This window comes from Bradyrhizobium sp. MI1.3, from assembly GCF_055811695.1.
On sequence record NZ_JBVVPQ010000018.1, the window covers coordinates 1 to 54,678 of the forward strand.

The window sequence follows — 54,678 nt, forward strand, 5'->3', positions numbered from 1 at the left end:
AAGATCGCCCCTCAAGGATGAGCCGGGATGAGCGACACATACGCCAAAACCGAATTTCGGTAAAGTGGAATATTTTTTCAAGAGAGGATTGACGCACCCGCGACACAGGTCGCGCAATGAGACGCCTCGCGCAGAAGCAACAAGGGGCAGTGCAAAACACCGCCCCTTGGCGCGAAACGAGACTGCGGCGAGGACAGGCGCCTAATACGGCTGATAATAGCCACGCGGACCATAGTAGGGACCGCCGCCGTAATATCCCTGGCCGCCGTAGTAAGGACCGGGGCCGTAATTATAGCGGTCCTCGTAGTACTCTTGGCGCCTGCTCTCTGCGATCGCGCCGCCGATCAGACCTGCCGCCACGCCCATGAAGGCGAGGCCTGCAGCGTTCGGACCTCGTCGATAGTAGCGGTGGCGGCGAGCGGCGCTGAAATCGGTGGCAGCCGGAGCGGCCGGGCCCGCGGCAGCGGCCTTGCTGGGTGCGGGCGAGTTGGCAGCCGAAGGCGTGACAGAGGCCGCAATCAGAACAAGACTTGCGAAAGCTGCCAACGCAACGTTGCGGCCGGCTGCAGAAATCATCGGTCCCTTATTCATCTTGACCTTCCCTGTTCTCGCTCAAAGCGACATCATCAAACAAGATTTAATGCGCAAGCTACTGAAATGGTTTCGTGATCGCGGCAATCTGCCACGCTTTGAACGATTGTAAACCGAACGACCAGATCCAGCTTGAACCATCCAACATGAGCGGATAATGAACAGCCGCACCGTTTTTCGGTCGCCGTAAGCGTTTTACGTGAACCAACGCATCAACCGACGCCGTCGGGATCGATGCCATTCTTGGGTTCACCGTGACTGACGCGTCCTATTCCAAAGAGAAACCAGATGATTGCGGTTCGCAAACTGCCGGCGCGCTATGCGCCGATCGTGATGCCATTTGTGCTGTCCGTCCTCATGACGGCCGTGGTGTCGATCATTTCCACCCTTCGAAGCCTCGGCGCAACGCCGGCGTTCCTCGCGACCTGGCCGGGCGCCTGGGCGCTGTCATGGCTCGTCGCCTTTCCGACGCTGCTGATGGTGCTGCCGCTGGTCCGCCGGATCGTGGCGGGCGTCGTTGCGGCTCCCGCCCAACCGAGCCGATAGCAGGCGCGGACGGCGGCGCGTGACGCACGCCGTCCCGCTTCCGCGTGACTTTACGACAGCGCCCCCAGCACGCCGCGCGTTGCCTTGTCGATCTCCTCGACATAGCGGCGGCGGGCGAAGGTCTCGGTGAGGAAGCCGACCACTTTGCGGCTGTCGGTGGAATCGACGACTGCCAGCATCTCGGCTTCCGCCTCGTCGAACACCGCCATGGCCGACTTCACGTTCATTTCGGGGATCAGCACGATCTCGGTCAGGCGCGCGAGCTCGATCACCTGGATTTCGTCGGCGATGGTGTCGAGATCGCCGGAGAACAGGTCGGGCAGCAGGACGAGACCGACATATTCGTCCGCATTGTTGACGATGACGATCCCGGGCCGCGAGCCCAGCGCGAATTCGCGGCGGACCGCGGCGATCGTCGTGGTCGACGGCACCTTGCCGACATCGGAGCGCATCAGCCGCTCGACGGTGAGGTTGCGCAGCCAGCCGACGTCGTTGGCGCTACGAATGGTCTCGCCGCGCAGATGCAGGCGCCAGGTCGAGAAGGAGTGTCCGAACATGAAGCGGACGCAGATCGAGGTGACGATGCAGCCGGCGAGCACCACGGCGGTGACGTCGACGTTGCGGGTCATCTCGAGCACGAGGAACGACATGGTCAAGGGACCGCCGACGATGGCGACGCCGAGCGTCGCCATGCCCGTGAGCATCGCGACCAGCGGATCGATCACGAAGTTCGGGCTGATCAAGAGCAGCACCGCCGAAAAGAACTTTCCGATCAGGCTGCCGACGAACAGCGAGGCAAAGAACAGCCCGCCGCGGAAGCCGGAGGCGAGCGAGATCAGGCAGGCCGTCACCTTCAAGGCGATGATCAGCGCGATCAGGCCGATCGTCATGTCGTGAAAGAGATCAAGCACCATCGCGCCGTGGCCGGCCGCCAGCACCTGCGGCGTGACAATCGCAAAGCCTCCGACGATGAGGCCGCCGATCACCGGGCGCAGCCAGACCGGCAGCCATTTGAACAGGCGCTCGAACACCGAGGACGAGCGCATCACGGCGATGCCGACGCCGCTGGTGACGAGCGCGAGCCCGATCAGCGCCAGATATTGCTCGACGCCGACGGCGCTGACCTTGGGTATTTCGAGCGAGTATGGCGCGCCGCCGAGCCATTGCGCGGTCAGTGCACCCGCGAGCGAGGCGGCGAGGATTGGCGCAGCGCTGCCGACCGAATAGACGCCGACGATCAGCTCGCAGGCGTAGAAGGCGCCGGTGATCGGCGCACCGAAGGCGGCCGCGATCGCCGCAGCGGCACCGCAGCCGACGATCAGGCGCAGATCGTTGCGGCGCAGATTGAAGAACTTGCCGAGCAGCGAGGCGATGCCCGAGCCGATCTGGGTATAGCCGGCTTCGAGGCCGACGGAGGCGCCGCAGCCGTTCGAGATCAAGGTCTGGCTCGACACCACCACGCTGTCGCGCATCGACAGATTGCCGCCACGCAGCGCGTTCGCCTCGATCGGATCGACCGCGCTGGAGAGCTTGAGCCTTCGCCGCCACCACTCCATGATCCCGAGCGCCAATCCGCCCAGCGCGGGCGCGATCAACGCGGCCCAGGGACTGACGCTGGTATTGGCGGACAGGCGAACGTCGATGGGAATGCCGTAGATCACCATATGGGCAATCTGCGCAATCTCGGCCATCAGCGTCACGATGGCGCCGGCGAGCGTGCCGATCACCAGCGCCAGCGGGATCAGATAGAATTCGTTGCTGCGCAGCAGCGCCCGCAGCCGAACCATGACGCGGTTCGTCCCCTTGCGGTCGGCGAGATGTCTGATCCGCAGGAACACTTTTGGCCCGCCCTACCCTTCCGACATGCCGTAACCGGACATGCGCTGGCGGACCCGCTCGATCTCGGCACTCGACAGCAGCGGCGGCTCTCCGATCTGGAGACAGCCGTGATATTGCCGCGCCAGCGTCTCGACCTCGACGGCGAGCCACATCGCCTTGTCCAACGACTTGCCGATCGCGATCATGCCGTGATGGTCGAGCAGGCAGGCAAGCCGGCCCTCCAGCGCCCGCACTGCATGTTCGGACAGCTCCGCCGTTCCGAAGGTGGCATAGGGCGCGCAGCGGATGCTGTCGCCGCCGGCGGCTGCGATCATGTAGTGCACGGGCGGGATCTCCAGGCCCATGATCGCCAGGATGGTGCAATAGGTCGGATGGGCGTGGACGACGGCGTTGACGTCTGGCCGGGCCTTCAGGATGTCGAGGTGGAAGCGCCACTCGCTTGACGGCTTCTGATCGGGCGCGTGCGAGCCGTCCATCGCCATGAACACGATCTGGTCCGGCGTCATGGCGTCGTAGGGCACGCTGGTCGGGGTGACCAGAAGCCCGTCCACATGCCGGACGCTGATATTGCCCGAGGTGCCCTGGTTGATGCCGAGCGCGTTCATGCGGCGGCAGGCGCCGATGATGGCCTGTCTCTTGTCGAGCTCGTCCGCTGTCATCGACATCTCGATTTCCTGACGATGGGCGCCTGTCAGACGGGGAGTACGTCAAGCATTATGGCAGCGCAAGAGAAAGCGGACCGGATCGCGCGCGATCGCGCCAGCCGCCTCATGGCATCATGAAATAAACATGAAAATCAACGCATTAACAGATTGTCGCAGCTCTACGGCAAGCTCGCCCGGACGGCCGCGATGCCGTTGATCACGAACTGCACCGAATAGGCCGCGAGCAGCATGCCGAGCACGCGCTAGAGGACGGCGTTGCCGGTGCGCCCAAGGCTCCGCGCGATCATATTCGCGGAGACAAAGCAGAGCATGCAAAGCAGGCACACGGAGAGCACGACCGCGATGATGATCGCGAGCCTCGGCCCGTAGCCGGCATCGCCCGTCAGGAGCAGCGTGGTCGCGATCGCGCCAGGACCGGCCATCATCGGGATCGCCAGCGGGAATACCGCGACGTCGGAGGCATGCTCGGAGCTTGCCTTGTCGGCCTCGCGGGCCTCGCGATGCGGACGGTCGCCGAAGATCATCTGGTAGGACACGCCGAACAGCAGCAGTCCGCCGGCGATCTGGAAGGCGGGGATGCCGATCCCGAGCTGGCGCAGCAGCCAGTTTCCAATCAGGGCGATCACCACCAGGATCGACGCCGCAATCAGTGGCGCGCGCAGCGCGATGGTGCGTTTGGTTTTGTCGGGCATGCCTCCGGTCGCGGCGAGGAAGGCCGGCGCAAGGCCCACGGGATCGACCACGAGCAGCAGCGTCACGAACGCAGACAAGGTGAAGTCGATCATGTCTCGGTGGGCTCCCTGGACGCAGGAACGATGGCTGGCGGACTGACTTAGCCCGGCAGAACCGCTTTGAAAATCACCGGAGATGCACAATGAGCGACAGTGGAATTGGAATGTTGCTGGGTCACCTTTCGGGCAACCTGCTCTGGCTCTGGTTCATCGGAGCCTTCGTGCTCGGTGCGGTCCTGGTCTACGGCGTGGCGAAGGCGGGGCGCCTGCGGCGCCGCGAGCGCGCACAGCTCGACCGCAACACCGAGGCGCGGCAGCGGCAGGAAGATCCCTACAAGCGTCCGACCTGAGCGCAGGTTGCCGTTTGGAACTTTCGTTCTCCGAAAGCTTTTGATCGCCTGAGGATTGCGGAAGGCGATGCCTTCGCGTGTCACCTCAAGAGGAGGATGTATGGCCAAGAAAGCAAAGAAGCGCACGACCAAGAAATCGTCGACGGGCCGCGCCCGTCAGGCGCCGAAGATGTTGAGCGACCTGTTTCTCGAGACGCTCAAGGACATCTATTTCGCCGAGAACAAGATCATCAAGACCTTGCCCAAGATGGCCAAGGCCGCCAACTCGAAGGAGCTCGCGGCGGCTTTCAACAAGCATCTGCGCGAGACCCAGGGCCAGGTCAAACGTCTCGACCAGATCTTCAAGATGCTGGGCAAGCCGGCCCGCGGCAAGCCTTGCGAAGCGATCAACGGCATCACCGACGAAGGCGCCGAGATCATGAAGGAGTTCAAGAACGCTCCTGCGCTCGACGCCGGCCTGCTCGCAGCCGCGCAGGCGGTCGAGCATTACGAAATCTCCCGCTACGGCACGCTGCGCACCTGGGCCGAGGAGCTCGGCATGCAGGACGCGGCAAAGCTGCTGCAGGCGACGCTGGACGAGGAAGAGGCGACCGATCACACCCTGACCGAGCTCGCCACCTCCGTGATCAACCTCGAGGCGGAAGAGGAATACCGCCAGGCGGCCTGAGCCCCACGTGGCGTGACGACGAAACGCCGCGGCCGGAAGGCCGCGGCGCTTGTGTTTTCGGATCGCACGATCCGCATGGCACCTGCGCGCCGCCGGGCTGGAATTCTCGGGAACTGGCCCCATATTCAGCGTTCCCCACCGCCGAGCCCGCATCATGCAACCCAAAAATCCCCTCGACTGGATGCTGTCCGAAGCCCTGGACTCGCTGACCCGCGCCGAACGGCTGCGCCAGCAGTTCGGCCGCCAGGAAGCGTGCTGGGAGCCACCGATCGACGTGCTCGAAACCGAGCATGAGCTTCTGATCTTGGTCGCGCTTCCGGGTGTCAATCCCGACAATGTCGAGACTGTCATCCATGACGGCGTGCTCGTCATCTCCGGCCAGCGCACCCTTCCGCCGGAGCTTCGCAACGCCCGCATCCACCGGCTCGAACTGCCGCAGGGGCGTTTTGAGCGCCGCATTGCATTGCCCGTTGGCCGCTACGCCATCAGCCGCTTCGTGATGGACGGCTGCGTCGCGCTGCGCCTCGCCAAATCCTGAGGTCGATCATGGCCACCGAACCAATGAATACCGCACCGACCAATCCCCAGAGCAATTCCGACGTGAAGATTCCCGAAGACGCGCTGATCATCATCCCGGTGCGCGAGATGGTGCTGTTCCCCGGCGCCATCGCGCCGATCGCGATCGCGCGGCCGAAGTCGGTCGCTGCCGCGCAGCAGGCGCTGCGCGAGCAGCGGCCGGTCGGCATCGTCCTGCAACGCAGCCCCGAGACCGAGGAGCCCGGACCGGACGACCTCTATCGGGTCGCGACCATCGCCAACATCGTGCGCTACATCACCGCACCCGACGGCACCCATCACATCGTCTGCCAGGGCGTGCAGCGCGCGCGCATCCTCGACTTCCTGCCCGGGACGCCGTTCCCGGCCGCGCGGATCCAGCAGATTCCGGAGCCGACCACGAGCACGCCCGAGATCGAGGCCCGCGGGCTCAACCTGCAGCGTCAGGCCATCGAGGCGATCGAGCTGCTGCCGCAGGCGCCGCCCGAGCTGATCGCGATGTTCCAGGGCACCACCGCGCCCGGCGCGCTGGCGGACCTGGCGACCTCGTTCATGGACATCAAGCCGCAGGACAAGCAGGAGGTGTTGGAGACCATCGACCTCGCTCTGCGTGTCGAGAAGGTGTCGAAGCATCTGGCCGAACGGCTGGAGGTGCTGCGCATCAGCAACGAGATCGGCCAGCAGACCCGCGCCAGCTTCGACGAACGGCAGCGCGAGGCGATCCTGCGCGAGCAGATGGCGACCATTCAGCGCCAGCTCGGCGAAGGCGACGGCAAGGCGGCCGAGGTCGCCGAGCTGACCGCTGCCATCGCCAAGGCCAACATGCCGCCCGAGGCCGACGCGCATGCGAAGAAGGAGCTGCGCCGCTACGAGCGCATGCCGGAGGCCGCCGGCGAGGCCGGCATGGTCCGCACTTACCTGGACTGGCTGATCGAGCTGCCGTGGGCGCTGCCCGCGGAGAAGCCGATCGACATCAAGGAAGCGCGCCGCATCCTCGATGCCGATCACTTTGGCCTGGAGAAGATCAAGAGCCGGATCATCGAATATCTGGCGGTGCGCAAGCTGGCGCCGCAGGGCAAGGCGCCGATCCTGTGCTTCGTCGGACCGCCCGGCGTCGGCAAGACCTCGCTCGGTCAATCCATCGCACGCGCGATGGACCGTCCCTTCGTGCGCGTCAGCCTCGGCGGCGTGCATGACGAGGCCGAGATCCGCGGCCATCGGCGCACCTATATCGGCGCGCTGCCCGGCAACATCATCCAGGGCATCAAGAAGGCGGGCACCCGGAACTGCGTCATGATGCTGGACGAGATCGACAAGATGGGTCGCGGCGTGCAGGGCGATCCTTCCGCCGCGATGCTGGAGGTGCTCGACCCCGAGCAGAACGGGACGTTCCGGGACAATTATTTGGGCGTGCCCTTCGACCTGTCACGCGTGGTGTTCATCGCGACCGCCAACATGCTGGACCAGATCCCGGGTCCGCTGCTGGATCGCATGGAGCTGATCAGCCTCACCGGCTACACCCAGGAAGAGAAACTGGAGATCGCGAAGCGCTATCTGGTGCGGCGGCAGCTCGAGGCCAACGGCTTGACGGCCGAGCAGGCCGAGATCGAGCCGGAGGCGCTGAAGCTGGTGGTCAACGGCTACACGCGCGAAGCCGGCGTGCGTAACCTCGAGCGTGAGATCGGCAAGCTGTTCCGGCATGCCGCGGTGCAGGTCGCCGAGGGCACCGCCGTAAGGGTCGTCGTGACGCCGAAGGACATCGGCACCGTGCTCGGTCAGCCGCGCTTCGAAGGCGAGATCGCGCAGCGCACCAGCATTCCGGGCGTCGCCACCGGCCTGGCCTGGACGCCGGTCGGCGGCGACATCCTGTTCATCGAGGCCTCGCGGGTATCCGGCCGCGGCGGCATGATCCTGACCGGCCAGCTCGGCGAGGTCATGCGCGAGAGCGTGCAGGCTGCGATGACGCTGGTGAAGAGCAAGGCCACGCAGCTCGGGATCGATCCGCAGCTGTTCGAAAAGAGCGACATCCACGTTCACGTGCCCGCAGGCGCGACCCCGAAGGACGGGCCGAGCGCGGGCGTTGCGATGTTCACGGCGCTGACGTCTCTGCTCACCAATCGCACGGTGCGCAGCGACACCGCCATGACCGGCGAGATCTCGCTCCGCGGCCTGGTGCTGCCGGTCGGTGGCATCAAGGAGAAAGTGGTGGCGGCTGCGGCCGCGGGGCTGAAGCGGGTGATGCTGCCGGCGCGCAACAAGCGGGACTACGACGACATCCCGAAGAGCGCGCGGGACAACCTCGAATTCATCTGGCTGGAGCGCGTCGACGAAGCCATCGCCGCGGCGCTCGAGCCGGCCGAGGCCCAAGCCGATGCCAAGGTCGAAGCGGCGGAGTGAATGTGATGAAGAAACTGCTGGAAAGAGCGAAGCGATCGCGGCAGGCGCAGCGGCTGCGGCAGTTGCTCGATCGCGCCATCGACGGGGTTCGCGATGCGCTGGCGGCATCAGGACCGCGGCTTCAGCCGGTCCCGGTCCGCGCGAAGCGCCGCAAGGGTTGAGCCCTCCGTCTCAAGTCCTCGCGACAGCCCCGAACAAAAGGCCCCCTCCTACGGGAGGGGGCCTTTGCGTTGCTAGCCCACGGCGTCCTTGGCGGCCTTGACCGGGCGGGCGCGGACGATCTTGCGGGCCGGCTTGGCCTTGAACATCATCTCTTCGCCCGTGAACGGGTTGGTGCCCTTGCGTGCCTTGGTCGCGGGCTTCTTGATGACCACGAACTTGGCGAAGCCCGGTACCAGGAACAGCCCGTTCTTCTTGAGCTCCTTGTGGCCGACGTCGGTCAGCGTCTCCATGACGCTCTTGACGTCACGCTTGGAAAGCTCGGTGGTGGTCGCGATCTTTTCGATCAGCTGCGATTTCGACATTTGGGTGGCCATCGTGTCTCCTCTGATTCGTTGACGGCTGCATATTAGACCAACCGGTGAAGGCCTATAGCCTTCTGCACAGTTTTGTCGGGGTTTTACGGGCTTTTTTGGCCCTCTGTGGCAAAAAACCCTGCTTTTTAGCCACTTCCGGAGCGGGAGAAGCCTCAGGCAGCGGATTTTACCTTGTTTCAAAGGCCCGCACGCAGCCTTGCTAAAGCTGATTCGATGCTTTCGACAAGCGACGACCGGCCTCTTTGTCGGAGTCCGGTCGCGATTCACCCTGGAAAATAAGCCTAGATCGTCGTGATGCGGCGATCGCGGGGACTTTTTTCCCTTATCTTTACAGAGCGCGACGAGCTTCGCTCGCGCTAGATACGTTCGATGATGACGGCCGGGGCCATGCCACCGGCCGCGCACATGGTGACGAGACCGCGCTTCAAGTCGCGCCGTTCGAGCTCGTCGAGCACGGTGCCGATCAGGATCGAGCCGGTGGCGCCGATGGGATGGCCGAGTGCGATCGAGCCGCCATTGACGTTGACCTTGGCGCGATCGAGCTTGAGGTCGCGGATGTATTTTTCCGCAACCACGGCAAAGGCCTCGTTGATCTCGAACAGGTCGATGTCGTCGATGGTCAGCCCCGCTTTCGCCAGCACCTTGCGCGTCGCCGGCACCGGCGCGTTCAGCATCAGCGTCGGCGAGTCCCCCATGTTGGCCATCGCAACCACGCGGGCGCGCGGCTTGAGCCCATGCGCCTTCGCGTAAGCAGGCGACGCCAGAAGGATCGCGGCCGCGCCGTCGACGACGCCGGACGAATTGCCGGCGTGGTGCATGAAGTCGATCTCGAGGTCGGGGTACTTCTGCAGGATCAGGCCGCGATAGGTCGTGCCCTTGTCGTCGAGCGCATGGTCGGCGACCGCAGGGAATGCCGGCTTCAACGCGCTCAGCCCTTCCATCGTGGTCTGCGGCCGCGGATATTCTTCATGGTCGAGCGCGAGGCTGCCATCCTCGCGATGCACCGGCACGAGGCTGTTCTTGAAGTGGCCGTTCGCGATCGCGTGCGCGGCGCGCTTCTGGCTTTCGAGGCCGAGCGCGTCGACGTCCCTTCGCGTGATGCCTTCCAGCGTTGCGATCGCGTCGGCGCAAACGCCCTGATGCGACTGCGGATGCCGCGCACGCAGGCGCAGATTGCCGTTGTCCATCATCATCGGACCGCCGCCGCGCCGGCCTTCCATCGACATCATCTCGCAGCCGCCGGCGACGACGAGGTCTTCCGCGCCCGCCATGATCGAGCTTGCAGCCATGTTGACGCTGGTGATGCCGCTTCCACAAAAGCGATCCAGCGTCACGGCGCTGGCGCGCACGTCGTAGCCGGCGTCCAGCGCCGACATGCGGCCGAGATCGCCGCCTTGCGTTGCGACCTGTGCGCTGCAGCCCCAGATGATGTCGTCAACGTCGCCGGTGTCGATGCCGGTGCGCGCCGCGAGCGCGCGCAGCACGGTTGCTCCCAGCTGCTGCGGATGAATGCCCGAGAGCGCCCCCTTGCCAGGCTTGCCGACGCCCCGCGGAGTTCGGCAGGCATCAATGATAAGTGCGTCGGTCATTGGCGTTTCCTCTTTTTGAATGGTTAGAGGCGTTTTGAATCAGGAGGCGAAGGGAGTCAATGCACGCTGGCGGAACCCCTCACCCTGTCTCCTCAGCGCGAGCCAAGCTTGTCGCGCCCCAGCAAGAACGGGGCGCGGGAGAGCAATCACACCCCCGCCGCGTTCTTCGCGATCACGTTGCGATAGAAGCTGGCGCTGAGTTTCGGCGTGCGCACCTGCGTGTCGAAATTGACGTGGTAGAGCCCAAAGCGCTTGTTGAGCCCGAACACCCATTCAAAATTGTCCATCAAGCTCCAGAGGAAGTAGCCGCGCACCGGCACGCCTTCGGCGGTGGCGCGCTGGAGCTGGGCGAGGTAGTTGCGCAAATACATGATGCGGTCGGTGTCGTAGATCTTGCCGTCAGGCGTCACGACGTCGTCGCCGGAGGTGCCGTTCTCGCTGATATAGATCGCGTCCGTCTTCCAGATCTTCGCCGCCAGCTTCGGCACCCAGTAGATCGTCTCGGGACCGATGCGCAGCCAGTCCGAATTCATGTGCGGGAACGATTTCGGGATCGGCAGCGGCATGAAGCCCGCGCCCTGGTCGGAGGCCACCACGTAGTTCTGCGGCGCGTAGATGTTGAGGCCGAGGAAATCGACCGGCGAGGAGATGATCTTCAGCTCCGCATCGGTGTATTTCGGCGCGTCGCGCCCGGCGAACTTCAGGAAGGCGTCGGTGTACTGGCCCGTCATGATGACGTTGAGATAGCCGGCGTTCATTTCGCGCAGCGCGATCTCGGCGGCACGGACGTTCTCCGGTGTGTCGATCGCGGGGGCGCAGGCATCGATGTTCTCGGCCGGCCCCACCCTGATGCCGCGGCGGCCATGGGCGCGTACCGCCTGCACCGCGAGCCCGTGTGCGAGCGCGCTGTTGTGCCTGATCTGGTTGACCTCGGCTTGCGGCAGCGTCACGCCGGGCGCGTCGATGCCGATGCCGTAGCCGAAATGGACGAACCGACCGCTCTCGTTCAGTGTAAAGACGTTCTTGACGCGATCGGTCAGGTGCGCGGCAACATAGGCCGCGTAATCGCCGAATATCTTGCAGGTCTCCGTCGAGCGCCAGCCGCCAAACCGGTCCTGGAGCGATTGCGGCAGGTCCCAATGATAAAGCGTCAGCCACGGCTCGATGCCGTTCTTGAGGAGTTCGTCGACCAGGCGGTTGTAGAAGTCGAGTCCCTTCGGGTTGGGCTTGCCGTCGCCGTCCGGAAACAGCCGCGGCCAGGCCACCGAGAAGCGATAAGCCTTGCAGCCGAGCTCCTTGATGAGCGCGATGTCCTCCTTGTAGCGGTGATAGTGCTCGTTGGCGCGGTCGCCGCTGCTGCCGTCTTCGATCTTGCCGGGGATGCGGACGAACTTGTCCCAGATCGAGGCCCCTCGCCCGTCCTCGTTGACCGCGCCCTCGACCTGATAGGACGAGGTCGCGGTGCCCCAGACGAAGCCCGCCGGAAAGCCGTCCCCGCTCCGTGGCGGGGATGCGGGCTTGGCGTCCGCCCCCCCGAGAGGATTGGCGATTCCGGCTGCGGACAATCCCGCCAGCGTGGCGAACTGGCGACGCGAGACCTTGTCCGACATTGATAGTGCTCCGGGGCGATGCTCTTGCGGCGGCACCATGGCGAATCGCGGGTCGTTTGAGAAGCGGGCGAGCCGAGGGCTGAGGATGCAGAATTGCCGAATGCGACAAAGTTGTCCGAAAGGAGCCACGCCGATCGTCGGCCGAGCTACCCCAAAAGTCGAAATATCAGCCCCACCGTCATTCGAATTCCAGCCCAATCCGGCGAGGAAGTTATCAGTTCCCCTCGACAGGGGCCCGTAGGCTCACAGAATGCCATAAACCCCACGGAAATTACGACCAAAGTTCGCAAATATGGGATATGGTGCAACCATCGCTGCTCCGCTCTGGGCGATTGTCTGTCTGCACCGGTCAACCAAGAGAACGACTGACTTATGACGAGGTTCGACCGCATCATACTGTGGTAACCTCTTCCGCTGGACCAAGTGCCTGTCCTGCCAGGGATACAACGACTGACCCGCGTCAGAGTCACTGTGAATTCGAGGTAGATCTATGTCGTATGCCTACAAGCTGAATGAAGACGTTCGCCACCAGCCCCAAGGCCCACAAGGACGTGCCGCAACCGAGCCACCGATGATTTATACCATCGTCCAGCATATGCCCATCGAGGCCGATGGACGTCTCCGATACCGCATCAAGTGCAAGTCGGAGAAAATCGAGCGAGTCGTCACGGAAGATCAGCTTTCGTATTCGCAGTGAACTGCTCGATGACGGCGGCTCCCTCGCTCAGCGCGAGCGCTTCGGCAACTTTGGCAGCTTGTCGGGATTGAACGGCGGTATCTGCCGGGTTCGTTCTGGCGCGGGCGTCTGCTGTTCCGTCAGGATCAGCGTACCCTGGAGGATCATTCCCGGCACTTGCGCTGCCGTCGCCGTGTAGGTCGCGACCTTGCCCGGGCAGTTTCCCTCGATATCCAGCGTGAGCTCATCGTCGACGCCGAACACCGTTGCGCGTCCGTCGGTATGGCGCTTCGTCGACACGGTGGCGGTGAAGCGATCTCCGTCGACCTTGCAAGAGCCGTGATAGGTCATCAGGCTGTCGCAGCCCCAGATCTGTCCGTCTGCGACATGGACGATCCCGGTCCCCTGATCGAGCGGCGTCTTGTACCACGCCGCATAGGTGCCGTCCTTCAACATGGGAGCAGTCTCCCGGTATTCCCTCGCGCATCATCGACACGATCAGCGCTAACAAAGCGTTAATCGCGCGGCCCGTGCCAATCCGGACTATTCCTGCGCAGCTCGGCTTCGAGGTCTTCAATGATGCTGTGAAGCAGACACGCGGCAAGCGGATCGGTCACTTCGCGCTCCAAATGCCGGTAACGCGCGATCTGGAATTCCTGCTCTCTCAACTGGTGCTCTGTCATCGGACGGGCCCTCCGACGAACCGACGCAGAGACAGCCGAACAGTTTCGTTACAATTTTAGGATCATTCGCTATGGTTTCCGATCGGTAAAAGCAACGCGACGCCAAGCTTCGCCGGCGCAAGGGATCATCGGAGATTTCGAAAGGTCGATACGCCGACATGCGCCGCTGTTACGGCACGTCGCCACTTCTCCGATTCTCGCCGATGCTGTGCGGCTTGTTGAGGAAGAACTCCCGGTTACCGAGAGCCGCTTCCGCATACTGGTCGATCGCAACCTGGATGGCCTCGATGTGCATGCGGCACCAGCCCTCGAGGCAGGACAGGCGCCGCGCATGATGGAGAGCCTTCAGAAATTCCGGGGGCTCCTGCATGTCGGAAAAGTAGGTCGGCCTCTCCCCCTTCATGCCCGTGCCATCTCTCGCGGCGGCACCAGCCGGCGCTTCTCAACACCGACGCGCGATGGCATCGGCCGACGGCGGGGAACGAAGAGGCTGGCGACGACGATCGGGTCGGTGTCTCCGAGCGCGGCCCGCTCCTGAACGAGCCCGCTCATCACCGTGCGCATCTTCATGACTTCGCCTGCGACGAAGCTACAGTCCTCGTCTCTGTTGATCTGCTCATGCATGATGGCCTCGGCCTCACGCATGCTGACGCGCAACGCCCTGATGATCCTGCGGATTTCGTTGATGCGGTTGTCCATGGCTCGCTCCCTTGGCTGGACGAACAGCATAAGAACAAAACATGAACAATGAGTCAATCGGCTTGAGGTAGAACAGAGCCGGCGTGACACGCCGTTCCGGGCGGCGCCACCCCGGGCTTACCGAGCCAGATCAGAACGTCACCCGCATCCCCGCATAGAATGCGCGCGGCCTTGCCGGGCTGAGTGAGCGCGGGTCGCTGAACTCGGCGGCGCCATTGGTGAAGTTGGGCACGGCTTTGGTGTCGAAGAACTGTCCGTAGGTCGCATAGCGCTTGTCGAAGATATTGTCGATCTTGCCGTAGAGCTGGACGTTCTTGGTCACTTGGTAGGACGTGTGCAGGTTGAACACGGTATAGGACGGCAGCTTCGCATATTGGTTGGACTCGTCCCCAACCAGATATTGGCTGGAGACGAACAGCGCGTTGCCGCCGACTTTCCACACGTCGGTGACGGCATAGTCGACGCCGACCTTGACGCGATGGCGCGGGATCGCGGGGAGCTGGTTGCCGGGCAGCACCTGAATGGTTTCGGTGACAGTATCCCTGAACGGGCTTTCGGAACCGAGTGCGAAAGCGTCGAGATAGCGTGCGTCGACAAACGCGTAGCTCGCCTGAAACTGAAGCGTGGGCGACTTGATGTTGACCTCGGCTTCGAGCCCCTGACGCCTGGTCCGGCCGACGTTGGAGAAATAGCCGAAGCCGGTCCGGCCGACTGCGGGAACGGCGACGATATCGTCGACATTGGTAGCGCGGAAGCCGCCGATTTTCCAACCAAGCGTGCCGATGTTCAGCTCCCTGCTGCCGCGCAGGCCCGCTTCCACGGTCTTGGACACGACCTGCTTCAATGGCGGATCGGAGACGAGAAACGCGGCAATGAGACAGGGACGGGCTGGATCGGAGCAGCCGAGCTCGAGCGGCGTCGGAACGCGATTGGCCTCGGAATAGCCGGCATAGGCCGTCAGCTCCGGCGTGATCTTGTAGGTGCCGCCGATCACCGGATTGAAGCGGGTGAAGGTGTGATCGCCGTTGAGATCGGTCCCGAGCTGATCCTCCAGCGTGATGCGCGCCACGTTGAAGCGGCCGCCGCCGGTGACGGCGAAGGCGTCCGTGACATTGAACGTGTCCATTGCGTAGAGGCCGTTATATTGATTGACGGTCCGCAGCGAGACAGGGCCGGCAACGGTATCAGGTACGCCGGTCGGCCCCAGGAAGAGGCCGCCGCCGCTGACGACGTAGTTTTCTCCGATCGTACCGATTTCGGCGGTGGCGTTGTAGCGCGTGACACTGGCGTCATAGGTCGCGCCCATCACGAAGCGGTTGTCGTGGCCGAACAGCTGGTCGGTGTTGGTGGCCTGCCCCGACACGCCGAAGGTGGTCGAACGTATCGAGCTGCGGTCGATCTCGCCGAGGACGGTCCCGGACGCGAAAGGATTGGCAAGCGGCAGGCCGTTAACGCCGTTTGCCGGTGTGGCGCCGTCGCCGAAGCAAAGAAGGCCGGTGAGCCCCGGATCGGTGCATTCCTGCGCGTCGGTCGGATTGCCGTCGACGAGCTTCTGCTCGTACCTGCGCACATGCGCGGTGCCTTCGAGCGTCCAGGTCGGCGTCGCATCGACCTTGCCTGTCAAGTTGAGATAGCCGACGCGATTGGAAGTGGTCTGCGGGGTCGTGTAGGTCGCGCCCCAATATTTGTCGAGCAGCTCGGCGGGAACGGTGGCGTTGGCGCCGAAATCGTTCTTGGCGACGCCCATATTGGCGTGGAATTCGCTGTCGCCGGCCTTGTAGCCGACGTCGCCGTAGAAGCGCCGCACGTCGGATTGGGAGAAATTGCGGAAGCCGTTGTCGTGCAGGCCTTCGAGCGCGGCATAGACGCCGTAGTTCTTGTCAACCGTCTTGCCCCATTGCGCCGAGCCCTGGATGCGGCCGAACGAGCCGCCCATGAGATCAAGCTCCGCGCCCTGATAGGTGAAACCGTCCTTCATTTGCAAATTGATCGCGCCGCCTAGCGCGTTGAGGCCGAAGGCGGGATTGTTGGTCACGAGCGTCACCGACCGGATCGCCGCGGTCGGGATCAGGTCCCAGTTGACGGCATCGGAGAAGGCTTCGTTGATGCGAACGCCGTTCTGATACACCGCGAGGCCTTGCGGCGTGCCCGTCACGGGCGAAGCGACGAAGCCGCGGAATTCGACATTCGGCTGGAACGGATTGCCAGTGACCTCGGTGATGTTAACGCCGGCGATGTTGTCGCGAAGCGCGTCGGTGATGTTCAAGGAGCCGGTGCGCTTGATCTGGCTGGCGTCGACGGCGTTGATCGCCGACGGAACCTTGTCGACGTCAAGACCTCTGCCGGCACCCGGCGCGGTCGGGTAGACGTAAAGGCGCGTCTTGGGGCTGGCGGATGACGGTGCCCCGATGTGCGCGACCGGTCGCGATGACGCGGTGCGTCGCGCCGTTGACCGCGGCGGCGCCGTTACCTCGACAGGCGGCAAGTTCTGGACGTTAGTTTCTTCGTCCTGCGCGGCCCCCGCGGGGATCGCGAAGACGGAGAGCAGCGCGGTCGAAACCGAGGCCATCAACAAACGACGCTTGAACCAAATAGCTTTGAACCAAAGAGCCTTGCCCATCCGAGCCTTCCCATCCGTGACCACCGGCTGTTTTGATTTTCGCCGGTTGGTCGAGACGAGTGTAATCGGCAGGAACGCGTGCGCCAGCCACAAAAGGTCGGGCCGTATCCGCACCAATTTTCCCGACCAAATCGGGAATTTTTCCCGACGCGATCAGGCCGCTGCCGTCGGAACCAGGGCCTCTACGGTCAGACCGCCGTCACCCGAGACGACGTTCAGCGTGCCGCCCAGCGCCAGAATCCGCTCGCGCATGCCGACGAGCCCGAAGCCGAGCTTCTGGCCCGGCTCCATGCCGCGGCCGTTGTCGCTGATCCGCACCCGGGCACCGCTGCGGCCATCGCTTGCCGCCTGCGCCACCGGCTCGATGACGACATTGACCGAGGTCGCCCCGGCGTGGCGGAACACGTTGGTGAGCGCCTCCTGCACGATGCGGTAGATGGTGAGGTCGGCAGTCTCCCCGGTGACGCCAAGCGCCGGCGAAATCACGGTCTCGATGGCGACATCGGGATGCGACTCCCGCCACAGTCGCGACAGCGATTCCAGTGCCAGGCGCAGGCCGAGCTCGGCCAGGCCGACAGGCCGGAGGCGCTCCAGCACGCGGCGATTGAACTGTTGAAGCGCGTTGATCTGTTCCAGCATGGCGCTGCCGTGTTTTCGCACGGCCTCCGCATTCGGGGCGCGTCCGTCCGCCTGCTTTGCCAGCGCGCTCGCATGCGCGCGCAGCGAGAACAGATATGGCCCGAACTCGTCATGGAGCTCGCGGGCGATCTCCTTGCGCTCGACATCCTGGAGCGATACCGTTCGCTCGGCGAGGCGCCGCTTGTCCTCGATGGCGTCACTGAGCGTTGCCGCAAGATGGTTGAGCTTGGTGCAGATCGCGGCGAGCTCCGGCGCGCCGCCCGGCGCGACGCGCGCCTGATAGCGACCGTCTTCGAGCTCGGCCATCATATCCGCCAGGGACTGGAGCGGCGCCAGCGCCCGGCCGACCACATTCATCATCACCAGGAACAGCGCCAGCGCGATCACCGAGCCGACCTCGAGCTGGGTCACGATGGCGTCCCAGATCTCGGCGATCTCGTCATCGGGATGGGAGGTGATCAGCAGCGAACCCGGCTTGCCGTGGATCGAGACGGGTACGCTCACCGCGGTCTGCTCGGGATGAACCAAGCTGACGAACCAGGCCGGCGGCGCGCGGGTGTCGTCATCGACGTCGGTCCGCGGCTGCGTCAGCGGACTGCCGGCTTCGTCCCGAAGCGCGATGCTGACATGGCGCAGGCGACTGAGGTCGCGCGCAATCTGGTTGAGCCTGGCATCCGGATCGGGCGCCTCGTTGAGATCCGCAACGATCATCTCGATGAATTCGCGCGCGAGCCGGATCACGCTCTGGTCCTCGGCCTGCACGCGCGGCCCGGCTTCTGCGACCTGGCGGCCGATATTGACGGCGAGTCCCAGCGCCAGCAGCAGCGCCAGGAGCAGGTTGATGCGCCCGCGCAAGGATAGATTTTGCCACATTGGTATCGCCCGTACCCCCCGCGAAGGATTGGCCTGCGCCTGTCCGATAACGTTGACAGAGGCGAAGCGCCCGATATCTAATCGAAAGCGTACAGCAATCCCGGCCGGGCGCGAAACAGGCCAAGACGCTGTCGCGAGGAACGCCTATGCGCATTTTGATCGTCGACGATCATCCCATCGTCGCCTCCGGCTGCCGTGCCGTGCTGGCCGACGAGGGCGAGATCGAGATTTTGGAGGCCGCCGACGCCGAAGACGGCGAGTGCGTCTTCATCGTCGAGCGCCCCGACCTCTCGATCATCGACATCAACCTGCCGACCGTGTCCGGCTTTGAGCTCGCGCGCCGCATCCTCGAGCGCGCGCCCGAGGCCCGAATCATCATGTTCAGCATGAACGACGACCCTGCTTTTGCCGCGCGTGCGATCGAGTGCGGCGCCAAGGGCTATGTCTCCAAGACCGGTGACCCCGATGATCTCGTCGAGGCGATTCGCATCGTTGGCGGCGGCGGCACCTATCTGCCGAGCGCGATCGCGCGCAGCATCGCCTTTGCGGGACCCGCGCTGGCGCAAAGCCCGCTGTCGAAACTGAATGCGCGCGAGATGGAGATTTTGCGGCTGCTCAGCGCCGGAAAGAGCCTTTCCGAGATCGCCTGGCTGGTGCAGTCGTCCTACAAGACTGTCGCCAACACCTCGTCCATCATGCGCCAGAAGCTCGGGGTGAAAACCTCTGTCGAGCTGGTGCGGCTGGCGATCGACAGTGGCGTGGCCTGACGGCCGCCACGAATTCGGTCACACAAGCGTTGCAATCCTGATGTGGCTTGATGCCACGGAGCATAACGGCATGACGATCCAGACTGTCTCGACCAATACATCCTATGGCGGCGTGCAGGGCGTGTATCGCCATGCCAGCCAGGCAACCGGAACCGACATGGTGTTCTCGGTCTATGTTCCTCCGCACGCGCAGGGCGCCAAGCTGCCCGTGGTCTGGTATCTCTCCGGCCTCACTTGCACGCATGCCAACGTCACCGAGAAAGGCGAATTCCGCAAAGCCTGCGCCGAGCTCGGCCTGATCTTCGTCGCGCCCGACACCTCCCCGCGGGGCCCCGACGTGCCGGGCGATGCCAATAATGCCTATGATTTCGGTCTTGGCGCCGGCTTCTATGTCGACGCGACGGAAGCGCCGTTTTCGCGCAATTATCGCATGTGGAGCTACGTCACCGACGAACTGCCGAAACTCGTGGCGGAGAATTTTCCGGTCGATGCCAAGCGGCAATCGGTGATGGGCCATTCGATGGGCGGCCATGGCGCATTGACGGTCGCGCTGCGCAACCCGCACCGTTTTCGCGCGGCCAGCGCCTTTGCGCCGATCGTGGCGCCATCGCTCGTGCCCTGGGGCATCAAGGCGCTGACGGGCTATCTCGGGCCGAACAAGGATATGTGGCGCAGCCACGACACGGTGGCGCTGATCGAGGACGGCGCGAAGTTTTCAGGCTTTCTGGTCGATGTCGGCGAGGCTGATAACTTCTTGAAGGAGCAGCTTCGTCCTGAATTGCTGCAGGCGGCCTGTGCCAAGGCCAACATCCCGCTGACGCTGCGGCGGCAGGCGGGCTATGACCACAGCTATTATTTCATCTCGACCTTCATGGGCGATCACCTGCACTGGCATGCGGAGCGATTGAAGGAGTAAATATCCCCCTCACGGCTTGCCGTAATTCGGTGCCAGCAACCGGTTGCGGATCAGATAACTCATCGTGCGCGTCCAGGATTCATCCGTGTTGCCGCGCATGTCGGCGCTGGCGGCCGTGATCATGTTGCCGGTCTTCACGTCGCGCAGATAGATGTTCAGATTGATGATCAGGTTCGAGACCTTCTGCACCATGCCGGTGATTTCCAAATCGGCACCGAGCTGCCCGGCAAGCTTGAGGTCGCAGCCGCCGCAAGCCTGCAGATTGGCGTGACGGGCCGCGTCCCGGACCGGCGCGATATCGATCAGCTGGAACCTGCCTGACTCAACCAGTGCCTTGCGCAACTGCTCGCTGATGAGGTCGAGCCGCGCCTCCTCCGGCTTCGAGCCGTAGAACTCGCCGGGCAGGCTGGTGTCGATCAGTTCAAAGTCGAACACCGCGAGTTTCGGCGGATCGGCGAGCGCGGCCGAACCCGTCAACAACAAAGCTGCGAAACATATCAGCGCTCGCATGATCGTGATTCCCGGCGTGGCAGCGTGAGGACGAAATGCGGGGTTGCATGGCCTGACAAATCGGTCATGCTTTAGCAGAGACAATTCTCCATCGGCGGTCAAGCCGGGGAGTTGTACGGAGGAAACATGATCCGATGGTTGGTCGGCCTGATCGGCCTGGGTTTTGCTGCGACGAGCGCGCTCGCGGCCGACCCTGTCATGATCGGCGTCGGCTATCTCGGAATCGCCGGCACCAAATCGACGCTGTCGCTGGTCGAGCAGCCCGCGGAGAATGACGGCGTCGCCGGCGCGCGCCTCGCCATCGAGGACAACAACACCACCGGCAAATTCCTCAACCAGCGATTTGCGCTGGAGGAGCGGCGCATCAAGGAGGGCGAGGATGCCGTGCAGGCCGCGACCGACCTCGCCGCACGCAACGGCTTCATCATCGCCGATCTGCCGGCCGACGCGCTGCTGAAAGTCGCCGACGCCTTGCGCGAGCGCGGCACGTTGCTGTTCAACGCCGGCGCGATCGACGAGCGGCTGCGCGAGGCCGATTGCCGCGCCAATGTCATCCATACCGCGCCGACCCGCGCAATGCTGGCCGATGCGCTCGGCCAATATCTGGTGTGGAAGCAGTGGAAGCGCTGGCTGCTCGTGGTCGGCTCGCATGACGAGGACAAGTTGTTCGCCGATGCGCTCCGGCGCACCGCGACGCGGTTCGGCGCCAAGATCGTGCAGGAGCGCAGCTTCGAAGACAAAGGCGGCGCGCGCCGCACGGACTCGGGCGTGACGCTGATCCAGCGCCAGATGCCGGTGTTCACGCAACAGGCTCCGGCCTATGACGTGCTGGTCGCCGCCGACGAGAGCGAGGTGTTCGGCGCCTACCTGCCCTATCGCACCTGGGATCCGCGGCCTGTCGCGGGCTCTGCCGGTCTGGTGCCGCGGAGCTGGGATGCCGCGCAGGACCAGTGGGGCGCGATCCAGATGCAGAACCGCTTCGTCAAGCTCAACGCGCGGCGGATGACCGCGCTCGACATGCAGGCGTGGACGGCCGTGCGCATGATCGGAGAGGCCACCTCGCGCACCAATTCCGGCGATATCAAGAAGGTCACCGATTTCATCAAGGGCCCGGAGTTCTCGGTCGCCGCCTTCAAGGGCACCAAGCTGACCTTGCGCGATTGGAACCTGCAGCTGCGCCAGCCGATCCTGCTGGTCGATGGCCGCATGGTGGTGTCGGTGTCGCCGCAAGAAGGTTTCCTGCATCAAGTCTCCGAGCTCGACACGCTCGGCTATGACCGCCCGGAGAGCAAATGCAAGCTGAAATGAGAAAGCAGATGTTGCGCACGTGGCGTGTTGGGTTGCTGTTCGGACTGGCGCTGGCGGCAGCGCCGGCGCATGCGTTCATCGCTTATGTCTCGAACGAGAAGAGCAACACGGTGTCGGTGATCGACACCGACAGCTGGACGGTGACCAAGACCATCAAGGTCGGCCAGCGCCCGCGCGGCATCGACTTCACGCGCGATGGCAAGTTCGTGATGGTCGCGGTCGGCGACGACGACACCATCCAGATGATCGACGCCAAGACGCAAACCGTGGTGGACAGCCTGCCCTCCGGGCCCGACCCGGAATTGTTCGCCCAGGATGCCGCTGGCAAGGTCCTCTATGTCGCGAACGAGAACGACAACACGGTGACCGTGATCGACCTCGAGAAGCGCGCCCGCCTTGGCGACATCCAGGTCGGCGTCGAGCCCGAGGGCATGACGATCAGCCCGGACGGCAAGACGCTGATCAACACGTCCGAGACCACCAACATGGCGCATTTCATCGACACGTCGTCGCGCCAGATCGTCGCCAACGTGCTGGTCGACGCGCGGCCGCGCTTTGCCGAATTCAAGCACGACGCTTCCGAATTGTGGGTGTCCTCGGAGATCGGCGGCACCGTCTCGATCATCGACCCCGCAAAGCACGAGGTGACCGGGAAGATCAATTTCGAGATTCCGGGGTTGAGGAAAGAGGCGATCCAGCCCGTCGGCATCGGCATGACCCGGGACGACAAGACCGCCTTCATCGCGCTCGGGCCAGCCAACCGCATCGCCGTGGTCGATACCGCCTCGCGCAAGGTGACCAAATATCTGCTGGTGGGACAACGGGTCTGGCACATGGCCTTCACGCCGGACGAAAAATTTCTGCTCACCACCAATGGCGTCTCGAACGACGTCTCCGTCATCGACGTCGCCGCGCAAAAGGTGATCAAGACCATTCAGGTGGGCGAACTGCCCTGGGGTATCACGATCGCGCCATGACCAGCCCTGCTCCCATCGCCGAACAACGCGAAACACCAAGGCCCGATCCGGCGGGTGTGCCCGCGCTATCGATCGACAGCGTCAGCCACGCCTATGGCCCGCGCCGCGCGCTGATGGACGTGTCCTTCGACGTGCAGCCCGCGAGCTTCACGGCCCTGCTTGGCCTCAACGGGGCGGGCAAGAGCACGCTGTTCTCGCTGATCACGCGCCTGTTCGGCATCCAGTCCGGCCGCGTCGGCATTTTCGGCCATGATGTCAGCAAGAGTCCCGGAGAAGCGCTGCGGTTGCTCGGCGTCGTGTTCCAGCCGCGCACGCTCGATCTCGATCTGTCGCTGACGCAGAACCTGCTCTATCACGCCGCACTCCACGGCATCAGCCGCCGCGAGGCCCGCGCGCGAGCCGCCGAGCTGCTCGGTCGCATCGGGCTTACCGAGCGCGCCGGCAGCAAGGTGCGCGATCTCTCGGGCGGGCAGATGCGGCGGCTGGAGATCGCCCGTGCGCTGCTGCATCGGCCACGCCTGCTCTTGCTGGACGAGCCCACCGTCGGCCTCGACGTCAAAGCGCGCGCCGACATCATCAGCCATGTGCGCCAGCTCGTGAGCGAGCAAGGCATCGGCGTGCTCTGGGCCACGCATCTGTTCGACGAGATCATGGCCGGTGACGATCTCGTGGTGCTGCACCAGGGCAAGGTGCTGGCGCGGGGACCGATGAGCCGCGTCGTCGCGGAAGCCGGCGCGCAGGACGTCAACTCCGCCTTCATGCGCCTGACCGGCGCGCAGACCGTGCCGGGCGGTGGCGCATGAGCAGCATCAGCATGCGCGAGGCGCCACGCGGCTTCTCGGCCGCCGAATACATGACCTGCCTCACGGGCATCGTCTGGCGCGAAGGACTGCGCTTCCTGCACCAGCGCGAGCGTTTCGTCTCGGCGCTGGTGCGGCCGCTGGTGTGGCTGTTCATCTTCGCCGCCGGTTTCCGCCAGGTGCTCGGCATCTCCATCATCCCGCCCTACGAGACCTACATCCTCTACGAGGTCTTCATCGCGCCCGGGCTGATGGCGATGATCCAGCTGTTCAACGGCATGCAATCCTCGCTCTCGATGGTCTATGACCGCGAGATGGGCAACATGCGCACGCTGCTGGTAAGCCCACTGCCGCGCGGCTACCTGTTGTTCTGCAAGCTGCTCGCGGGCACCGCGGTGTCGCTGCTCCAGGTCTATGCGTTCCTGCTGATCGCCTGGTTCTGGGACATCACCCCTCCTCTGTCAGGCTATCTCACGGTATTGCCGGCACTGATCCTGTCCGGACTGATGCTGGGTTCGCTCGGCATGCTGATCTCCTCTGGCATCAAGCAGCTGGAGAACTTTGCCGGCGTGATGAACTTTGTCATTTTCCCGATGTTCTTCGCTTCATCGGCGCTCTACCCGCTCTGGCGGGTGCAGGAGGGCAGCCCATATCTCTACTATGTCTGCGAGGCCAATCCGTTCACCCATGCGGTCGAGCTGATCCGCTTCGCGCTGTACGGACAGATCAACTGGATCTCGCTGGCGGTGGTCGCGACCTGCACAATCGTCTTCATGATCGGCGCGATTCTGGCCTATGATCCCTCGCGCGGGCTGGCGCGACGGGGCCCTGCGGGAGGCGAAGGATGACGGTTCGGGTTCTGGCCATGGCCGCTCTGATGCTCGCAGCCGCGGGCACGGCGGCACGCGCGGCCGATCCGCGCTATCCGGATTGGCCCTGCACGCAGGCAAAAGTGCCGGAAATTTCGCTCGCGGCCGTTTGGGCTGGCCCCTCGCTCGACGACGTGCAGAACAAGTGGAAGGACGACGCCAAGGTCAGCGCGCTGGTCGCCAAACTGTCGGCACGCAAGACACCGCTGGAAGAGGCCGAGAAGTTGGTGAAGGAGTTTTTGGCGGGCTCCGCGGCCGACAAGACCGCGAATGCGAAACTGCTGTTCGCAGGCCTGTTCGACACGCTCAACGCTCAGCGCTCGCAGGTCATGAGCGGGTTGGAACGCGTCAGCCGCAAGCAGCGCGAAGCCGCCGACAAGATCCGCGAGGAGAGTGTCCAGCTCCAGGCGCTCCAGGGCGCCACGCCGCGCGACGAGGCCAAGGTCGAGGCGCTCAGCAACGAGCTGATCTGGAAGACCCGCATTTTCGAGGACCGCCACAAGGTCGTGCGGTTCGTTTGCGAGGTTCCCACCACCATCGACCAGCGGCTGTTTGCGCTCGGACGCGTGATCCAGCAGGAAATGGAATAGCGTCAGCCTCATTGACCGCTTGCGGCAGGTTCCCGCGCCTCCATTGCGATCATTAACCTGTGCTATATGCCGGAACCAAATCGGTCTAGGATGTCTTGTCGACGGGTAATCCAAGGCATCGGGAGGCCTCGATGGGAACCACAAAATTCATCCTCGCAGGCGCTGCGGCCATCAGCATGCTCGCAAGCAGCGCATTCGCTGACGATCTGACCGGCATGGTCACTCGGATTGATCGGCTCAACAGCACGATCTCGATCCAGCAGACGCAGAAGGGCACAGTCGGCGGCAGCGCAGGCGGGGCCGGCGCGCTGCAGGAGTACAAGGCCAAGGACGCCGCAATGCTCGATGCCGTCCACGCCGGCGACCGGGTGAGCTACTCTGCGACCGACAATAACGGCACGGGCACGCTGACCAAGCTGCAGAAGCAGTAGGCCGGGATCTTTGCGGCCATCCTTCGAGACGCCCGCCTACGGCGGGCTCCTCAGGATGAGGTCTGGTTTCGTGGCGAGATGTCAGACCCTCATGGTGAGGAGACCGCGAAGCGGTCGTCTCGAACCACGAGGCCATCGACGACACAGCTCGGCTCAATTCTTCACTGCTCCGGCCGCGGCTCGGGCTGCGCCTCCTCAGTCGGAAGCTTTGCACGCTCCCAGCCGTCGGTGCCATCGGGATACCAGGCGACGCTGGAGTAGCCATACGCGAGCGCGCGCTTGGCGGCGTTCCAGGACATCCAGCAATCCGCCAGGCAATAGATCACGAGCAGCGCGGTCTTGTCGCCGTGTGATGCACGCGCGAGGCCGCGCTGGAAATAGTCGTCCATGGCGGGCGGCAGCGTTCCGTAGCCGGTATCCGGCAGCCAGATGCTGCCCGGAATGTTTTTGCGCGGCGCCTCGCGCCAGACGGTACCCGCTGGAAGGTTCTTCGGCTTCGGCGCGCGCGGCAGCACGTCGATGAAGGCGCCGCTCTTCGCGTGCCAGATCGCCTCGGCTTCTGACGTCGACAGCACGCGCGCGCCGCCGAGCGTCGCCGGCACGGGCGCGCGGTAGTTGTCGGTGCGATAGCCCTCGGGCTCGAACGGCTCCTGCTGCTGCGCAACGACCGGCGCCATCAGCACGGCGGCGACCAGCGCAGCGACAACGCGCCGCCTCATGTCATGGTGCCTTCTTGGCCGTCTCCGCGCCGAGCGGCCGATCGCTCTCGTCCAGCAGCGGCACGCCGAAATCGAGCAGGATCTTGTTGATCTCGCCCTGGTTCTCCTGGATCAGCTTGTTGAGCTGCCGCTTCCAGTTCTGGTCGGCGCCACGCACGCCCATGCCGATGCGATAGACCAGCTTTGGCCCGGTGGTTTCCTTCACCAGCGGCGTGACATGAAGCGACCCCGCCTTCTTCGCGTAGAACCCTGCCATCGGTCCCCACAGCACGCCGGCGTCAATCTTGCCCGCCGTGAGATCATCGATCATGGCCTGCGCCGAATTGTCGTAGCGCGTGTCGATCATCAGCGGATAGGGCTTTGCATCACCCATCAGTCCCGCGATGGCCATGTTGGTGGCAGGCGGCGTGCCGGCGACGATGCCGACATGCTTGCCCTTCAGCCTGGCATCCTCGAGCGTGTCGACCTCCTCCAGCCCGCTGCCCGCTTTCGCGACCAGCGCATAGCTCGTGCGGTAATAAGGATTGGTGCCTTGCACAAGGTCGTCGCCTTGGGGGAAGCCCATGATGACGTCGCAGCGATGCGATCCGAGCGTCATGCGCACGAAGCCGGTGGCTTGCGGAAAAAAGACATAGTCGAGCTTCTTCTGGAGCTTGTCCGCAAACAGCTCGGCAAGCTTGTTCTCGAACCCCTCGCCCTTCTCGTTCGAGAACGGCAGATTGCGCGGGTCGGAACAGACGCGCAGCACCTTGGGGTCGACCAGCTCGAACGAGAGGTCACCCGTCTCGTTGGTCTGCGCGATGGCGACGTCGCCGAACGCGCAAGACGCAACCAGGATACTCAGTGAAAACAACCAGCGACGATGTCGTCCGGCCTCCGTCATCGCGCTTCCTCCTAGGCTTGTTTGAATGCTAGCCATGCAACGCATGACGCGCCATGTCTTGCCAGAGTTTGTGCTGGCTTTCTTTGTTGCAGTGCAATGCGCGCAACCCTTTGAACTGAGGCGGAAAAGTGTCTCGCATCGCTCTCGTGATCGCAGCCTTGTCCCTGCTGGTGACAGCGACGCTAGCATGCGCCGCAGCGGCCGAATTGCCTGTGAGCGAAGTCGCGCCGGGAATATTCGTACACTCCGGGACCATCGCGCTGATGACCCGCGAGAACGAGGGCGACATCGCCAACGTCGGCTTCATCGTGGGCAAGGATGCGGTGGCCGTGATCGATACCGGCGGTAGCTTTCGCGAGGGCGAGGCGCTATTGGCGGCGGTGCGAGCCCGCACCAGCAAGCCGATCCGCTACGTCATCAATACCCACGGCCATCCCGACCATGTTTTCGGCAATGCGGCCTTCGCCGTCGGAGACACCATTTTCGTCGGTCACAGCAGGCTGCCGCGGGCGCTGGCTGCGCGCGGCCCGTACTATCTCGACAATTTTAGGCGCATCATGGGCGACGAATTGATATCTCCCGTGAAGATCGTGCCGCCCACAATGCTTGTCACGGATACAATGACGCTCGATCTCGGCGCGCGCCGCCTGAGCTTGCGGGCCTGGCCGGCCGGGCACAGCGACAATGATTTGACCGTATTCGATGAGACGACGAAGACGCTGTTCGCTGGCGACCTCGTCTTCCTCCGCCATATTCCGGTGATGGACGGCAGCATTCGCGGCTGGCTCGGCACCCTCGGGGAACTCGAGAGCATTCCGGCGCAGCGCGTCGTTCCCGGTCACGGGCCCGTGAGCGAATGGCCTGCGGCGCTGATCGATGAGCGGCGCTATCTGATGGCACTGCTGACGGACGTCCGGGCAGCGAACAAGAAGGGCGAACCGATCCGAACCGCCGCTGACAAGGCCGCCGCCTCGGAACGGCCGCACTGGGAGCTGTTCGACGACTACAACGCCCGCAACGCAACCGCAGCATTTTCGGAAATTGAATGGGAGTAGCGGACGCGCTACGATGTGCGTAACGTTGCTTCGTCCGCGGGACCATGACCATGACGGGATGCACGCGCCGACTGCCTCTGATCGCCCTGCTCCTCGGCATTGCATTCGCCGTGCCGGTGCAGGCTGAAGAAGCTTACGATCCCTGGCCGGGACTGGTGCAGGACATCTTCAGCAACCGTCCGATGAATGACGGCGGCAATGTCATTGGCATCGAGATGCCGTACCGCGCCGAGGACGCGGCCATCGTGCCCGTGACCCTGCGCAGCAAGCTCTCGCCCGGCGATGCCCGCCGCATCCGTTCGATCACGCTGGTGATCGATCGTAACCCCGCGCCGATGGCGGCGAAATTCGAGCTCGGACCGGATGCCAACGTCACTGAAATCTCGACGCGCGTGCGCGTCAACAATTACACCGACGTTCATGCGGTGGCCGAGCTCAGCGATGGCCAGCTCTACGTCTCGAAAGTCTATGTGAAGGCCTCCGGCGGCTGCTCGGCACCAGCGGGAAAGAATGCCGAGGAAGCCCAGAACCGGCTCGGCCAGATGCGCTACCGGCAATTCGCGCGCGAAGAGGCCCCCGCGAGCCGCATGCGGGAGGCGCAGATCATGATCGGCCATCCCAACAATTCCGGGCTGCAGATGGACCAGGTCACGCAGCTCTACATTCCCGCCTTCTTCGTCAACCAGCTCAAGCTGACACAGGACGACAGCCCCGTGCTTTCGATGGAAGGCGGCATCTCGATCTCGGAAGATCCCAATCTGCGCTTCACCTATGTGTCCAACGGCGCCAAGCGTTTTCGCGCGGAAGCCAAGGACACGGATGGTCACGTGTTCCGCAACGAGTGGGATGTGGAGAAGCCGGGGACGTAGCGCGCCACCTTCCCCTTCAAAGTCAAACGCATTGCGGATGGCTGTGCCCTCGCCCCTTGTGGGAGAGGGCAGCACCGCTGGTAGACAAAACTTCGCTTGGGTGAGGGGTTTGCCTCCGCGAGCTACTCTCTTGCGATAGTATTCGCGGAGACATACCCCTCATCCGGCGCTTCGCGCCACCTTCTCCCACAAAGGGCTTGTTGCGTAATCCGTCAATTGTGATTCTCTAAGGCAAAGCCTTGGAGGAATGACGATGGCGGTGAAGCAGACGGGGCAGCCGAGTTTTATTGAGGCTTGGCTCCCGAAGGGAGCAGGTGCCAATGCAGCGCTGGATCGGCTGTCGGGGTTAGTCAAGTGGTACCGGTTCGAGAAGCTGATCGGCCATTTGCGCGATGAAGGGAGCCCCGGTCGTCCAGGCTATCCGGTGCTGGTGTTGTTTCGCGCCCTGCTATTGCAGTCGCTCTACGGTCTGTCGGAAGAGGCGCTGGGCGACCGGTTGTCGTTCAAGCGCTTCGTCGGTCTAAGCCTCGAAGATGCGACACCCGACCACACGGTTCTGAACCGTTTTCGGAACCAGCTGGTTGAAGAAGGTCTGTTGGAGAAGCTGTTTGGCGAACTGGATCGTCAGCTTGAGAATGCCGGCGTCATCCTCAAGCGCGGCACGATGCTGGACGCAACCTTGATCCAGGCGGTGTCGGCTCCTCCCAAGGAGGATCGTCCCTCAAACGATCCCGACGCCCGTTTTGCCAAGCGGCAGGGCAAGAGCGGTTCGACCTTCGGTTACAAGGCCCATGTGGGTGTTGATGAAGGATCCGGCTTGATCCGCGCGGTGCTGACGACGCCCGCCAATGTCAACGACACCACGCCGGCTGATGAGTTGATCCGTGGCGATGAAGCCGTGGTGTGGGCCGATGCGGCTTACGATACCCATGCCAGACGAGCCCGGCTGAAGGCGGAAGGCAAAAAGCCCCGCATCGCCCGGCGTCCCAACCGCCATCACCCAGAGTTGCCACCGAGGCTCAAACGCTACAACCTACTCATCTCTCGACGACGGGCGACGGTGGAGACCACCTTCGCTACCCTCAAACGCCGGATGCGGCTGACCTACATCCGTTACGTCGGTCTCATGAAGGCAAGCGGACAAATCCTGCTCGCCTCCATCGCATTCAACATGAGGAAATGGGCCGCGATCGCGGCCTGAGCCGCCCGCCGAGGGCGACAATCACAGCCTTGGCCGGAGCCTGTCGCGACCCAGACCTTCTCTCTCGACGTCTTCAGCCTCAAAAACCAATAGCGCAACAGGCCCACAAGGGGAGAAGGAAGAAAGTGTTAGAAACACCTCACCTCGGCTTCCGCCTGTGCTCGCCGCAAATCATTCACGGCCGAGTTCGCCTGCTCGGAGGTGCGGAACTGGACGCCGAGATTGCCGCGGACCTGGGACATGCTGAGCGCGGTTTCTGCGGTGACGTAGCGCTCATAGGGCACGATCGAGGCCACCACGTCGATCGAGCAGGAACATTGCTCGATCGCCTGCCGGCTCTCGCCATTGGCCTTCATGCAGCCATAGACATACTCGGCACGCGCCGATGTCGGATAATCATTGGCCTCTTCAGCCTGCGCAGCGAGCGCGGTCGCAGCCCACACCGCCAATGCGGCGACAATCAGTCGTAGCTGTCCGGCCAGATTCATGAGCGTCCTCCCGCTGGTTGCGACGGAAGCTATGCTATGCGTATTGTCCTGAAAAGCACCCTATCAGAGGAAACGGCTCACAAGGTGATGAGAGCATTTGGTCGATCATTGGCGCTCGCGACGACGCTGGCGCTGACACTAGCCGGGCCCGGCCGCGCCGCGGATACGATTCGCCTTGCGGTGCAGAAGACCGGAACATTCTCCTGGGAGCTGGCCGCGATCCGCGCCGGCGGCCTCGACAAGGAGGCCGACCTGTCGCTCGACGTCACCGAGCTTGCGAGCCCCGAGGCCGGCAAGATCGCCCTGCGCGCTGGCAATGCCGACATCATCCTGTCCGACTGGCTGTGGGTGTCGCGCGAGCGCACGCTCGGCGCCAAGCTCACCTTCTATCCCTATTCCAGCGCGCTCGGCGCGGTGATGGTGCCGGCCGCCTCGCCGATCAAGTCGCTGGCTGATTTGAAGGGCCGCAAGCTGGCGGTCGGCGGCGGTCCCATCGACAAGAGCTGGCAGCTGCTCCAGGCGCGCATGAAGCAGGACGGCATCGACCTGAAATCGGAGGCGACCATCGTCTATGGTGCTCCGCCTCTGATCGCCGCCAAGGCGCTCGACGGCGAGATGGATGCGAGCCTCAATTTCTGGAATTTCTGCGCACAGCTGGAAGCCAAGGGTTTTAGACGTCTTGCCGGCATCGAGGACATATTGCCGAAACTCGGCGCCAAGGGCGCGGTCTCCGCGGTCGGCTATGTCTTCGACGAAAACTGGGCGGCGAGTCATCGCGATGCGGTGGCGCGCTTCATCGCGATGACCCGCAAGGCCAAGCAGCTGCTGGTGACCTCGGATGCCGCCTGGGACAAGATCGCACCGCTCACCGGCACGAGCGATGCCACCCTGCTCAAGACCTATCGCGAGCGATATCGCGACGGCATTCCGCGCCGGAGCATCGATGACGAAGAAAAGGACGCGCGCGTGCTCTACCGCGTGCTGGCCGAGACCGGCGGACGCGACCTCGTGGGCCCCGCTGCCGAGCTCGATACCGGCACGTTCTATCACGCAGTTGCCGGAGACTGAGGTGCTGCGTCTTCTGTCGTTTGCCCTGTTGCTCGCGATCTGGTGGACAGCCGCCCTGTTCGTCGGCGCCGCAAAGCTGCCCTCTCCGTCCGCCGTGCTCGACGTCGTCATCGCGGAAGCATCGAGCGGCGCGCTGTTCCTGCATCTCGGCGCCACGCTCGCCCGCGTGAGCCTCGCCTTCGTGCTGGCGATGTCGCTCGGCAGCGCCATCGGCTATCTGATGGGACGGGTGAAGCTCGCCGACCGGCTCGGCGATCCCTGGCTGATCCTGCTCCTGAACCTGCCCGCGCTGGTCGTGATCGTGCTGGCCTATATCTGGGCCGGCCTCACCGAGGCCGCAGCGATCGCGGCGATCGCGATCAACAAGCTGCCGACCGCCATCGTCACCCTGCGCGAGGGCGCACGCGCGCTCGACCGCTCGCTCGACGAGATGGCGAGCGTGTTCGCGATGCCGCGCTGGCGCGCGTTCCGCCACGTCGTGCTGCCGCAACTGGCACCCTATATCGCAGCCTCAGCCCGCTCCGGATTGTCGCTGGTGTGGAAGATCGTGCTGGTCGCCGAACTCCTGGGCCGGCCGAACGGCGTCGGCTTCGAGATCGGCGTCGCTTTCCAGCTGTTCGACACGCCGCGGCTGCTGGCCTATTCGCTGACCTTCGCCGCCGTCGTGCTCGTGATCGAGACCGCGCTGGTGCAACCGTTCGAAGCCCGCGCAACACGATGGCGACCCCGTGCGGCTTGAGGTCGATATCACAGGCAAGAGCTTCAAGAGTGCCGCGGGCGGGACGCAGGAGGTGCTCGCGCCGGTCAGATTCGCGCTTCAATCCGGCGAGGTCGGCGTGCTGATCGGTCCCTCCGGCTGCGGCAAGAGCACGATGCTGCGCATCATCCTCGGGCTCGACCGCGATTTCGAGGGGCACGTCTCGCGCCCGCCGGAAGCGCGGATCGGCATGGTTTTCCAGGAGCCGCGGCTGCTGCCATGGCGCTCGGTCGAGCAGAATGTACGGCTTGCGGCACCCGATGTGACCGACGCCAAGCTCGCCGAGCTGTTCAGGATCCTGGAGCTGGACGCGCATCGCAGTCATTTTCCAGGCGAATTGTCACTGGGCCTCGCCCGGCGCGTCGCGCTCGCCCGCGCCTTTGCGGTGGAGCCTGACCTGCTCGTGCTCGACGAGCCCCTCGCCTCGCTCGACGACGCACTCGCCGGCCGTTTGCGCGACGAGATCGCGACGCTGGTGGCGCGCCGTCCGGTGATGACGTTGCTCGTCACCCACAGCCTGGATGATGCGATCCGGCTCGGCGACCGCCTGTTCTTGCTGTCGCCGCGACCGGCGCGCATCGTGCGCGAGGTGCCGATTGCCATCCCGCGCGCGGAGCGCAGCGAGGCCGAGCTCGGCAAGATCAGGGCCGAGCTCGCCGCGTTGCAGCTTGAATCGAAATGAGATCTCATGGTCAATTGGACCAACGACATCTTCGCGGGAGGGTCATCATGCGGCGTACGCTGATTGCGATCGGCATCCTGTTGGTTGCGATGCCCGGCGCGGCGCTCGCGCAGGCCAAAGGCAAGGGTATCCGGCTCTGGAATCTGACGACGGAGACGATCTCCGGCTTCCAGCTCTCGCCGGTCGGGAAGACCGAGTGGGGGCCGAACCAGTGCTTGAACGACAAGGACAAGGAGGTCGACCACGACGAGCGGTTGCGCATCACCGGCGTGGAGCCCGGCCGCTACGACGCCAGGGTCAGCTATCCCAATGCACGGCAGTGCATCGTGCGCGACATCGAGATCAAGGCGGATGCGGTGTTCTCGATCGCCGACAAGGATCTGAAGGATTGCAGCAAGTAGCGCGGCTGCGTTACGAGCGTTTTCCCCTCATGGTGAGGAGCGCGGAACGCGCGTCTCGAACCACGCAGGCCCGTCTGTCGCCTGCGGCCATCCTTCGAGACGCTTGCTTCGCAAGCTCCTCAGGATGAGGACCTAAGCCAGTCGTGACCGGCAACGCAGCTCAGGGCTTTACGCCTTGTCGTTCGGGTGCGGATATTCGCAGCGCCACCGCACCGCCTGCCACTTCGGATGGTCGCCAACCCATTGCGCGATATAGGGCGGCGCAGCCATCGCGCATTGCGTCGGCGACCCCGCATAGTTGAACACCAGATGCTGCTCCTCGCAGGTCGCAGGCGAAAGCAACGCACACACAGTCACCACCAGGTCGATCGGGTTCATGCCGGGATCCTCGCAGAGGCGATGAAGTTAGCACAAAAGATTACGTTCCGAGGAGCGGGAAGTTTCAATCCGGCCGCGCGAAATCGAGCGGGAATTGCCCCGTCGCCTCTCCCCGCAACCGGGGCGCGAGCGCTAGAAATTAACTCCAAAGACCAGCCTTGCCTGGTGGCGCTCGAAATTGACGAGGTCGAGATTGCCGCCTGATCCGGCCGCACGGCCCCAGGCCTGCATGCTCCAGCTCATGGTCAGGCGCGAGCGCTCCGAAAGCTGGAAATAAGCGGTCGGACCGACGAAGAGGGCTTGGCCTGCGAACTCGCCGAGGCCGATGCCTTCGTACTGCCGGAAGTAGCGCACCTCGCCGCCGAGCAGCACATCGGGCCGCACGCGGACGAGGCCGGCGAAGGCCGCGCCGATGGTCGAACTCTTTTCGGACAGTCCCGCCATTTCGAAACGCGCCCATTCGGGTTGATAGATCAGGTTGAGCGCGCCGATGGCGAAGTTCGGGATCAGCTCGCGATCGAAGGCGAGCGTGAAATCGGTACCGTACATCCGCCCTTTTGCGCCGGAAGTCTCGTCGATGCGATCGCCATGGAGTTCGGCGGCGACAGTCAACCCGAATGGCGCGCGCTCGCGATCGAGCAGGCGATAGCGCAGGTCGAGCGAAGCGCCCTGGAAATTGAACTGACGGCGGTCGCCGATATCGGGGACGCCGGTGATGTCGTGCAGCGTGGCAGTGCCGCCGACCTCGATGCGGAAGTTCGGCAGCGGCACGATCTCTATCTCGACCTCCTGCGACAGGGCGCGATAGGTCCCGCCGCCTTTGCCGAATCGTCCTGTCGTCTGGGTCTGGAATTCGCGCTCGCCGGGATTGCCGACATCGGTGCCGATCATGAAGCCGAAGATGTGCTCGGTATCAAAGCCCTCTTCGGCGCTGACGCATGCCGGCGCGAGCGCGACGGTGTAGGCGGCTATGGTCCAGAATGTAAGGGCTCTCGCGCGCATCCCCGACACTACCACGGCTTCGATGGTAGTTGCCATCGAAGCCGCGGCAGGTCGCAAGTCTTACTTGCAGTCTTACTTGTGGTCCTACTTGCGCAAAGCGCAGGCGTACATGTTGATTTCCATGCCGACCGACACTTCCACGATCTTCGGAGCTTTCCAGGCCATTCGGGGACTCCCAAGGGATTGAGCGCGACATCGCGCCGGCCAAAACCTAGGGCTGCGTCAGGCACAGCGCAAGTCGGGAATCGCGCCGTCGACACAGCGAACTGTCGCATCGCGCTTGCAAATTTCTCTCTCGGGCAACTCGCCTTCGCTCCCAGTCAAGCGGCGCGGCGCTCACTGCAACAAGCGCAGCAGCGCGCGGCCGGCGCGCGAGTTCAGCTCCTTGGCATCCAGCGTTCCATCCTTGTCGGGATTCGCCGCGTTGAAGCGCTGCTCCACCACGGAGAGATATTCGTCGAGCGTGAGAGTCCCGTCGCGATCGGGATCGGCGGCGGCGAGTTCTTTCGCCGTTAACCGTCCGCGCAACTCGCGGGCGTCAAGCGTGCCGTCATGATCGGGATCGAGCTTGGCGAACAACGCGGTCGCCGCCTTCTTCACCTCGGCAAGGTCGAGCGTGCCGTCATTGTCGGTATCGAACGTCTTGACCGCGTTGCCGGAGGCCGACCATGCCGGACCGGACATCAGTGCAATCGTGAGCGCAAGTGCAACAGAGCGACGCGATATCATGAAAACCTCCCAGACCAAGAGCTCCGATTCGAGCCGGATCGAAACGACATAAGTCCACAAGCGAGCCTCGGTTCAAGCCCCGAATTGCAGGCTACGCCCGTACAACTTGCGGAACCCGTCGGCCCGACCATTGCCGTGGCGCACGCGCCCTGCTCCATGCCGCGGAATTTCTTCAGCGCCTGCGCACAAGTGAGAGTTGCTTGTCAGCTCTCCGTCAGGTGACCGGCTTCCGGCCGCCCACCAGATCGGCGTCGCAACTACGACTTTCGTATTGACGCGTTTTGCATTCGGGCGGAGTGTTGCTGCCGCAGCGTCAATAGGCGCGCACATTGGGAGGAACGGATGAAACGCTTTGCGATGGCCGCGAGCCTCGTCATGCTTGCATCGACTTGTGCAAATGCACAAACCAGCGAGCAGCTGGTCAAGGGTGCGACCGATACATCGAACGTTCTCAATTACGGAATGGGCTACAATCTCCAGCGTTTCTCGACGCTGAACCAGATCAACAAGGACAGCGTCAAGAACCTTGTCCCGGTCTGGAACTACTCTTTCAACGATGATCGCAGCGAGGAATCGCAGCCGCTAGTGTACCAGGGCGTGATCTACGTGACGTCGCACAACGCGACGATGGCGGTCGACGCCAAGACCGGCAAGCAGATCTGGAAATCCAAGGTCGAGTATCCTGCCGAAACGCCGCGCATCGTCTGCTGCGGCATTATCAATCGCGGCGCCGCACTCTATGACGGCAAGGTGTTCCGCACCACGCTCGACGCCAACGTGATCGCGCTCGACGCCAAGGACGGCAAGGAGCTGTGGCGGCAGAAGGCTGCCGATATCAAGGAAGGCTATTCGATGACGGTGGCGCCGCTGGTCGCCGACGGCGTCGTGATCACCGGCATCTCCGGCGCCGAGTTCGGCACCCGCGGCTTCATCGACGGCTGGGATCCGGCAACGGGCAAGCACCTGTGGCGCACCCATTCGATCCCCTCCCCGGACGAGCCCGGCGGCGACACCTGGAAGGGCGATACCTGGAAGCTCGGCGGTGGCTCGACCTGGATCACGGGCTCCTATGATCCCGAGCTGAACACGGTCTATTGGGGTATCGGCAATCCCGGACCGTTCAACTCTGCGGTACGCCCGGGCGATAACCTCTACACCTGCTCCGTGCTGGCGATGGATCCCAAGACCGGCAAGATCAAGTGGCACTACCAGTTCTCGCCGAACAATCCGTTCGACTATGACAGCGTGGCCGAGATGGTCCTCGCCGACATGAACGTCGAGGGCAAGCCGACCAAGGTGTTGATGGACGCCAACCGCAACGGCTTCTTCTACGTGCTCGACCGCACCAACGGAAAGCTGCTTGCGGCCAATCCTTACGTGAAGGTCAACTGGGCGACGGGAATCGACATGAAGACGGGCCGGCCGATCGAGACCGATGTCAGCAAGGACGCGCGCGAGGGCAAGAAGGTCGTTGTCTTTCCGTCGCTGCTTGGAGGCAAGAACTGGGAGCCGATGTCCTTCAACCCGCAAACCGGGCTCGCCTACGCCAACACGCTCGCCTTCGGCGGGCACTACAAGACCGAGCCCGTCACCTTCAAGCAGGGTGAATGGTATCTCGGCATGGACCTCACCGACCTCTGGGAATGGGGTGATGGTCCGCGCGGGCATCTGAAGGCGATCGACCCCATGACCGGGAAGGCCAAGTGGGAAGCGCCCAGCGACATCCCGCGCTTCTCGGGCGTGCTGTCGACCGCGGGTGGCGTCGTGTTCTCGGGCGCGCTGACCGGCGAGTTCGAGGCCTTCGACGCCGACACCGGCAAGAAGCTCTGGCAGTTCCAGACCGGCTCGGGCATCGAGGGACAACCGGTGACCTGGCAGCAGGACGGCGTGCAGTATGTCGCCGTGACGAGCGGGTACGGCGGCGTCTACTCGATCTTCTCCGGTGACGAGCGGCTTGCCACGGTACCGGCTGGGGGCTCGCTGTGGGTTTTTGCGGTCAAGCAGTAGCCACGGCACGATGCTGAAAGAGGTGACGTACAGGACGGTGGCGATCCTTGCCACCGTCGCGGTGCTGACGGTCGCGCTTGCGGCGGCCGTTCGTGCCGCGGATGATTCAACCGGCAATCCCGTGCAGGCACAGATCGACCACGGCAAGTCGACCTATGCCGAGAAATGCTCGCACTGCCACGGCCCCAACATGATGAACCCCGGCACCATCACGCCGGACCTGCGCGCCTTCCCCGACGACAAGACGCGCTTCGTCACCACGGTGAAGAACGGCAAGAACAACAAGATGCCGCCCTGGGCCGACATTCTCAGCGACGAGGAGATCGGGAATCTCTGGGCCTTCATCTCGAGCCGGAGAAAACCATGAGGCGCTGGCTGGCCGCTTGGAGCATTGCCGCAATCCTCGCGGCGGCGGCCGCGGCTGCACGCGCGGCCGACGATCCGCTCAAGATTTGTCTCGACGAGGACCGGCCACCGCTGTCGGTGCACCACAAGGGCAAGCCGGACTCGGGTTTCGACGTGCTGCTGGCGGAGGCGATCGCCGACCGGCTCGGACGACCGCTGACGATCCAGTGGTTCGAGAGCAAGCTGGACGAGGATTCGAGCCCGCAGCTCGAGGCCAATGCGCTGCTGTCCGACGGGCGCTGCTCGCTCGTCGGCGGCTATGCGCTGACGACGGACTCCCTCGTCAAGCCCGGCATGAAAACGGCGCGCTTGCCGGATTTTGCCGGCGCCACCCGCGACGACCGACGCCGCCGCGTCGCGCTCGGCGTGCTCGCGCCGAGCCAGCCCTATGTCTACTCGCCGATGACAGTCGTGCTCGGACCCAAGGCGCGGGGTCGCAAGATCGGCGACATCGGCGACCTCGCCGGCCTGCGCCTGGTTATCGAGAGTGGCTCGCTCGGCGATGCGATCCTCATGACCTTCGACAAGGGGCGCCTGATCGACGACATCACGCATCTCGTCCCCGGCCGCGATGATCTTCTCGGCGCACTTGCCCGTGGCGACTATGACGCGACGCTGATCGACCTCGGCCGCCTCGACGCCCATCGCGCCGCGCACCCCGATACGGCGGTCACCGCGTCCGGCTACTACTATCCGATCGGGGCCAATCGCGGCTATGTCGGGCTGGCCAGCGATCCCGCGCTGATCGACGCCGTCAACAAGGCGCTGAGCGGGCTTGCCGCCGAGGGCAAGATCGCCGAATTCGGCAGGCAGGCGGGGCTGAGCTATCTGCCGCCGCGGGAGCCTGCAATCCTCGGCGACGTCTGGGTGAAGATCATTCAGCGGTGACCGGAGCGTCCGGCTCCCGGAATGACGGATAAAGTGGTCGGCGATGGGCCCACTACAACCATCGCTGGCTCGGCGACATTCTGCACCCTATGATACCGCCGTTTTCATTCGGCCATCTGGTGGCATCGTGAATCCTTCCGCAGCAGGCCTGCGCGATCTGCTCTCGCGCGAAATCAAGACCGGCGAGCTGGTGCGGGCGCTGATCGTCGTCGGCCCGATGGTCGCCGCCTATTTCGTCGCGCGCGAGACGGCGCTGCTGAATCTCGGGTTGGTCGCGGTCTCGCTGCTCATTCCGGCGCTACGGCTGCACCTGCCGCCGAAGGTTATCGTATGTTACTACATTGCCATCCTCCTCACTTTTGCCGCGCTCTTCCTTGCCGCCCCGATCAAGCCGCTATTCGCAGTGCTGACGGCGCTCGCCGGATTCCTTGCGGTCGCGGTGACACGCCATGGCGAACATTTCCGCACGCTCGGGAATTGGGTGTTCATCCCCGCCGTGTATCTCGCCTGCGAGGTGCGGGAGGGCGTGAGCGCCTCGGAAGCCCTGCGCCATGCCGGCATGATCATCGTGTCCTCTCCGATCGCGCTGGCTCTGGTCTGCGCCATCCGGATTTACGACCAGCGACGGTGCGGCGATGCCGCGACCTCGTTCGGAGCGCCCGCGGCCGAGTGGTTTGTGCCCGCGGCGGCAACCGCCCTTGCAGTGTTCGCTGCGGCGGCGCTGGTCGAGATCCTCGAGCTCGCGCAGGGCCAATGGGTGATGTGGTCGGCCGCAAGCGTCGTGGTCGGCGATCTCGCCGCTTCGACCGGCAAGCTGAAGCAGCGGGCGATTGGCGCCGTCGCCGGCGTGCCGCTCGGTTTCCTCGCCGGCATGGTGCTGCCGCAAAGCCGCGTCGGCTATGCGCTCGCGGTTCTCGCGGCCACCCTCACGCTGATCGCGTTCTCCCGCTACATCGTCGGCTTCGGCCTGCGCTGCTTCTTCATCGCGCTGGCCGCTTCCTTCGCCGGCAGCGCCAGCGGCATCGCGGAGGAGCGCATCGTCAACGTGCTGATCGGCGGCACCTTCGGCTTGCTTGCGGTAGCCCTGACCGAAATCGCCTGGCTGCGTGTCATGCGAAAAGTGCGATTGTCCGGATGACGCCCGAATAGGCACAGCGCGGCCCTTCGAATGCGCCAATCTGTCTCGCCTGCCACCCATGGCAGAGGCGACCCGATGCAGTACCGTCGCCGACAACCCGGGAGAGAATCATGTCCGCAAAACTCGATCGCCGCCACTTCATCGCCGCCGGCACCACCACACTCGTGATGCCTTTCGTCTCGCGCGGCGCCTCGGCGCAGGCTGCGTGGCCATCGCGGCAGATCCGCATGATTTGCAGCTATCCCGCCGGCGGACAGACCGATCTGCTCGCGCGCGCCTATGGTGAATTCATTGCCAAGCAGGTCGGAAAGACCGTCGTCGTCGAGAACAAGCCCGGAGCCGCCGGCGCGATCGGGACGGCGGAGGTCGCCCGCGCGGAGCCCGACGGCCACACCATCCTGTGCTCGATCTCGACCACCTACATCATGAACCGGGTGGTGATGAAGACTCCCGGCTACGACATGGACAAGGATTTGACGCTCGTCAGCGTCATTCCGGGCGCCGGCCTGTTGCTGGTGGCGAACCCGAAAACCGGCGTCAAGACGTTGGAGGATTTCGTCGCCTTCGCGCGCAAAAGCGGCAAGGTCAACTTCGGCACCTATAGTGCGGGCTCGGCTCCGCATATGACGGTCCACGAGCTCAACAAACAGTATGGCCTTGCCATCGAGCCGATCCACTATCGCGGCGAAGCCCCGATGTGGACGGGCATGCTGGAAGGTACGCTCGATGTGGTCATGGGCAGCTACACGGCAGCGCAGTCGGTTTTGCAGAGCGACCGTGGCACTGTGTTCGCGGTGCATTCGAAGAAGGTCGACGCCATCCCCGATATCAAGACCCTCCCCGAGCAGGGCGCGACGTCGAAATTCTTCACCGTTAGCGGCTTCTCCGGCTGGGCCGTGCCGAAGGCTACACCGCAACCGGTCGTCGACCGCTTGGCGGAGCTTTGCGTCGCTGCCAACAACGACCCGAAGGTGAAGGAGGTTCTCAACACGTTCGTGCTCGAACCCGCGATCGGCTTCAAGGACACCAACGCCCTATATCAGCGCGAGCTGCCGATCTGGATCGAGAGCGCGCGGTCGCTCGGCCTCGAGCCCTCCTGAACCGGGAGACAAGACGCCCCTTCGCGGCGCAGCATCCGACCAAAGCCTAGTGCCGGAAACGCATTTTCCCGCTATGATTGTGCGATGCCGGCGGAAAGGTCTCGCCGGCGCGGACCAGAAAGGCCGATCCCATGACACCGGATGGCGTCGCCGTAGCCGTCATGATCATCCTGCTCTTTCCGATGGGCTATTTCACGCTGGCGTCTCCGGCCTTCCTGCTGGTGAAGCTGGATATCCAGCCCGTCGCCCAGCTTTTGCGCGGAATGTTCAATGCCCATTTTCTGGTGATGCGCGTTGCCGGAATTATCGGAGCAGTAGCTTTCCTGCTCGACGGTCGTCTGGTCGCAGCGATGGGCGTCGGCCTCCTTGCAGCCTTGGCGATCTACGGACGCCGCGGGTTCATGCAGCGGATGGACGAGCAGCTCAGCGCCACGGACGCCGGCGATGCCGAGGCCCCGCGTCGGCTGCGCCGGCTGCATTGGAGCGGGATGCTGGGCAACGCGGTGCTGCTCGCCGCTCTCCTGATAAGCATTCCCTACATCGCCATATCGGCGTGAGAGACATCGCGGGCGCGTGAGGGGCAACCGCTGTCGTCGACGCCGAACCTGGCGTTTGCCTAGTGCTCGTCCGCCGCAACCGCGCCCTGTTGCGCCTTGTGGATCGAGGACGGCACCACGCCGAAATATTTCCGGAACACCCGGCTGAAATGCGATGAGCTGGAGAAGCCCCAGGAGAATGCGACGTCGGTGATGGTCTTGCCGGCGTGGGCCTCGAGCTCCTGGCGGCAATTCTGAAGACGCGCCTGCCAGATGTAGTCGCTCACCGTGGTGCCGCGCTCCGAGAACAGCATGTGCAGATAGCGCTTGGAGCAGCCGAGCTCGCCGGAAATCTGGTCGATGCACAGATCCGGATCGCGCAAATGCTCGCGGATGAAGAACTGCGCGCGCACATAGGTCGCTTCGGGCCCGACGCGATCGAGCATCGTGTCGGCCTCGCGCAGCGGCAGCAGCAAGAGGTCGATCAGCGAATCGGCGACGCCGACCGCACTGTTCGCCGACAGCTTCGCCGCCTCGTCGAAGGTCGCATGGACGAAATCATGGGCGATCCGCCCCGTCCCGGTGCGTGAGGTCAATTTGCAGGCGGGCATTCGCTGCGACGGGAATCCGCGGTCGCGCAGCAGCGCCTTTGGCACGATCACCACGTCATGGCGCGTGAAAGCGGGGCTGATGATCGAATGCGGACAGGAGACGTCATAGGCGATGATGTCGCCCGGGTTCAGCTCGATGTGGCGGCCTTCCTGCTCGAAATAGGACACACCGTAAGTCTGGAAGTGGATCTTGATATACGGGTGTTCATTGGCCTTGGCGCGCGCCAGCGTGTGCGCAATCCGATGCTGGCTGACCTCGATCTGGCAGAGCTTCAGGCGCGAGACGCTGGTGTAGTCGATGCGGCCTTCGAGCGAAGACGCTTCGAGCGGATCGACGTCGAAATGCCCGCACAGGCTCGTCAGCCCGTCGATCCAGCTTTGGATCTGACGTTTCGGCGTCATTCCCGTCGTCGAGAGCGTGTGAATCGTGTCGGACATTAATCCAGCCACTGGTTTGATCCGGAGATTTGACGCGAATCGCGAGCCGCGCTGCCGGAGCCCTGAACCGTGATTGCGTGACGTTTACCTCGATTTTGAGCGATCTTCCAGAACGAGCGCCGTCGTTCCAATGCCACCCTTGTAAGTTAATCCTCCGCCTTAGTTGCAGCGCCGTCAAGGGGAACCTAAGCGTGGGAGACGGTCCCAAAGCGCTGCGGAAGCCGCTGAATTCGCTACTGCAAAATCAAAATCTTCGCGGCCGTGCGCTGTCAAGCAAACCAGCTTCTCTCTTGGGCAAGTTTCCCGATAACGAAGTCGTTAGGGATTGCATCAGGAACAACAAGAACGGGCCGCTCCGCACGTGGACCCGTGGCTCTCATCAGGAGGAGGAAACACCACAGCATCGTTTCTGGTCCCAATCGTGACCGCCCTGCACGAGCAGACGCCGGACGAAAAGCCCGGCGATTAAGCAATGCTTCGGAAACAATAAACGAGACCAATGGAGGAATGACTATGCGCAAGGTACTACTCGCGGCCTATCTTGGCTCCGCGGCGGCCCTCGCCGTCGGCAGCGCGTCGGCCAACGACGAAGTGCTCAAGATGTCGCAGAACCCGAAAGACTGGGTGATGCCGACGGGCGACTACGCCAACACCCGCTATTCCAAGCTGAACCAGATCAACGCACAAAACGTAGGCAAGCTCCAGGTCGCCTGGACCTTCTCGACCGGCGTGCTGCGCGGCCACGAAGGCGGCCCGCTGATCATCGGCAACATGATGTACGTCCACACGCCGTTCCCGAACAAGGTCTACGCTATTGACCTTTCCAACGAGAACAAGATCGTCTGGAAGTACGAGCCGAAGCAGGATCCGAATGTGATCCCGGTGATGTGCTGCGACACGGTCAACCGCGGCTTGGCCTATGGCGACGGCAAGATCTTCCTGCATCAGGCCGACACCACGCTCGTCGCGCTCGATGCCAAGAGCGGTCAGGTGGCATGGACCGCGAAGAACGGCGACGCCAGCAAGGGCGAGACCGGTACTTCGGCCCCCATGGTCGTCAAGGACAAGGTGCTGATCGGCATCTCCGGCGGCGAGTTCGGTGTTCAAGCCCATATGACCGCCTACGACATCAAGACGGGCAAGCTGGCTTGGCGCGGCTACTCCGAAGGACCGGATGATCAAATCCTGGTCGATGCAGAGAAGACCACCGCGCTCGGCAAGCCGATTGGCAAGGACTCCAGCCTCAAGACCTGGCAAGGCGATCAGTGGAAGATCGGCGGCGGCGCCACCTGGGGCTGGATCTCCTACGATCCCGAGCTGAACCTCGTCTACTACGGATCGGGCAATCCCTCGACCTGGAATCCGAAGCAGCGTCCCGGCGACAACAAATGGTCGATGACGATCTGGGCTCGCAACCCTGACACCGGCCAAGCCAAGTGGGTTTATCAGATGACGCCCCACGACGAGTGGGATTATGACGGCGTCAACGAGATGATCCTCTCGGACCAGGCCATCAACGGCCAGCCGCGCAAGCTGCTGACGCACTTCGATCGTAACGGCCTCGGCTACACGCTCGATCGTGCCACCGGTGAGCTCCTGGTCGCCGAAAAGTACGATCCGAAGGTGAACTGGACCTCCGGCGTCGATATGGACAAGAACTCGGCCACCTACGGCCGCCCGAAGGTGCTCGACACCGCTTCGACCGACAAGGCGGGCGAGGACCACAACGTGAAGGGCATCTGCCCGGCCGCGCTCGGCACCAAGGACGAGCAGCCGGCGGCCTACTCGCCGGACACGCAGCTGTTCTACGTTCCGACCAACCACGTCTGCATGGACTACGAACCGTTCAAGGTGAGCTACACTGCGGGCCAGCCCTATGTGGGTGCGACGCTCTCGATGTATCCGCCGCAGGGTGAAACCCACATGGGTAACTTCATCGCCTGGGACGGCAAGACCGGCAAGATCGTCTGGTCGAACAAGGAGCAGTTCTCGGTCTGGTCGGGCGCGCTCGCAACCGCAGGCAACGTGGTGTTCTACGGAACGCTCGAAGGCTACCTGAAGGCAGTCGACGCCAAGACCGGCAAGGAGCTCTACAAGTTCAAGACTCCCTCCGGCATCATCGGCAACGTCACCACCTATGAGAACGGCGGCAAGCAGTATGTCGCAGTGCTCTCGGGCGTGGGCGGCTGGGCCGGTATCGGTCTGGCGGCAGGCCTGACCGATCCGACCGCCGGTCTCGGCGCAGTCGGTGGCTACGCGCCGCTCACAAACACCCGCCCCCGCGGCGCACCTCCGAGGGTGACATCCCGCCCAAATTCCGCATCCCCCACGCGCGCCGGTGCTTGTATCACCCCCCCGCGCCGGCTCGTCTCACCGAATGCCTTCCGAGGAAAATCTCTTGCGTAAAATCTGCTCTGCCATTGCTGCGATGTTCTTGGTCGCGTCCGGGGGAATTGCCGTCGCGGACGGCTCAGGCGATCCGACTGCCGTCAAGCAGAACGAAACCGGCGAATGGTCCGACAAGGAAGGCAATCCAACCTATAAGATCACCGACGGATCCGTCGACTGGTACACCTATTCCGGATACCGCCGCTATCACTCGGACTGCCATGTGTGTCACGGCCCGGATGGCATGGGCTCGACCTACGCCCCGGCGCTGAAGGATTCGCTGAAGACGATGAGCTATGCCGACTTTCTCGGCGTCGTCGCCTCCGGCCGCAAGAACATCTCGACTGCCGCAGAGAACGTGATGCCGGCTTTCGGCGATAACCCGAACGTCGCCTGCTACATGGACGATCTCTACGTCTATCTGCGCGCCCGATCCAACGAGGCCTGGGGCCGCACAAGACCCGGCAAGCACGAGGACAAGAACGACGCCTATACCAAGAACGAAGATTCGTGCATGGGCAAGAAGTGAACGAGCGGAGCCCGACCAGGACCTGGTTCTTGGCGCCCTGCTGGAATTTGAGGAGCTTAAGATGAAGACACGTGCCGCCGTCGCTTTCGAAGCCAAGAAGCCGCTCGAGATCGTCGAAGTCGATCTGGAAGGACCGAAGGTCGGCGAAGTCCTGGTCGAGGTCAAGGCGACGGGCATCTGCCATACCGACGCCTACACGCTCGACGGCTTCGACAGCGAGGGAATTTTCCCGTCGATCCTGGGGCATGAGGGCGCGGGCATCATCCGCGAGATCGGTCCTGGCGTGACCTCGGTGAAGCCGGGCGACCATGTCATCCCGCTCTACACGCCGGAATGCCGGCAATGCAAAAGCTGCCTTAGCCAGAAGACCAATCTCTGCACCGCGATCCGCGCGACGCAGGGCAAAGGCGTGATGCCCGACGGTACCAGCCGCTTCTCCTACAAGGGCAAGCCGATCTACCACTATATGGGCTGCTCGACCTTCTCGAACTTCACCGTGCTGCCGGAGATCGCGGTCGCCAAGATCCGCGAGGACGCGCCGTTCGACAAGAGCTGCTACATCGGCTGCGGCGTCACCACCGGCGTCGGCGCCGTCGTCAACACCGCCAAGGTCGAGCCGGGCTCCAACGTTGTCGTGTTCGGGCTCGGCGGCATCGGCCTGAACGTGATCCAGGGCGCCAAGATGGCTGGCGCGGACAAGATCATCGGCGTCGACATCAACGACTCCAAGGAGGAATGGGGACGCCGGTTCGGCATGACCGATTTCGTCAATCCCAAGAAGATCACCGGCGACATCGTCCCACATCTCGTGACCCTGACCGACGGCGGCGCCGACTACACCTTCGACTGCACCGGCAACACCACGGTGATGCGCCAGGCGCTGGAGGCCTGCCATCGTGGCTGGGGCACCTCGATCATCATCGGCGTTGCCGAATCCGGCAAGGAGATCGCTACCCGCCCGTTCCAGCTCGTCACCGGGCGAAACTGGCGCGGCACCGCCTTCGGCGGCGCGCGGGGCCGCACCGACGTGCCGAAGATCGTCGACTGGTACATGAACGGAAAGATCCAGATCGACCCGATGATTACCCACACGCTCAAGCTCGAAGACATCAACAAAGGCTTCGACCTGATGCATGAGGGTAAATCGATCCGTTCAGTCGTCGTGTTCTAGCTCGAAAAGCGTCACCCCAAGGAGGATCGACCCATGACTGTTGCACTCCATCCCTCGATCGATAACGGCATCAAACAGGGCAGCGGCAGCTTCGCCGGCGGCACGCTCGTATGCAAATGCAGCGACCATCAGGTCAAGGTCGCCGTCAAGGGCGACGTCGCGCATAACCATGCCTGTGGCTGCACCAAGTGCTGGAAACCGCAGGGCGCGAATTTCTCCGTCGTCGCCGTGGTACCCCGCCAGAACGTCACCGTGCTCGAGAACGGCGACAAGCTCCAGATCGTCGATCCATCGGCGGCGATCCAGCGCTACGCCTGCAAGGCCTGCGGCACGCATATGTACGGCCGCATCGAGAACAAGAGTCACCCGTTCTACGGCCTCGACTTCATCCACCCCGAACTGTTCCAGGAGCAGGGTTCGCAGGCGCCGCAATTCGCCGCCTTCGTCTCGTCGGTGATCGAATCGGGCGTGAAGCCGGAGCAGATGGGCGGAATACGGGCTCGGTTCAAGGAGCTTGGACTTGAGCCCTATGACTGCCTGTCGCCGGCGCTGATGGACGCGATCGCGACCCACGTCGCGAAGGCCAAGGCCGCCTGAGCAAAGGCCGCCTGACGTTTGCCGCGCCCCATTCGCTCGCTGGTTCCACCACACCCAGCGAGCGGACGGAGCCGGCCGGGACGATCGCGGCGATGCCGCCGCTTCTCGACTGCACCTGTGTGGGGGCCGTCAGCTCCCTCAGTCCTGGTCTCTGAATGACTGCGCAGGGCCACCACTTCCCGCTTGAAGTGCGCGGCGCTTGCGTTTCTCCCTCCCTCGACTGAGGCATCCTGCTTCGTCCGCACAGGTGTTCTGGCGGACGAAGCTTTTTTTTGTTGTCCCCATATCGAGATGCGCGCGGCGAGATGCGGCGCCCTGCTTTTGACAAACCTTCGTTGCAATCTTTTCCCATCGAGAACAGCTGACTAGAGAACACTCGGCTGTGAATGCTAGACCGAAGCGATCCTTGCTAAGATCGCGACGTGACGATGCCGCGCGAATTCAATAATCAAGAACACGACGGGAGGTATCGAACACATCCGGACATGACATTGGCATTCCTGAGTCCTGCCGGGATCTGCCCGCGCGGGATGACCGCTGGAATGCGACGCCGCGCAGCGGACATTGCACCGACCGGCATCTGGAAAATCTGAAATCAACAAGCTTATGAAGAGCGAGGGACGATCATGATCAAGGTGAAGATCAACGGCCAGGAACAGAGCTGGGACGGCGACCCGGATCTCCCGCTACTCTGGTTCCTGCGCGACGAGGCCGGTCTGACCGGCACCAAGTTCGGCTGTGGCCAGGCCCTGTGCGGCGCCTGCACTGTCATCGTCGACAAGGAAGCCGTGCGCGCCTGCATCACGTCGATCAACGACGTCGCCGGCCGCGAGATCACGACGATCGAGGGACTGCATCCGAACGGTGATCACCCGGTGCAGAAGGCCTGGCGCCAAGTCAACGTTCCCCAATGCGGCTTCTGCCAGGCGGGCCAGATCATGCAGGCGGCTGCGCTGCTGATGGACAACCCAAAGCCGTCGCACGACCAGATCCGCGAAGCGATGTCCGGCAACATCTGCCGCTGCGGCTGCTACCAGCGCATCGAGAATGCGGTCCATCTCGCATCGACGGGAGTGTGACATGAATTTCATCGACAACCCGAAGAAGCTTCGTGGCTTCGAGAAGAACATCAAGGTCGAGAAGGTTTCGCGCCGCAGCATCCTGAAGGGGCTCGGCATCACAGGCGGCTTCGTGCTCGCGGCGCCCGTGATGTCGCGCCAGGCGTTCGCCTACGAGACCGGCGCCGGCAAGATGCCGCACGGCGTCGTGGTCGATCCGCGCGTATTCGTCGCGGTCGCACCCGACGGCACCGTCACCATCCTTGCTCACCGCGCCGAGATGGGCACAGGCGTGCGCACCAGCCTGCCGCTGATCGTGGCCGAGGAGATGGAAGCCGACTGGGCCAGGGTCAAGGTGGAGCAGGCCCATGGCGACGAGGTCAAGTTCGGCAACCAGGACACCGATGGCTCGCGCAGCACGCGGCATTATTTGATGCCGATGCGCCAGATCGGTGCCTCCGCCCGCACCATGCTGGAGCAAGCCGCCGCGAAACGCTGGGGTGTGCCGGCAACCGAGGTCAAGGCCGTCAATCACGAGGTCGTCCACAGCGCAACGAGCCGCAAGCTTGGCTTCGGCGAGCTCGCAGCCGATGCCGCCAAGGAACCGGTGCCGAGCATCGAAGGGCTCAAGCTGAAGGACCCCAAGGACTTCCGCTATCTCGGCAAGGGCCAGATCGGCATCGTCGATCTCCACGACATTACCACCGGCAAGGCGCGTTACGGCGCCGACGTGCGGCTGCCTGGCATGAAGTATGCCGTGATCGCGCGCCCGCCAGTGACCGGCGGCAAGCTGGTCTCGTTCGATCCGGACGCGGCGTTGAAGGTCCCCGGTGTCGAGAAGGTGATGCAGGTGCGCGGCTGGCCGTGGCCGTCGAAATTCCAGCCGCTCGGCGGCGTTGCCGTGATCGCGCGCAACACCGGTGCGGCGATCAAGGGCCGCGACGCGCTGAAGCTGACCTGGGACGACGGCGCCAACGGCAAATACGATTCCGTCGCCTACCGCAAGGAGCTCGAGGAGGCCTCGCGCAAGCCGGGTCTTGTGGTGCGCCAGGAAGGCGACGCCGAGGCTGCTCTGAAGGGCGCCGACAAGGTCGTCGTCGGCGAATATTATCTGCCGCATCTTGCCCATGTCAGCATGGAGCCGCCGGTGGCGGTCGCCGACGTCAAGGGCGACAAGGCGGAGATCTGGGCGCCGGTGCAGAGCCCGGGCGGCACGCGCGAGGACGTTGCGAAGACGCTCGGCATTCCCGAGGGCAATGTCACCGTCAACGTCACGCTGCTCGGCGGCGGCTTCGGCCGCAAGTCGAAATGCGACTTTGCGCTCGAGGCCGCGCTGCTGTCGAAGGAGCTCGGCGTCCCGGTCAAGGTGCAGTGGACGCGCGAGGACGACGTCCACCACGATTTCCTGCACACGGTCTCCGTGGAACGGATCGAGGCGGGGCTCGACAAAAGCGGCAAGGTGATCGCGTGGCGCCATCGCAGCGTGGCCCCGAGCATCGGCTCGACGTTTGCGGCAGATGCAAAGCACCAGGCGCCTTTCGAGCTCGGCATGGGCCTCGTCGACATGCCCTTCGAGATCGCCAACATCTCCTGCGAGAACCCGGAGGCCGCGGCGTTCACCCGCATCGGCTGGTTCCGCTCGGTCTCGAACATCCCGCGCGCCTTCGCGGTCCAGTCGATGGTGGGCGAGATCGCCCATGCAACCGGCCGCGACCAGAAGGAGACGCTGCTCGCGCTGATCGGCAGCCCGCGCATCGTCAAGCCTGCTGTGAAGGACATGTGGAACTACGGCGAACCGATGGATAGCTATCCGATCGACACCGCGCGCCTGCGCAAGGTGGTCGAGCTGGTCGCCGAGAAGGGCGAATGGGGCCGTCAGGTGCCGAAGGGCCATGGCCTCGGCATCGCAGTGCACCGCAGCTTCGTCAGCTATATCGCGACCATCGTCGAGGTGGCCGTCGACGACAAGGGCAAGCTGACCGTGCCGCGGGTGGACACCGCCATCGACTGCGGCACCTATGTCAACCCCGAGCGCATCGCCTCCCAGATCGAGGGCGCGGCGATCATGGGGCTCAGTCTGGCCAAATACGGCGAGATCACCTTCAAGGACGGCAAGGTGCAGCAGAAGAACTTCGACGACTTCCAGGTCCTCAGGATCGACGAATCCCCTGCTGTGACCAACGTCTACATCGTGCCGCCAGGATCCGACACGCCGCCGAGCGGCGTGGGCGAGCCCGGCGTCCCGCCATTCGCGCCGGCGCTGATGAACGCCATCTTCGCCGCGACCGGAAAGCGCATCCGCAGCCTTCCGCTCGGCAAGCAATTGGAAGCATAAAGGCGGGAACACAAGGCGGCCTCGCGCCGTTTGCATCGATCTGACAGGAGCAGATCGATGACCCATACCTCAAAGGCGCTCGCAGTCTCGTTGCTGTCGAGCGCCTTGCTTTTGACGGCCACTGGCGCATACGCCCAGAGCAACACCACACCGCCGACCACCGCGACGCGCCCCAGCACGCCGGACCAGAACTCACTGCCCAACGCCAATGCCACGCCGCCCTCGACCAGCCAGACCACCGGGCAGCACAATCCCGATCCCAAGGTTCGCGAGATGAACCAGAAGGCAAAGGACAAGGTCGAGCGCGAGGGGAAGTAGCGATCTCGCGCATCGGCGTTTTGACGCCGTGATTGTCGGATCTACTTCTTCGCCGAAGCGCAGCGATATGCCTTCTCCCCTTGCGGGAGAGGGCAGCGACGCCGGTTGCCACGACCCCGCTTGGGTGAGGGGTATGCCTGCGTGAGTCTCGCACATTGTGATGCGCGGATAGAACCCCTCATCCGGCGCTTCGCGCCACCTTCTGCCGCAAAGGGAGAAGGGAGGACGCCGACGCAAAATGCGGCGGACGTTGCCGTCCGCCGCATTTGCCCCCTGACACTCCGCTTCTTTCGATCCGCCAGCGGAGCTTACTTCTTCAGCGCGAACACCCAGATCACGCCGCCCTGCGGCACGTTGGCTTCGATGCCGATGTTGTTGGTCACGAGTGCATCCTGGATGCGCTGCGCATCCACGCCCCATCCCGACTGGATCGCGATGTATTGCGTGCCGTCGATCTCATAGGACACCGGCATGCCCATGATGCCGGAGTTGGTCTTCTGCTCCCAGAGCAGCTCGCCACTCTTGGCGTTGAAGGCGCGGAAGTTGCGGTCGTTGGTACCACCCACGAAGACGAGATCGCCTGCGGTCGCCGTCACCGATCCGAACAGCTGCGACTTGGGGAAGTTGTGCTGCCACACCTTCTTGCCCGTGGCGGGATCCCAAGCCTGGAGCTCGCCGAAATGATCGGCACCCGGCTTCGTCTTCAGGCCGATGTCCTCCGGCTTGGTGCCGAGCCAGAGCTCGCCGGGCTTGAGCGGAACCTTCTCGCCGGTGAACCCACCGCAGAAATTCTCGTTGGCGGGCACGTAGACGAGGCCGGTCTTCTGGCTGTAGGCCGCCGACGGCCAATCCTTGCCGCCCCACAGCGATGGACAGAACTCCACGCGCTTGCCGACCACGGGCTTGTGCGCGGGATCGACGATCGGCCTGCCGCTCTCGGCGTCGATGCCCTTCCAGACGTCAGTGGAGACGAACGGCCAGCCGGCGACGTAGTTGATTTTGGTCGGCGTGCGCTCGAGTATCCAGAAGATCGCATCGCGTCCCGGATGGACCAGGCTCTTGATGTTGCGGCCGTCGCGTTGCAGGTCGATCAACATCGGCGCTTCGACTTCGTCCCAGTCCCAGGAATCGTTCTGGTGATACTGGTGATGGGTCTTGATCTTGCCGGTGTTCGGATCGAGCGCGAGCACCGAGGAGGTATAGAGATTGTCGCCGGGATGCATCTCGCCGGGCCACGGCGCGGCGTTGCCGACGCCCCAATAGATCGTCTTGGTGTCCTTGTCGTAATTACCGGTCATCCAGGCCGAGCCGCCGCCGTTCTTCCAGTCCTCGCCCTGCCAGGTGTCGTGGCCGGGTTCGCCTTCGCCCGGGATGGTATAGGTCCGCCACAGCTCCTTGCCGTCCTTGGCATCGTAGGCGGCGACATAGCCGCGCACGCCGAACTCGCCGCCGGAGCCGCCCACGATGACCTTGCCGTCGACGATCAGCGGCATCAGGGTCATGTACTGGCCCTTCTTGTAGTCCTGCACCTTGGTGTCCCACACCACCTTGCCGGTCTTGGCATCGAGCGCGACGACATGGTCGTCTGTGGTGGCGAGATAGAGCTTGTCCTCCCATAGGCCGACGCCGCGGCTGGTCGGATGCAACTGGAATAGGTCGTCGGGAAGCTGCCGCTTGTAGCGCCAATATTCGTCGCCCGTTTTGGCGTTCAGCGCGATCACCTGCCCCATCGGGGTCGCAACGAACATCACGCCGTTGTTGACGATCGGCGGCGCCTCGTGACCTTCGACCACGCCGGTCGCGAAGGTCCAGACCGGGGTGAGGTTCTTTACATTCGAGGTGTTGATCTGGTCGAGCGGGCTGTAGCCCTGCCCGTCATAGGTCCGCCGGTAGAGCATCCAATTGGCGGGCTCCGGGTTTTCCAACCGCTGCGCGGTGACCGGCGCGTAGTTCTCGATCGGGCCTGATACGGCGGCGGTCGAGGCAAGAGTCGATGCAAGACACGTGAAGGTGACGAAGCCGGACAGTAACCACTGCTTCCTGGTCATGGCGTTCCCCTTTTTCATCCGTTTTGAATTCTTGTTTTGAATTCTTGTCGTTCGTCCCGTCGTCCACCCATCGGCGGATGCGGTCTCTCATGACGCGGGCACAACCCGCACGCCCATCATCCCGGCTGCGCGCCACCTACCTTTCCGACGAAGTTTCCGGCGACGCTGAGCGAGCCGTCAGCCAGCGCCAGCGGCAGCGCAGCGAGCCGTCGCGGCGCCGGCCCGAACACGACCTGCGCGCCCGCGCGAGGATCGTATTCGGAGTTGTGGCACATGCATTTGAGCACTTCCTTGTCGCCGACATCGCTCTTCACCCACGCCGTGACAGGACAGCCGGCATGCGAGCAGATTGCCGAATAGGCGAGGATGCCGTCGACGGCGCGCGCTTTTGTCTGCTCGTCGAGCTCGGCGGGGTCGAGGCGGATGATCAAGATCTCGTTGAGGCGCGAGGCGCTGCGCACGACCGATGTCTTTGGATCTTTCGGCCAGGCATGCACCGGCGGTCCGCCGGCCGACAGAGCGGCCGCGGTGACGGGCTTTCCCTCCTGATCGCCTTCGGCGAAGACGAGCAGATCGCCCTTCTGAGGCCGCTCGTCGGAGCCGGGCGCATCCTCGCCCGCGTGGACCTGCGTGGAACAGGCGAAGCACGCCGTGGTGGCCAGCGCACTCTTCAAGAGTGCCCGCCGGGTTTGCTCCGTGCAAGCGTCAGCTTCGGATTCCGCTGTGTTGTCGGAGGATGAAGAGGATGGGTTGAACGATGCACTCGACATGTTCACAAGCAGGCGCTGGAACTCTGCCGAAAAAAAGGCAAAGATTTTTTCCCGCAGTGCATCACACGGTTATGCTCGCACTGATTGAACGCGAACACGCGCATTTGCGCGCATTTTTCTAATTGCAACGTCACGCTACGCGACCGGCATGATGATTTTGCAGATCAGATCAATGCTGCCGGTATTGGTGCAATGCGCCGACGCTCGGCGCGATCGTAGCGCCATCAATGCGGCTGCGCATTTCTCAGGCAGGCATTCTGTATTCTAGGAGCGGAGCACGTGACGCGGCGCAGCGATGCGTCCGGCCAAGGTCGCCGACGCCATCTCGAAACTGTCGGCGATGCGGCGCGCCCTGTCGATGAACAGCGCGGCTGCCTGCGGCGGGCAGACCTCGCGCGCGGTCTGTTCAAACAAATCGAGCCAGCGGTCGAAATGATCCCCGACCAGGTTCAGTGGCATATGCGCCCGCATCGGCGAACCATGGTAGCGGCCGCTCATCAGCACGACCGACGACCAGAAATCCCGGAGCTTGGCCAGATGCTCGTCCCAATTCTGCACGATCGCGAACACCGGCCCCAGCAGCGCATCCTCGCGGACGCGGCCATAGAAACGGGTCACGAGTTCCCCGATCATCTCTTCGGTGATCCCCGTGCGCTCGATCGCGTCCTGGGTCAG

58 protein-coding genes and 2 pseudogenes (1 of these 60 only partly in view) are annotated in these 54,678 nt (G+C 63.7%); 35 read left to right on the top strand and 25 right to left on the bottom strand.

Features of this window, described 5'->3' with window-relative positions; translation table 11 throughout:
• Positions 1-201 precede the first annotated feature (201 nt).
• A complete protein-coding gene (locus tag AC0L3A_RS15450) occupies positions 202-591 on the bottom strand; it encodes a hypothetical protein (RefSeq protein WP_007601441.1) in 390 nt (129 codons plus the stop codon).
• 288 nt (positions 592-879) lie between these two features.
• Here AC0L3A_RS15450 and AC0L3A_RS15455 point away from each other — a divergent pair, with 288 nt between their 5' ends.
• Entirely contained in the window at positions 880-1,137 is a 258-nt protein-coding gene (locus AC0L3A_RS15455) for a DUF2798 domain-containing protein (protein WP_007601439.1), read from the top strand.
• A 50-nt stretch (positions 1,138-1,187) separates the two neighbouring features.
• On the opposite strand, the gene AC0L3A_RS15460 is transcribed toward AC0L3A_RS15455, so the two are convergent.
• The 3 genes and pseudogenes from AC0L3A_RS15460 to AC0L3A_RS15470 all read right to left on the bottom strand — a co-directional run bounded on the left by AC0L3A_RS15460 (position 1,188) and on the right by AC0L3A_RS15470 (position 4,426).
• Positions 1,188-2,975: a chloride channel protein gene (locus AC0L3A_RS15460; protein ID WP_473254695.1), complete on the bottom strand. Its 1,788-nt coding sequence runs from the start codon at positions 2,973-2,975 to the stop codon at positions 1,188-1,190.
• Positions 2,976-2,987: 12 nt separating this feature from the next.
• Positions 2,988-3,641: an L-fuculose-phosphate aldolase gene (locus AC0L3A_RS15465; RefSeq protein WP_007601436.1), complete on the bottom strand. Its 654-nt coding sequence runs from the start codon at positions 3,639-3,641 to the stop codon at positions 2,988-2,990.
• A gap of 158 nt (positions 3,642-3,799) precedes the next feature.
• Positions 3,800-4,426: pseudogene (locus tag AC0L3A_RS15470) on the bottom strand (MarC family protein).
• A gap of 89 nt (positions 4,427-4,515) precedes the next feature.
• Here AC0L3A_RS15470 and AC0L3A_RS15475 point away from each other — a divergent pair.
• The 5 genes from AC0L3A_RS15475 (at position 4,516) to AC0L3A_RS15495 (ending at position 8,502) form a co-directional block, all read left to right on the top strand.
• The gene (locus tag AC0L3A_RS15475; protein WP_007601434.1) at positions 4,516-4,722 is read left to right on the top strand and encodes a hypothetical protein; all 207 of its coding nucleotides are present in this window, start codon (positions 4,516-4,518) and stop codon (positions 4,720-4,722) included.
• 100 nt (positions 4,723-4,822) lie between these two features.
• Entirely contained in the window at positions 4,823-5,389 is a 567-nt protein-coding gene (locus tag AC0L3A_RS15480) for a YciE/YciF ferroxidase family protein (protein WP_007601433.1), read from the top strand.
• A 154-nt stretch (positions 5,390-5,543) separates the two neighbouring features.
• Entirely contained in the window at positions 5,544-5,927 is a 384-nt protein-coding gene (locus tag AC0L3A_RS15485; RefSeq protein WP_007601432.1) for an Hsp20/alpha crystallin family protein, read from the top strand.
• An 8-nt stretch (positions 5,928-5,935) separates the two neighbouring features.
• Positions 5,936-8,341, top strand: coding sequence for an endopeptidase La (gene lon, locus AC0L3A_RS15490; protein WP_473254696.1), 2,406 nt, complete (start codon positions 5,936-5,938; stop codon positions 8,339-8,341).
• A gap of 5 nt (positions 8,342-8,346) precedes the next feature.
• The gene (locus AC0L3A_RS15495; protein ID WP_007601430.1) at positions 8,347-8,502 is read left to right on the top strand and encodes a hypothetical protein; all 156 of its coding nucleotides are present in this window, start codon (positions 8,347-8,349) and stop codon (positions 8,500-8,502) included.
• 72 nt (positions 8,503-8,574) lie between these two features.
• Here AC0L3A_RS15495 and AC0L3A_RS15500 read toward each other — a convergent pair whose 3' ends face one another.
• The 3 genes from AC0L3A_RS15500 to AC0L3A_RS15510 all read right to left on the bottom strand — a co-directional run bounded on the left by AC0L3A_RS15500 (position 8,575) and on the right by AC0L3A_RS15510 (position 12,076).
• Complete coding sequence (locus tag AC0L3A_RS15500; protein ID WP_007601427.1) at positions 8,575-8,877, bottom strand: HU family DNA-binding protein; 303 nt, start codon at positions 8,875-8,877, stop codon at positions 8,575-8,577.
• Between the two features lie 356 nt (positions 8,878-9,233).
• Positions 9,234-10,466: an acetyl-CoA C-acetyltransferase gene (locus AC0L3A_RS15505; protein ID WP_473254697.1), complete on the bottom strand. Its 1,233-nt coding sequence runs from the start codon at positions 10,464-10,466 to the stop codon at positions 9,234-9,236.
• 146 nt (positions 10,467-10,612) lie between these two features.
• Positions 10,613-12,076 (bottom strand): GH1 family beta-glucosidase, encoded by a 1,464-nt coding sequence (locus tag AC0L3A_RS15510; protein ID WP_473254699.1) that lies wholly within the window; start codon positions 12,074-12,076, stop codon positions 10,613-10,615.
• A gap of 490 nt (positions 12,077-12,566) precedes the next feature.
• On the opposite strand from AC0L3A_RS15510, the gene AC0L3A_RS15515 reads away from it, so the two are divergent.
• Complete coding sequence (locus AC0L3A_RS15515; protein WP_007601421.1) at positions 12,567-12,773, top strand: hypothetical protein; 207 nt, start codon at positions 12,567-12,569, stop codon at positions 12,771-12,773.
• A gap of 27 nt (positions 12,774-12,800) precedes the next feature.
• On the opposite strand, the gene AC0L3A_RS15520 is transcribed toward AC0L3A_RS15515, so the two are convergent.
• From AC0L3A_RS15520 to AC0L3A_RS15545, 6 genes are all read right to left on the bottom strand, one after another.
• Complete coding sequence (locus AC0L3A_RS15520) at positions 12,801-13,208, bottom strand: hypothetical protein (RefSeq protein WP_219678769.1); 408 nt, start codon at positions 13,206-13,208, stop codon at positions 12,801-12,803.
• A gap of 59 nt (positions 13,209-13,267) precedes the next feature.
• Positions 13,268-13,435: a hypothetical protein gene (locus AC0L3A_RS15525; protein WP_007601419.1), complete on the bottom strand. Its 168-nt coding sequence runs from the start codon at positions 13,433-13,435 to the stop codon at positions 13,268-13,270.
• A 169-nt stretch (positions 13,436-13,604) separates the two neighbouring features.
• The gene (locus tag AC0L3A_RS15530) at positions 13,605-13,838 is read right to left on the bottom strand and encodes a hypothetical protein (RefSeq protein ID WP_007601418.1); all 234 of its coding nucleotides are present in this window, start codon (positions 13,836-13,838) and stop codon (positions 13,605-13,607) included.
• A complete protein-coding gene (locus AC0L3A_RS15535; RefSeq protein WP_007601417.1) occupies positions 13,835-14,134 on the bottom strand; it encodes a hypothetical protein in 300 nt (99 codons plus the stop codon). The genes AC0L3A_RS15530 and AC0L3A_RS15535 overlap by 4 nt, the downstream gene beginning before the upstream one ends.
• A 130-nt stretch (positions 14,135-14,264) precedes the next feature.
• Positions 14,265-16,754: a TonB-dependent receptor gene (locus tag AC0L3A_RS15540; RefSeq protein ID WP_473254702.1), complete on the bottom strand. Its 2,490-nt coding sequence runs from the start codon at positions 16,752-16,754 to the stop codon at positions 14,265-14,267.
• 153 nt (positions 16,755-16,907) lie between these two features.
• The gene (locus AC0L3A_RS15545; RefSeq protein WP_473254703.1) at positions 16,908-18,266 is read right to left on the bottom strand and encodes a histidine kinase; all 1,359 of its coding nucleotides are present in this window, start codon (positions 18,264-18,266) and stop codon (positions 16,908-16,910) included.
• A gap of 146 nt (positions 18,267-18,412) precedes the next feature.
• On the opposite strand from AC0L3A_RS15545, the gene AC0L3A_RS15550 reads away from it, so the two are divergent.
• On the top strand, positions 18,413-19,033 hold the full coding sequence (locus AC0L3A_RS15550) for a response regulator (protein ID WP_007601414.1): 621 nt from the start codon (positions 18,413-18,415) through the stop codon (positions 19,031-19,033).
• Between the two features lie 70 nt (positions 19,034-19,103).
• A complete protein-coding gene (gene fghA / locus AC0L3A_RS15555) occupies positions 19,104-19,949 on the top strand; it encodes an S-formylglutathione hydrolase (protein WP_219678758.1) in 846 nt (281 codons plus the stop codon).
• Positions 19,950-19,958: 9 nt separating this feature from the next.
• On the opposite strand, the gene AC0L3A_RS15560 is transcribed toward fghA, so the two are convergent.
• Positions 19,959-20,459, bottom strand: coding sequence for a DUF3280 domain-containing protein (locus tag AC0L3A_RS15560; protein ID WP_219678755.1), 501 nt, complete (start codon positions 20,457-20,459; stop codon positions 19,959-19,961).
• A 126-nt stretch (positions 20,460-20,585) separates the two neighbouring features.
• Here AC0L3A_RS15560 and AC0L3A_RS15565 point away from each other — a divergent pair, with 126 nt between their 5' ends.
• The 6 genes from AC0L3A_RS15565 to AC0L3A_RS15590 all read left to right on the top strand — a co-directional run bounded on the left by AC0L3A_RS15565 (position 20,586) and on the right by AC0L3A_RS15590 (position 25,434).
• Positions 20,586-21,767, top strand: coding sequence for an ABC transporter substrate-binding protein (locus AC0L3A_RS15565; RefSeq protein WP_007601406.1), 1,182 nt, complete (start codon positions 20,586-20,588; stop codon positions 21,765-21,767).
• 8 nt (positions 21,768-21,775) lie between these two features.
• Positions 21,776-22,744, top strand: a complete 969-nt coding sequence (locus tag AC0L3A_RS15570; RefSeq protein ID WP_219678751.1) for a YVTN family beta-propeller repeat protein — start codon at positions 21,776-21,778, stop codon at positions 22,742-22,744.
• The gene (locus tag AC0L3A_RS15575; protein WP_007601404.1) at positions 22,741-23,547 is read left to right on the top strand and encodes an ABC transporter ATP-binding protein; all 807 of its coding nucleotides are present in this window, start codon (positions 22,741-22,743) and stop codon (positions 23,545-23,547) included. Before AC0L3A_RS15570 ends, AC0L3A_RS15575 begins: the two co-directional genes overlap by 4 nt.
• Entirely contained in the window at positions 23,544-24,392 is an 849-nt protein-coding gene (locus AC0L3A_RS15580; protein WP_035994388.1) for an ABC transporter permease, read from the top strand. Before AC0L3A_RS15575 ends, AC0L3A_RS15580 begins: the two co-directional genes overlap by 4 nt.
• Positions 24,389-25,003: a hypothetical protein gene (locus AC0L3A_RS15585; RefSeq protein WP_007601402.1), complete on the top strand. Its 615-nt coding sequence runs from the start codon at positions 24,389-24,391 to the stop codon at positions 25,001-25,003. Before AC0L3A_RS15580 ends, AC0L3A_RS15585 begins: the two co-directional genes overlap by 4 nt.
• Before the next feature lie 131 nt (positions 25,004-25,134).
• Entirely contained in the window at positions 25,135-25,434 is a 300-nt protein-coding gene (locus AC0L3A_RS15590; RefSeq protein ID WP_007601401.1) for a copper-binding protein, read from the top strand.
• A gap of 161 nt (positions 25,435-25,595) precedes the next feature.
• On the opposite strand, the gene AC0L3A_RS15595 is transcribed toward AC0L3A_RS15590, so the two are convergent.
• Together AC0L3A_RS15595 and AC0L3A_RS15600 are read right to left on the bottom strand one after the other, a co-directional pair.
• A complete protein-coding gene (locus AC0L3A_RS15595; protein ID WP_007601399.1) occupies positions 25,596-26,153 on the bottom strand; it encodes a PQQ-dependent catabolism-associated CXXCW motif protein in 558 nt (185 codons plus the stop codon).
• A 1-nt stretch (position 26,154) separates the two neighbouring features.
• Positions 26,155-27,036, bottom strand: coding sequence for a substrate-binding domain-containing protein (locus AC0L3A_RS15600; protein WP_007601397.1), 882 nt, complete (start codon positions 27,034-27,036; stop codon positions 26,155-26,157).
• Between the two features lie 128 nt (positions 27,037-27,164).
• Between AC0L3A_RS15600 and AC0L3A_RS15605 the strand changes: the two genes are divergently transcribed.
• The 3 genes from AC0L3A_RS15605 to AC0L3A_RS15615 all read left to right on the top strand — a co-directional run bounded on the left by AC0L3A_RS15605 (position 27,165) and on the right by AC0L3A_RS15615 (position 30,161).
• Positions 27,165-28,091 (top strand): quinoprotein relay system zinc metallohydrolase 2, encoded by a 927-nt coding sequence (locus tag AC0L3A_RS15605; protein ID WP_007601395.1) that lies wholly within the window; start codon positions 27,165-27,167, stop codon positions 28,089-28,091.
• A 50-nt stretch (positions 28,092-28,141) separates the two neighbouring features.
• Complete coding sequence (locus tag AC0L3A_RS15610; RefSeq protein ID WP_007601393.1) at positions 28,142-28,960, top strand: quinoprotein dehydrogenase-associated SoxYZ-like carrier; 819 nt, start codon at positions 28,142-28,144, stop codon at positions 28,958-28,960.
• Between the two features lie 253 nt (positions 28,961-29,213).
• Positions 29,214-30,161 (top strand): IS5 family transposase, encoded by a 948-nt coding sequence (locus AC0L3A_RS15615; protein ID WP_473254706.1) that lies wholly within the window; start codon positions 29,214-29,216, stop codon positions 30,159-30,161.
• Positions 30,162-30,289: 128 nt separating this feature from the next.
• Here the strand turns inward: AC0L3A_RS15615 and AC0L3A_RS15620 are convergent, their stop codons facing one another.
• Positions 30,290-30,649, bottom strand: coding sequence for a hypothetical protein (locus tag AC0L3A_RS15620; RefSeq protein WP_473254707.1), 360 nt, complete (start codon positions 30,647-30,649; stop codon positions 30,290-30,292).
• Positions 30,650-30,736: 87 nt separating this feature from the next.
• On the opposite strand from AC0L3A_RS15620, the gene AC0L3A_RS15625 reads away from it, so the two are divergent.
• From AC0L3A_RS15625 to AC0L3A_RS15640, 4 genes are read left to right on the top strand one after another with little or no spacing between them, the layout of a single operon-like run.
• The gene (locus tag AC0L3A_RS15625) at positions 30,737-31,717 is read left to right on the top strand and encodes an ABC transporter substrate-binding protein (protein ID WP_051058479.1); all 981 of its coding nucleotides are present in this window, start codon (positions 30,737-30,739) and stop codon (positions 31,715-31,717) included.
• 1 nt (position 31,718) lies between these two features.
• A complete protein-coding gene (locus AC0L3A_RS15630) occupies positions 31,719-32,456 on the top strand; it encodes an ABC transporter permease (protein WP_007601389.1) in 738 nt (245 codons plus the stop codon).
• A complete protein-coding gene (locus AC0L3A_RS15635; RefSeq protein WP_007601388.1) occupies positions 32,446-33,156 on the top strand; it encodes an ABC transporter ATP-binding protein in 711 nt (236 codons plus the stop codon). Before AC0L3A_RS15630 ends, AC0L3A_RS15635 begins: the two co-directional genes overlap by 11 nt.
• A 47-nt stretch (positions 33,157-33,203) precedes the next feature.
• On the top strand, positions 33,204-33,557 hold the full coding sequence (locus AC0L3A_RS15640) for a hypothetical protein (RefSeq protein WP_473254708.1): 354 nt from the start codon (positions 33,204-33,206) through the stop codon (positions 33,555-33,557).
• Between the two features lie 168 nt (positions 33,558-33,725).
• Here the strand turns inward: AC0L3A_RS15640 and AC0L3A_RS15645 are convergent, their stop codons facing one another.
• The 4 genes from AC0L3A_RS15645 to AC0L3A_RS15660 form a co-directional block, all read right to left on the bottom strand.
• Complete coding sequence (locus AC0L3A_RS15645) at positions 33,726-33,935, bottom strand: hypothetical protein (RefSeq protein WP_007601386.1); 210 nt, start codon at positions 33,933-33,935, stop codon at positions 33,726-33,728.
• A gap of 132 nt (positions 33,936-34,067) precedes the next feature.
• Positions 34,068-34,973 carry a hypothetical protein gene (locus AC0L3A_RS15650; protein WP_473254709.1) on the bottom strand — a complete coding sequence of 302 codons (906 nt, stop codon included), beginning with the start codon at positions 34,971-34,973 and terminating at the stop codon, positions 34,068-34,070.
• A 48-nt stretch (positions 34,974-35,021) separates the two neighbouring features.
• Positions 35,022-35,102 carry a pyrroloquinoline quinone precursor peptide PqqA gene (pqqA, locus tag AC0L3A_RS15655; protein ID WP_035994375.1) on the bottom strand — a complete coding sequence of 27 codons (81 nt, stop codon included), beginning with the start codon at positions 35,100-35,102 and terminating at the stop codon, positions 35,022-35,024.
• Positions 35,103-35,273: 171 nt separating this feature from the next.
• Positions 35,274-35,666 carry an EF-hand domain-containing protein gene (locus tag AC0L3A_RS15660; protein WP_007601381.1) on the bottom strand — a complete coding sequence of 131 codons (393 nt, stop codon included), beginning with the start codon at positions 35,664-35,666 and terminating at the stop codon, positions 35,274-35,276.
• A 342-nt stretch (positions 35,667-36,008) separates the two neighbouring features.
• Here AC0L3A_RS15660 and AC0L3A_RS15665 point away from each other — a divergent pair, with 342 nt between their 5' ends.
• The 6 genes from AC0L3A_RS15665 (at position 36,009) to AC0L3A_RS15690 (ending at position 41,761) form a co-directional block, all read left to right on the top strand.
• Complete coding sequence (locus AC0L3A_RS15665; RefSeq protein ID WP_354170565.1) at positions 36,009-37,673, top strand: methanol/ethanol family PQQ-dependent dehydrogenase; 1,665 nt, start codon at positions 36,009-36,011, stop codon at positions 37,671-37,673.
• A 10-nt stretch (positions 37,674-37,683) separates the two neighbouring features.
• Positions 37,684-38,040 carry a c-type cytochrome gene (locus AC0L3A_RS15670; protein ID WP_473254710.1) on the top strand — a complete coding sequence of 119 codons (357 nt, stop codon included), beginning with the start codon at positions 37,684-37,686 and terminating at the stop codon, positions 38,038-38,040.
• The gene (locus AC0L3A_RS15675; protein WP_473254711.1) at positions 38,037-38,966 is read left to right on the top strand and encodes a substrate-binding periplasmic protein; all 930 of its coding nucleotides are present in this window, start codon (positions 38,037-38,039) and stop codon (positions 38,964-38,966) included. The genes AC0L3A_RS15670 and AC0L3A_RS15675 overlap by 4 nt, the downstream gene beginning before the upstream one ends.
• 127 nt (positions 38,967-39,093) lie before the next feature.
• Positions 39,094-40,104, top strand: coding sequence for an FUSC family protein (locus tag AC0L3A_RS15680; protein ID WP_473254712.1), 1,011 nt, complete (start codon positions 39,094-39,096; stop codon positions 40,102-40,104).
• A gap of 110 nt (positions 40,105-40,214) precedes the next feature.
• Positions 40,215-41,204, top strand: a complete 990-nt coding sequence (locus tag AC0L3A_RS15685) for a Bug family tripartite tricarboxylate transporter substrate binding protein (RefSeq protein WP_473254713.1) — start codon at positions 40,215-40,217, stop codon at positions 41,202-41,204.
• 131 nt (positions 41,205-41,335) lie between these two features.
• Positions 41,336-41,761 carry a hypothetical protein gene (locus AC0L3A_RS15690; protein ID WP_007601372.1) on the top strand — a complete coding sequence of 142 codons (426 nt, stop codon included), beginning with the start codon at positions 41,336-41,338 and terminating at the stop codon, positions 41,759-41,761.
• 59 nt (positions 41,762-41,820) lie between these two features.
• Here AC0L3A_RS15690 and AC0L3A_RS15695 read toward each other — a convergent pair whose 3' ends face one another.
• The gene (locus AC0L3A_RS15695) at positions 41,821-42,789 is read right to left on the bottom strand and encodes a helix-turn-helix domain-containing protein (RefSeq protein ID WP_007601369.1); all 969 of its coding nucleotides are present in this window, start codon (positions 42,787-42,789) and stop codon (positions 41,821-41,823) included.
• 513 nt (positions 42,790-43,302) lie between these two features.
• Between AC0L3A_RS15695 and xoxF5 the strand changes: the two are divergent.
• The 7 genes and pseudogenes from xoxF5 to AC0L3A_RS15730 all read left to right on the top strand — a co-directional run.
• Positions 43,303-45,102, top strand: a pseudogene (xoxF5, locus tag AC0L3A_RS15700) (lanthanide-dependent methanol dehydrogenase XoxF5); the annotation flags it as partial.
• Positions 45,103-45,217: 115 nt separating this feature from the next.
• Positions 45,218-45,706, top strand: a complete 489-nt coding sequence (locus AC0L3A_RS15705) for a c-type cytochrome, methanol metabolism-related (protein WP_007601366.1) — start codon at positions 45,218-45,220, stop codon at positions 45,704-45,706.
• A gap of 61 nt (positions 45,707-45,767) precedes the next feature.
• Entirely contained in the window at positions 45,768-46,877 is a 1,110-nt protein-coding gene (locus AC0L3A_RS15710) for an S-(hydroxymethyl)glutathione dehydrogenase/class III alcohol dehydrogenase (protein WP_007601365.1), read from the top strand.
• A gap of 33 nt (positions 46,878-46,910) precedes the next feature.
• A complete protein-coding gene (gene gfa / locus AC0L3A_RS15715; RefSeq protein WP_007601364.1) occupies positions 46,911-47,474 on the top strand; it encodes an S-(hydroxymethyl)glutathione synthase in 564 nt (187 codons plus the stop codon).
• A 626-nt stretch (positions 47,475-48,100) separates the two neighbouring features.
• On the top strand, positions 48,101-48,553 hold the full coding sequence (locus AC0L3A_RS15720) for a (2Fe-2S)-binding protein (RefSeq protein WP_007601363.1): 453 nt from the start codon (positions 48,101-48,103) through the stop codon (positions 48,551-48,553).
• 1 nt (position 48,554) lies between these two features.
• A complete protein-coding gene (locus AC0L3A_RS15725) occupies positions 48,555-50,867 on the top strand; it encodes a xanthine dehydrogenase family protein molybdopterin-binding subunit (protein WP_007601362.1) in 2,313 nt (770 codons plus the stop codon).
• Positions 50,868-50,924: 57 nt separating this feature from the next.
• Positions 50,925-51,185, top strand: a complete 261-nt coding sequence (locus AC0L3A_RS15730; protein ID WP_007601361.1) for a hypothetical protein — start codon at positions 50,925-50,927, stop codon at positions 51,183-51,185.
• 308 nt (positions 51,186-51,493) lie between these two features.
• Here AC0L3A_RS15730 and AC0L3A_RS15735 read toward each other — a convergent pair whose 3' ends face one another.
• From AC0L3A_RS15735 to AC0L3A_RS15745, 3 genes are all read right to left on the bottom strand, one after another.
• Positions 51,494-53,233 carry a methanol/ethanol family PQQ-dependent dehydrogenase gene (locus AC0L3A_RS15735; RefSeq protein WP_007601360.1) on the bottom strand — a complete coding sequence of 580 codons (1,740 nt, stop codon included), beginning with the start codon at positions 53,231-53,233 and terminating at the stop codon, positions 51,494-51,496.
• A gap of 116 nt (positions 53,234-53,349) precedes the next feature.
• Positions 53,350-54,003 (bottom strand): QcrA and Rieske domain-containing protein, encoded by a 654-nt coding sequence (locus AC0L3A_RS15740; RefSeq protein ID WP_007601359.1) that lies wholly within the window; start codon positions 54,001-54,003, stop codon positions 53,350-53,352.
• Positions 54,004-54,267: 264 nt separating this feature from the next.
• Positions 54,268-54,678: the 3' portion of a group III truncated hemoglobin gene (locus tag AC0L3A_RS15745; protein ID WP_007601358.1), read on the bottom strand. Its footprint extends 54 nt past the window's final position; 411 of the gene's 465 nt are visible here — the last part of the coding sequence; its start codon lies off the right edge, out of view; it ends in the stop codon at positions 54,268-54,270.

Coding starts and splice junctions, on each gene's coding strand:
- AC0L3A_RS15450 (WP_007601441.1), bottom strand. CDS start 591: ATGAATAAGGGACCGATGATTTCTGCAGCCGGCCGCAACGTTGCGTTG.
- AC0L3A_RS15455 (WP_007601439.1), top strand. CDS start 880: ATGATTGCGGTTCGCAAACTGCCGGCGCGCTATGCGCCGATCGTGATG.
- AC0L3A_RS15465 (WP_007601436.1), bottom strand. CDS start 3,641: ATGTCGATGACAGCGGACGAGCTCGACAAGAGACAGGCCATCATCGGC.
- AC0L3A_RS15475 (WP_007601434.1), top strand. CDS start 4,516: ATGAGCGACAGTGGAATTGGAATGTTGCTGGGTCACCTTTCGGGCAAC.
- AC0L3A_RS15480 (WP_007601433.1), top strand. CDS start 4,823: ATGGCCAAGAAAGCAAAGAAGCGCACGACCAAGAAATCGTCGACGGGC.
- AC0L3A_RS15485 (WP_007601432.1), top strand. CDS start 5,544: ATGCAACCCAAAAATCCCCTCGACTGGATGCTGTCCGAAGCCCTGGAC.
- lon (WP_473254696.1), top strand. CDS start 5,936: ATGGCCACCGAACCAATGAATACCGCACCGACCAATCCCCAGAGCAAT.
- AC0L3A_RS15495 (WP_007601430.1), top strand. CDS start 8,347: ATGAAGAAACTGCTGGAAAGAGCGAAGCGATCGCGGCAGGCGCAGCGG.
- AC0L3A_RS15500 (WP_007601427.1), bottom strand. CDS start 8,877: ATGGCCACCCAAATGTCGAAATCGCAGCTGATCGAAAAGATCGCGACC.
- AC0L3A_RS15505 (WP_473254697.1), bottom strand. CDS start 10,466: ATGACCGACGCACTTATCATTGATGCCTGCCGAACTCCGCGGGGCGTC.
- AC0L3A_RS15510 (WP_473254699.1), bottom strand. CDS start 12,076: ATGTCGGACAAGGTCTCGCGTCGCCAGTTCGCCACGCTGGCGGGATTG.
- AC0L3A_RS15515 (WP_007601421.1), top strand. CDS start 12,567: ATGTCGTATGCCTACAAGCTGAATGAAGACGTTCGCCACCAGCCCCAA.
- AC0L3A_RS15520 (WP_219678769.1), bottom strand. CDS start 13,208: ATGTTGAAGGACGGCACCTATGCGGCGTGGTACAAGACGCCGCTCGAT.
- AC0L3A_RS15525 (WP_007601419.1), bottom strand. CDS start 13,435: ATGACAGAGCACCAGTTGAGAGAGCAGGAATTCCAGATCGCGCGTTAC.
- AC0L3A_RS15530 (WP_007601418.1), bottom strand. CDS start 13,838: ATGAAGGGGGAGAGGCCGACCTACTTTTCCGACATGCAGGAGCCCCCG.
- AC0L3A_RS15535 (WP_007601417.1), bottom strand. CDS start 14,134: ATGGACAACCGCATCAACGAAATCCGCAGGATCATCAGGGCGTTGCGC.
- AC0L3A_RS15540 (WP_473254702.1), bottom strand. CDS start 16,754: ATGGGCAAGGCTCTTTGGTTCAAAGCTATTTGGTTCAAGCGTCGTTTG.
- AC0L3A_RS15545 (WP_473254703.1), bottom strand. CDS start 18,266: ATGTGGCAAAATCTATCCTTGCGCGGGCGCATCAACCTGCTCCTGGCG.
- AC0L3A_RS15550 (WP_007601414.1), top strand. CDS start 18,413: ATGCGCATTTTGATCGTCGACGATCATCCCATCGTCGCCTCCGGCTGC.
- fghA (WP_219678758.1), top strand. CDS start 19,104: ATGACGATCCAGACTGTCTCGACCAATACATCCTATGGCGGCGTGCAG.
- AC0L3A_RS15560 (WP_219678755.1), bottom strand. CDS start 20,459: ATGCGAGCGCTGATATGTTTCGCAGCTTTGTTGTTGACGGGTTCGGCC.
- AC0L3A_RS15565 (WP_007601406.1), top strand. CDS start 20,586: ATGATCCGATGGTTGGTCGGCCTGATCGGCCTGGGTTTTGCTGCGACG.
- AC0L3A_RS15570 (WP_219678751.1), top strand. CDS start 21,776: ATGTTGCGCACGTGGCGTGTTGGGTTGCTGTTCGGACTGGCGCTGGCG.
- AC0L3A_RS15575 (WP_007601404.1), top strand. CDS start 22,741: ATGACCAGCCCTGCTCCCATCGCCGAACAACGCGAAACACCAAGGCCC.
- AC0L3A_RS15580 (WP_035994388.1), top strand. CDS start 23,544: ATGAGCAGCATCAGCATGCGCGAGGCGCCACGCGGCTTCTCGGCCGCC.
- AC0L3A_RS15585 (WP_007601402.1), top strand. CDS start 24,389: ATGACGGTTCGGGTTCTGGCCATGGCCGCTCTGATGCTCGCAGCCGCG.
- AC0L3A_RS15590 (WP_007601401.1), top strand. CDS start 25,135: ATGGGAACCACAAAATTCATCCTCGCAGGCGCTGCGGCCATCAGCATG.
- AC0L3A_RS15595 (WP_007601399.1), bottom strand. CDS start 26,153: ATGAGGCGGCGCGTTGTCGCTGCGCTGGTCGCCGCCGTGCTGATGGCG.
- AC0L3A_RS15600 (WP_007601397.1), bottom strand. CDS start 27,036: ATGACGGAGGCCGGACGACATCGTCGCTGGTTGTTTTCACTGAGTATC.
- AC0L3A_RS15610 (WP_007601393.1), top strand. CDS start 28,142: ATGACGGGATGCACGCGCCGACTGCCTCTGATCGCCCTGCTCCTCGGC.
- AC0L3A_RS15615 (WP_473254706.1), top strand. CDS start 29,214: ATGGCGGTGAAGCAGACGGGGCAGCCGAGTTTTATTGAGGCTTGGCTC.
- AC0L3A_RS15620 (WP_473254707.1), bottom strand. CDS start 30,649: ATGAATCTGGCCGGACAGCTACGACTGATTGTCGCCGCATTGGCGGTG.
- AC0L3A_RS15625 (WP_051058479.1), top strand. CDS start 30,737: ATGAGAGCATTTGGTCGATCATTGGCGCTCGCGACGACGCTGGCGCTG.
- AC0L3A_RS15640 (WP_473254708.1), top strand. CDS start 33,204: ATGCGGCGTACGCTGATTGCGATCGGCATCCTGTTGGTTGCGATGCCC.
- AC0L3A_RS15645 (WP_007601386.1), bottom strand. CDS start 33,935: ATGAACCCGATCGACCTGGTGGTGACTGTGTGTGCGTTGCTTTCGCCT.
- AC0L3A_RS15650 (WP_473254709.1), bottom strand. CDS start 34,973: ATGGCAACTACCATCGAAGCCGTGGTAGTGTCGGGGATGCGCGCGAGA.
- pqqA (WP_035994375.1), bottom strand. CDS start 35,102: ATGGCCTGGAAAGCTCCGAAGATCGTGGAAGTGTCGGTCGGCATGGAA.
- AC0L3A_RS15660 (WP_007601381.1), bottom strand. CDS start 35,666: ATGATATCGCGTCGCTCTGTTGCACTTGCGCTCACGATTGCACTGATG.
- AC0L3A_RS15665 (WP_354170565.1), top strand. CDS start 36,009: ATGAAACGCTTTGCGATGGCCGCGAGCCTCGTCATGCTTGCATCGACT.
- AC0L3A_RS15670 (WP_473254710.1), top strand. CDS start 37,684: ATGCTGAAAGAGGTGACGTACAGGACGGTGGCGATCCTTGCCACCGTC.
- AC0L3A_RS15675 (WP_473254711.1), top strand. CDS start 38,037: ATGAGGCGCTGGCTGGCCGCTTGGAGCATTGCCGCAATCCTCGCGGCG.
- AC0L3A_RS15685 (WP_473254713.1), top strand. CDS start 40,215: ATGTCCGCAAAACTCGATCGCCGCCACTTCATCGCCGCCGGCACCACC.
- AC0L3A_RS15690 (WP_007601372.1), top strand. CDS start 41,336: ATGACACCGGATGGCGTCGCCGTAGCCGTCATGATCATCCTGCTCTTT.
- AC0L3A_RS15695 (WP_007601369.1), bottom strand. CDS start 42,789: ATGTCCGACACGATTCACACGCTCTCGACGACGGGAATGACGCCGAAA.
- AC0L3A_RS15705 (WP_007601366.1), top strand. CDS start 45,218: ATGTTCTTGGTCGCGTCCGGGGGAATTGCCGTCGCGGACGGCTCAGGC.
- AC0L3A_RS15710 (WP_007601365.1), top strand. CDS start 45,768: ATGAAGACACGTGCCGCCGTCGCTTTCGAAGCCAAGAAGCCGCTCGAG.
- gfa (WP_007601364.1), top strand. CDS start 46,911: ATGACTGTTGCACTCCATCCCTCGATCGATAACGGCATCAAACAGGGC.
- AC0L3A_RS15720 (WP_007601363.1), top strand. CDS start 48,101: ATGATCAAGGTGAAGATCAACGGCCAGGAACAGAGCTGGGACGGCGAC.
- AC0L3A_RS15725 (WP_007601362.1), top strand. CDS start 48,555: ATGAATTTCATCGACAACCCGAAGAAGCTTCGTGGCTTCGAGAAGAAC.
- AC0L3A_RS15730 (WP_007601361.1), top strand. CDS start 50,925: ATGACCCATACCTCAAAGGCGCTCGCAGTCTCGTTGCTGTCGAGCGCC.
- AC0L3A_RS15735 (WP_007601360.1), bottom strand. CDS start 53,233: ATGACCAGGAAGCAGTGGTTACTGTCCGGCTTCGTCACCTTCACGTGT.
- AC0L3A_RS15740 (WP_007601359.1), bottom strand. CDS start 54,003: ATGTCGAGTGCATCGTTCAACCCATCCTCTTCATCCTCCGACAACACA.